Here is a 57,671-nt window from a genome sequence, read left to right as displayed (position 1 = left end):
ATGTAATGCATGACGAGAAGCAGTGTCCGAGAGCCGTCTTCACCGAGAACCAGATGAACCCGCAACGGCGATTGCTCACGCAGATCCATCGGAAGTTGGGCCAGTTCGAACACCACTCGACCCACATCGCCGGCGCCGACATCGACCACATCGACAGTCGGCCGCACCGATTCTCTTGCCACGACGATGCCGTCGACCTCTACGAAGGTGGTCCGCAGGGGTTCGTGCCGCGACGTCACATCGTCCAAAGCGTGCCCGAGAATCTCCGGATCGATCTTCGAATTCAGGGTCAGCGCCAGCGCGTGGCTTGCTTGCGGGTGCTCGCCGGCTGCGCGGAACAACTCCCACTGACGACGTTGCGGCGCAGACAGACCCATGGTCTCCGGACGCCTCGCCGCCGGCGCCAGGACCGGGCGTCCACCCTCCGAACGCGCAACGACTGCCGCCAACTCCGCAACGCTCGGTGCGTCGAACACGTCTCGAATACTGACGTCCACGCCGAACGCTTCACGAATGCGACCGACCAGTTTCATCGAAGCCATCGAATGCCCACCGAGTTCGAAGAAACTGTCGTGGACTCCGACGCTCGGGAGTTGCAATATCTCCGCGAAGGCAGCTGCAACCGTGGACTCCACGGCAGTGCGAGGAGCAATATCACCCGCCAACTCCGACCAGTCCGGAGCGGGCAACGCCTTGCGGTCGAGCTTTCCGTTGGGCGTCAACGGGAGCGGACCATCGAGAGCGACAACCATGGTCGGAACCATGTAGTCGGGCAACGACATTGCAGCGAGATTTCGCACTGCCGTCGTGTCCACCACAGCACCGGGTTCGGGTGACACGTAACCGACCAGGCGCGTGATTTCGCCCTGCCGATCCGCGACGACCGTTGCCTGCTTCACCGAAGGATGGGCACTGAGAGCTCCGATGATTTCACCCAATTCGATTCGGAAACCGCGAATCTTGACCTGATCGTCCACGCGGCCGAGGAAGTCGATGTTCCCGTCCGAGCGCCACCGCGCTCGGTCGCCGGTGCGATACATGCGATCGCCCGCGGTGAAGGGATCGGCGATGAATCTCTGTGCCGTCAGATCGAATCGGCCCAGGTAGCCTCTCGCCAGGCCGCGTCCCGCGATGTACAGCTCGCCGGATACTCCCGGCGGAACCGGACGCAGTTGATCGTCGAGCACGTACGCCTGTTCGTTGGGGTCGGGGACTCCGATGGGCACAGCACCGTTCCAACCGGGTTCCGCCTGCCACAGTGTGTTGTTCACCGTGGCTTCGGTGAGTCCGTACGCAGCAAGCAAATTCAGCCGCTCCGCCCATCGCCCGATCAGCTCGGGCGGAACCGTCTCGGTTCCGACCAACACCGTGCAACCCTGCGGTACTTCACATCCCGCCGGCAGTGCGGCCAGCAACGAGGGAGGGATGATTGCATGAGTCACGCGATTTCTCGTCATGAAATCGGTCAACGCCGGGCCGGCCACTCGTGCGCTCTGCGGCACGATCACCAGGGTGCTGCTCGTGCACAGAGCCATCGCCAATTCGAATACCGCAACGTCGAAGCCGACCGAAGCGAACTGCATCACCACCGAACCCGGTACCAGTCGCATCCGAACCTCGGCTGTCGCAACAAGACTCGGAATACCGTCATGAGAAAGGACAGCGCCCTTCGGCTTGCCGGTCGATCCCGAAGTGTAGATGACATAGGCCGCGTGGTTGACGCCAACTGGTGGCCTGGGAGTTTCGACGATCACTGCCTCGTCCAGTTCCGCTCGGATCAGCGGCTCGTCCAAGAGGATTCGCTCGACGCCGACCACATCCTCGATCCGCGAGCTTTCCTCCGAGGTGGACAGTAGTACGGAGGTGCGAGAATCGGTGAGCATGTAGGCGATGCGCTCGCTCGGGTGGCTCAGATCCAGGGGTAGATACGCTGCCCCCAGCTTGAGCACCGCGAGGACCGAGGCAACCATCTCCACCGAACGCGGGACGGCAAGTCCCACCACGTCTTCGACCGAGACCCCGCGCCGATACAGCACGCCGGCTATCCGATCACATTGCTCGGAGAGCTCGCGGTACGTGGCCTGCCCCGCCTCGTCGCGCACCGCGATCGCCTCGGGTGTATCAGCGACCCCACGCGCGAAGGCGTCGTAGAACGTTTCCTCCGGCACGTCGACGGCGGTGTCGTTGAACGAGGTGACAACTTGTTCGAGTTCGCCGGGCAAGAAGATGTCGATGTCGCCGATCTCAATGTCGGCCGATTCCACAACTGCCGCGATCACCGATTCCAATCGGTTCGAAATTCGCTGTGCTGTTTCGCGATCGAAGAGGTCGCTGCCGTATTCGAGTCGGACGTCGATGCAGCCTTCGTCGCCGAGGTACTCGGTGAAGTTGAACACCAGATCGAACTTGGCTGTGTACTCCTCGAGTTCGAACGGATCCCCGCCCATCTCCTCGCGGCTGTGATAGCCGACCATGACCTGGAACAGCGGGTTGCGTGCCAAGGTGCGCGACGGATTGAGGCGTTCCACCACAGTTTCGAAGGGAACATCGGCGTTGGCGAAGGCCTCGAGGTCTCCCTCGCGAACGCGATCCACCAACTCTCGGAACGTCGGGTTACCTGACGTATCCGTGCGCAGCACAATCGTATTGACGAAGAAGCCGACCAAGTCGTCGAGCCCCTGTTCACTACGTCCGGCCACGGGAGCGCCGAGGGGAAGGTCCTCACCCGCTCCGAGCGCAGTCAGCAACGCCGCCGACGCCGCGTGCAGGACCATGAACATCGAACTCTGGCTCTCGCGCGCCAGGTCTCGCAGTGCGGCAGTTGTGTCCACACCCAACCGTGTTACCACTGCGCCACCGGAGAAACTCGGTCTGGCCGGTCGGCTCCGGTCCGCGGGAAGCAGCAGTTCCTCGGGGGCTCCGTCCAAACTCTTCGCCCAGAAGTCCAACTGCGTGCTCAGGACACTCGACGGATCGTCGGCGCTGCCGAGTAATTCCCGTTGCCACAGGGTGTAGTCCGCATACTGAACCGGTAGCGGTTCGAACGCTGGCTCCTCGCCCTGAATCCGAGAGGAGTAGGCAGACATCAGATCGCGCAGGAACGGCCGATCGGACCATTCGTCCGTTGTGATGTGATGCAGGACGATCACGACGATTACGGCACCGCCTACTCGGATCAGACGGGCGCGAATCGGAATCTCGTTCGAAAGGTCGAACGGACGGCCCACTGCCACTGCAACTTCGCCGGCGACACCGGATTCCCGTGAATGAACTGTCTCGACCGGAACCTTCGCCGATTCGAGAATTATCTGTTCCGGTGTTCCGTCCACCAACCGGAATACCGTACGCAAGGATTCGTGTCGTTCAACGACGTCGCCCAGCGCCGCGGCGAAGACGTCCGCGTCCAATGCACTGTCCAAGCGGAGCACGATCGGGAAGTTGTAGGCCGCGGAGTTCTCTTCCATCTGTCCGATCAGCCACAAACGCTGTTGAGCGGCAGAAAGTGGAAGGTGGTCCGGCCGCGGCTTCGCTACCAGCATCGGTCGCGTCGATCCCTGCTCGACCACAATGCGTTCCGCGAGTTCCGCGACGGTCGGTGCTTCGAAGAGATCACGCATGGTCAGACTGTTCGGAATGGCGATCCGAGCTCGACTGATCAGTTTGGTGGCCAGAAGCGAGTGCCCACCGAGGTCGAAGAAGTTGTCGTCGACACCGATGTCGTCCACATCGAGTACGTCGGAGAAGAGCTCACAGAGAACCTCTTCCGTGTGGTTCCGCGGTGCAATCGACTCCCCACTCCGCTCCCCCAGCACCGAATCGGCCGTGGGCAGTGCCTTGACGTCGAGCTTGCCGTTGACGGTCATCGGTAGTGACTCCACCTCGATCACCACGGCCGGAACCATGTAGTCGGGTAGGCGAACTCGCGCCTGCGCGCGGTAGTCGTGCGCGGCGCCGAGCTGCACGGGTGTCACGTAGCCGACGAGTCTCTTGACTCCGCCCGCCCCGACGTCGACCACGACCGCTGCTTGCCGCACGTGCTCGTCGGATTCGAGAACGGAGACGATTTCGCTCGGCTCGATGCGGTGACCTCTGATCTTCACCTGGTCGTCGGTGCGGCCCAGGAAGTCCAGGTTGCCGTCAGCGCGTCGCCGCACCAGATCCCCGGTGCGGTACATACGTTCTCCGGTCCCGGCCGGTTCTGCGACAAAGCGCTCGGACGTGAGCGCAAAGCGTCCGAGGTAGCCGCGAGCCAAACCGGCTCCGGCAATGTACAGTTCGCCGGCAACTCCATCGGGGACCGGTCGCAGCCAGCCGTCGAGAATGTGCGCGGCGGTGTTCCAGATCGGCTTGCCGACCGTCGGGGTGTCACTGTCGGTCGTTCCGCCGCCGAGAGTGTTGATCGTGTATTCCGTCGGACCGTAGAGGTTGTAGCCCACGGTTCCCTCGGTCTCGCGCAGCCTGTTCCACACCGAATCCGGAACGGCTTCACCGCCGAGCAGGACCAGCGGCGGACGGTGTTGTCCCACAACGTCGTCGAGCAACCCGCTGTCGATCAGGTGCGTCGCGTAGGTCGGTGTCACGTTGACGACGTCGATTTCCTGTGCGTCGCAGTATGCAACGAGCGCCTCGGCATCACGACGCAGATCCTCGTCACAGATGTGCACCTCGTGACCTTCCACGAGCCACAGAAGTTCCTCCCACGACATGTCGAAGGCGAAGGACACGGTGTGCGCGATCCGCAGGCGCCGGCCGGTCGCGGCGATCACCGGTTCGAAGATCGCCTCGCGGTGGTTGAACTGCATGTTCGTCAAGCCGCGGTAACCGGTGACCACGCCCTTGGGCTTGCCGGTCGAACCGGAGGTGTAGATGACGTACGCGGGGTGGTCGAGCCGATGCGGTGTTCCTGGGGCGAATGCTCCGAGTTCCGCCGCGGAGAGTGCCCGCGCCGAGATCGTCAGTCGCCTTGCCGCAGTGTCCGGCTCGTCGAGCACAATGGTCCGAATGTCCGCGGTGCGGACGTCCGCGCCTTCGAATTTCGGTGCGGCGGCAACGGTTGTAAGCAACACGACCGGATCTGCGTCGTCGATCATCACGGCCAACCGTTCGGCCGGATGGTCGAGTTCGAGAGGTAAATAGGCAGCACCCGTGCGCAATACGGCGAAGAGCGCGACGACCATGTCCACCGAGCGAGGCAGACCAAGAGCCACGATCTTTTCCGGCCCGGCGCCGTAGTTGATCAGCAACCGCGCCATCCGATTGATCTCGCCGTCGAGATCGGCGTAGGTCATCCGACGCTTCCCGAACACGAGTGCCGTGTCGTTCGGTTGCGCCGACGCCACCTCTTCGAACAGGTCGGCAATGGTGCGCTCCGGCAACTCTCGGATCTGCGTCTGCTGCGCTACCGCGGGAGTCGGCGTCGCAACGACCGAACCTGTCATATCCTGCGACCAACTCTGGAGCAGGTCGACGAAGTGACCCAGTAGGTCCTCGGCTCGGCGCGCGGTCACCAGATGCGGATGGAACTCGAACTTGACGTTGACGGTGGCACCCGGGGTGACCACGACGGTCAGCGGATAGTGCGTGTGATCGATACTGTCGCTGCCGCTCACGTCGTGTGCGGCATTGAGTGCGTCGACCTGCTTCTCGTCCACGAAGTTCTGCAGGACCATCAGCACGTCGAACAGTTGACGATGCTCGGAAACACGTTGGATCGAGGCCAATCCGAGGTAGTCGAACGGCATCAGCGAAAGACGATCCGCCTGCGTTCGGCGAAGAAGTTCCTCGACGCTCTCGTTCGGATCCAGTTGCAGCCGAACGGGAACGGTGTTGAGGAACATGCCCACCACGGTGTCGATTCCCGGTACCTCCGGCGGCCTTCCGGCAACCGTGGAGCCGAAGACGACGTTCTGTCGACCGGTGGCCGACGCCAGCACTATAGCCAGCGCTGCGTTGAGTACCGTGTTGAACGTGACGCCGGACGCGGCAGCGCGCTCCCGCAATGCACGCGAAAGCGATTCCGACAGAACCGCATCGCGGCGATCCGGAAGCTGAGGTTCGACGCCGGGCGCAGGCTCCGCAACAAGCGTCGGCTCCTCGAGTCCTGCGAGCGCTCCGCGCCACCCCGCGTCGGCGGCTGCACCGTCGCGGTCGGCCAACCAGGCGAGGTAGGCCTCGAACGACCCCTCGGGTTCGCCGAATGCGCTGTCGTCCCCGCCGGTGTCGTACAGCGCCAGAAGCTGGCTGACGACAAGGCCGTTGGACCAGCCGTCCCACAACAGGAACTGCCTGTTGATCACCAGTCGATCATGTCCGCCGGGCAGATGCAGCACGCTCATCCGCCACAGCGGCGGCGCGGTCAGGTCGAATGGAGTCACTCTGTCTTGGGCGGCGACGGCCTCGGCGCGCTCACGAGCAGCCGAGTCGTCGAGTTGACGGAGATCGTGGACAGCGACGGGAACATCGAGTCCCGCACTGAAGAACTGCACGGGCTCGTTCAGTCCTTCGCTCACGAACCCCGCTCGCAACGTGGGATTTCGTCGTTGAAGTGTTCGGGCGGCCGCAGCCAACTTGTCGACATCGAGGGTGTGCCCGAAGTCCATCGAGAACTGTGCCGTGTAGATGTCTCCACCACTACTGCTGTCGCTGCTGCCTGCGTAGCCGGCTTGGAAGTACAGGCCTTCCTGCAACGGTGAGAGTGGGAGGATGCTACTGACACCCGCCGGGCTCGCATCGGATATCGCGTCGATCTCGGCCTGACTCAGGTCGAGCAACGGCACATCGGACGGGGTCAGGATGGGAGGCCCGTCATGCTCCGCGGCCGCAGCCGCCAGATCGCCGAGCGCCGAAACCCAGCCGTCGGAGAGTGACTGCGCATCCTCCTCGGACAAATCTTCACTTGCCCAGGCGAAGTCGGCACGGAGTTCCGAATCCACGCTGACGACATTCACGATCAGCCGATACGGACCTCCCATGTCTGCGTCGGGATCGGTGGACATGGCTTCGGATTCCGCTGCCAGGGACCATGCTGTCGATCCAGCTGTCGTCGTACGTCCGAGATAATTGAACAGGATCTGAGATTCGGAGCGCCCCGCCAATCTCGATGCCGTACGTGCATTCACGTACCGCAACATCCCGTAGCCGATACCGCCGTCCGGAGCCGCCCGCAGGCTCTCCTTCACTTCGCGCAGCGTGTCCACCGGGTCGGTTCCGCCGAGCAGTCGCATCGGGGCAATCGTGGTGAACCAGCCGACTGTTCGCGACAGATCGGTCCCGGGTACCAATTCCTCGCGGCCGTGCCTTTCGAGATCGACCAGCAGTTCGCGCTCACTGCGACCGGTGGAACGACGCCAGCGATCGACCGACATCGCCAACGCAGCCAACAGAACATCCGTTCCCTCGGCACCCAGCATTGCCGCAACCGTTCCGAGTGCCGCCTCGGAGATTGCTCCGTCCACCGTGACCGTGCGCCTCGAGCCTCCGGATACAACGGCATAGCTCGCGGTACCGGGGATCAACTCCGCGCCCGGAGCGGTCACGGTCAACCAGTGATCGAGTTCGGCAAATCGATGAGCACTGTATGCGTGTTCGGCCACCGTGCGGGAGAAGGTACGCAGCGAAGTGCCGACGGCATCCAGTGCTGCGGGCTCTCCGGCCTCCACCGCCACCCAGGCCATCGCGAGATCCTCGAGCAGGGTTCCCCACGAAACCCCGTCCACGACCAGGTGGTGCGCGACTATCGCGAGTCGGCCCAGATTCTCAGCGCCACAATCGAACCAGACCACCGAGACCATCCGTCCTGCAGACGGATCCAATCGACTGGTCGCCCACTCGGAACGTTCGGTGATGAGCGTCCGCAACTCGGCGTCATCCAGTCCCCGAGCATCAACGCGTACGACAAGGTTCGCTGCCCGGATACTGCCGGGTTCCTCGATCCGCGCCGACCACATTCCGCGGTCATGTCGGATCAAGGTCTGGCGAAGTCCGTCGTGGTGATCGAGCACGGCCTGCAATGCGCCGGTGATCGAATCGAGAGATGTTGCCGGGGAGTGGATCAGAACTGCCTGGTTGAAGCGATCGGTACGACCCGTCCATTCGGACAAGCGGTGCACCACCGGCAGCGGAACCAGCTCACCCACGCCGATGTCGGCCGTGACGGTGGCAACCGACGTGGCGACATCACCCACCGCTGCGGCGATCGCAGCGGGAGTGCGCAATTCGAAGATCTGACGCGGGGTCAGTACTACCGAATCACGACGAGCCAGGTTGACCAGTCGGATCGCCAGGATACTGTCGCCGCCGAGAGTGAAGAAGTCGTCGCGTGCCCCGACGCGTGGCAGGCCGAGAACTGTCGCGAAATGCCTGGCGAGGAGGTCGGCAACGCCCGAGGAAACTACTCCCGTCGTTTCGCCCACCTGTGCCGCGAAATCCGGTGCCGGTAGGGCTTTTCGGTCGAGCTTGCCACTCGGGCTCAGCGGCAACGACTCGAGCCGCACGAACGCGCTTGGCACCATGAACTCCGGCAGCACCGACAACAACTGCCCTCGAACCGCAGCGTCATCAGCATCTCCGACCAGATAGGCGACCACCTGTGCGCGGTTACTCGGACCGTCGGTTCGGACGATCACGGCACTTGCCGAGACTCCGGGGCACAATGCCAACTGCGCTTCGATTTCACCGAGCTCGATGCGGAATCCACGAACCTTCACCTGCTCGTCGACACGGCCGAGGTACTCGAGAACGCCGTCGGCATTCCACCGCACGATGTCACCGGTCCGGTACATCCGCGAGCCGCCGTCGCTGTACGGATTCGCCACAAATCTTTCGGAGGTCAATCCCCCACGTCCGTGGTAACCACGCGCCAGTTGTGGTCCAGCCAGATACAGCTCACCGGTGGCACCGGCCGGAACGTTCTGCAGATACGGATCGAGTACGAACAGGCCGGTATTGGCGGCGGGTTCGCCGATCGGGACACTCACGGCGTCTGCCGGAGTTTCCTGCACCGACGGCTGCCAACTGACGTCGACGGCGGCCTCGGTGGGGCCGTAGAGGTTGTCCACCAGAACGTTCGGCAGGATCTCGGCAACCTTGCGTGCAACGTGAACGGGCAGTGCCTCACCGCTGCAGTTGACGATCTCGAGGGAAGTGCACAGCGCTGCTTTCGGCTCCGCAAGAAACACTTCGAGCATCGACGGAACAAAATGCACTCGGGTCACGGAATGTTCGACGATGACGTCGGCCAGATAGCCCGGATCCTTGTGCCCGTCCGGCTCGGCCATCACCAGAGTTGCCCCCACCAGGAACGGCCAGAAGAATTCGGGGACGGAGACGTCAAAACTCGACGGGGTCTTCTGCAGCATCCGGTCGGAGAAGTCCAGCGGACGTATCTGCTGTGCCCAGAGCAATCGGTTGACCACACCCTCGTTGGTGACCACAACGCCTTTGGGACGACCGGTCGAACCCGAGGTGTAGATCATGTACGCGGCATCCGCGGGCGATCCTGGGACACTCAGCGGTTCGGCTGGGAACTGCGCGGACTCCGATACCGTCACCCGCGGAACCGAACCCGAATCGAGTGAAGAATCTTCCGACACCACGACGCACACCGGATCGGCGTCGTCCAGCATGTACGTCAGCCGCTCCGCCGGGTAACCGGTGTCGAGCGGAACGTATGCTCCCCCGGCCTTCCCGATGCCGAGTATCGCAACCATCAGATCGACCGAGCGCGGCAAGGCAACCGCCACCAATGATTCGCGTCCGACGCCACGTTCGTGCAGCAGATGCGCAAAACGATCAGCGCGAGAGTGAAGTTCGGCGTAGGTCAACGACTCTTCACGGAAGATCACTGCGGTGGCTTCGGGCGTACGCCCGGCTTGATCCTGCAGCAGCTCGGTCAGCGTTGTGCGCGGCCGATCCAAGGCCGTGCCGATGCTACCCGGCTGTGCGGGTGCCAGCGCGATCCGGGCGATGACCTGGTCGAGATCGCGAGAGAGCTCGGTGAGTACGACTGCGAGAGCTTCGGCCAGCGACGCAGCGGCATCGCCGTCCACCTGAGCAGCGTCGTACTTCAATTCCAACGCCAATTGATCGCCGGGGACGACGATCAGGGTCAGCGGGTAGGCCGGTCGCTCGTCGAATCGAATTCCCGTCAGTCGCACCGAGTTCGTCGGATCAGCGATTGCCGTGTCACCGAGTGGATAGTTCTCGAACACGACCAGTGATTCGAAGTTCTGCTCCAGTCCGCCGGTCCGCCGCAGTTCCGGTAGCCCCAGGTACTGATGGTCGAGTAGTTCCGATTGTTCCCTCTGCCAACGAGAAAGTGCTTGCGCAGCTGTCTCTGCCGGATCGAACCGCAACCGAGCCGGCACAGTGTTGATGAACAAGCCCACCATGGACTCGATGCCGGGCAGGTCTCCACCGCGTCCCGATACGGTTGATCCGAACAGCACGTCTGTTCGGCCGGTCATTCGGCCGAGCACCAGTCCCCAGGCGCCGTGCACGAGCGTGCTCAGCGTCAAACCGTAGGAGCGTCCGGTGGTCGACAGCGCGCGAGTATCACTGTCGGACAGCCCGACTCGGGTAGCATGGATTCCGCTGCTGCCCGCGCTCGGCGCGGGAAGTTCGACCGCGGGCCCGGGAGAGTTCAGTGCTTTTCTCCACACCGCTGCCGAAGCCTCGTGATCGTGGCCGGCCAACCATTCGAGGTAGCTGCGGTACGGCGCCGGACTCGGGAGCACCACGCCGGAATCGCCAACGCTGTACGACGCCATCAGCTCCCGCAGCATCACCGGGACCGACCATCCGTCTGCAACCGCATGGTGAATCGACTGCAGCAGAAGGTACTTCTCCGAAGAGGCACGGAGCAGTGTGTAACGGACGAGCGGCGGCTGCGCGAGGTCGAACCCGCGCGCGCGGTCGGCGGAAAGCAGTTCATCCACGTCGGCGCCGGCATCCGTGACTACTGCCATCTCCACGACGACGCTCGGGTGCACCACCTGCACGACCCGGCCGTCGCCCAGGACCGAGAATCCGGTGCGCAGCGCCTCGTGTCGATCCACGACGGATTGCAGCGCACGGCGCAGAGCCGCGCTGTCCACGGCGCCGGTCAGCTCCACGACCTGTTGCACGACATACTGATCAGCCCCCGGATCGGCAAAAGCCGAATGGAAGTAGATCCCTTCCTGCAACGGAGTGAGCGGGAGAATCTCTTCTGCCTTCGGCAACCCGTCCACATCGGCCTGAGTGAGCGCCACCAGAGGGTAGTCGGACGGTGTCGCGCCGCCGAAGGCTGCGAGCCCGGACACGGCCTTGAGCGAGTCCAGCCACAACCGCGCAAACCTGTCGATATCGCTACGCAGGAAGATATTCGACGCCCAGGTCAGAGTGGCCCTCAGTCGTGGCCCACCGGCCGCCTCCTCGGCTACGACGTCGACAGACAACGCGTGACCCAACGGCATGGACGGATCGGCAGCGCCGTCCATCGACACCGGGAACCAGTCCCCCTCTGCAACTGCAGTGCGCCCCAGATAGTTGAGCACCACCTCGGGTGCTGCGACGCTGCGCAACTGATCCGAGCTGCCGAGGTATCGCAATGCGCCGTACCCGAAGCCTGCGTTCGGGACGCGTCGAAGTTGCTCCTTGACGCTCTTGAGAACCACCGCCAACTCACCGCTCGCTTCGAGATCCGGAGCGGCTGTATCGATTTCGAGTGCAACCGGGAATACCGTGGTGAACCATCCGACAGTACGTGTCAGGTCGACGTGCGCAGCGCCGTCACCGCGAACGATGTCTTCGTCGCGTCCGTGCCCTTCCAAGTCGATCGTCACCGATGAGGCACCGCTCCACTTGGTCAGCGCAACGGCCAATGCGGTGATCAGCACTTCGCTCACGTCGGCCCCGAATGCCCGTGGGACACTGCCCAACAACCGATCGGCGAATTCCGGAGGCAGGGTGATCGATCGCGCCGCGGCGGTGCGCGCGAGGTCGACTGCCGGGTCGAGTGCCCGACGGCCGAGAGGTGACTGTTGTGCGGAGGTCACCGAGTCCCAGAACTCGATCTCCGAGTCCAGTCGCCCGGTTCCGACCGCCTCCGAAACGAGTTCGGCGTACCTTCTCACCGACGTGCCGACCGGAGCGAGTGAGGGTTCGTCGCCCTGTTTCGCTGCGATACCCGCGCGCGCAAGGTCTTCGAGGATGATGCGCCAGGAGACACCGTCGACGACCGCGTGGTGGATGACAAGCAACAGCCTTCCGGGACCGGTCGAAGTGGTGAAGAGAACAGCACTGACCATCGTGCCGTCTGCCGGGTTCAGACGCCTGACGGCTCGCTCGGTCTCGGCGACGATCAGCGGTCCGCATTCTTCGAGCGGCACCGGTAATGCACGGGTCTCGAAGGCCACAGCCAATTCGTTGGTGGCCGGAACAAGCAGCGTTCCTTCGGAAGTCAACTTCGCACGAAGTGCATCGTGGCGTGCCACCAGAGCATCGAGCGCCGCCTCGACGTGCTCGGACGTCAAAGCTGACGGAGTCTGAATCAGCGCTCGCTGATGGAAGGTTCGTGCTGCGTCCGGCGTCCCGAGGGCCCTGGCAGCGATGGGCGTCGTGGCTACGTGGCCGATCGGTTCGTCCGCATGATCGACGATCTCAGCCGTTCGGCCGGATTGGGCGCGCGCCATCGCCTCGGCGGTGCGCAGCTGAAACACCTCGCGTGGACTGATCGACAAACCGGCTGCACGAGCCGCGGTCACGAGCGAGATCGCAACGATGCTGTCACCGCCCAGTGCAAAGAAATCGTCGGTCACGCCAACCGATTCGAGACCTACCGCCGACGCGATCAAGTTGCAGAACTGTTGTTCGACTTCGTTTCTCGCGGCGACGTGTGCACTCAGTTCGGCGAGATCGGGCTCAGGTAGCGCTCGACGGTCGAGTTTGCCGTTGGCCGTGAGCGGAAACTCGTCGAGGACAGTGACGGTGGTCGGGACCATGTAGTCGGGCAGCTTGCTCGCCGCCCACTCGCGAATGTCCTGTGAGTCGACCGCAAGGTTCGTCCCCGACGCTGCACTCACGTACGCGGCGAGATACTTTGCACCTGTGGGTGCTTGACGCACCAGAACTGCCACGTGGCGCACTCCGGGGTGTGAGATCACGGCGGCTTCGACGTCTTCGAGTTCTAGGCGCATGCCACGAATCTTCACCTGATTGTCCGTGCGCCCCAGGAAGTCGAGGGTGCCGTCGGCGGTCCATCGGGCCAAGTCACCGGTGCGATACATCCGGGATCCGGCCAAATCTCCGGAAACAAAGGGATCTGCGAGAAAACGAGACGCGGTCAACGCCGACGCGCCCACATATCCGCGCCCCAGTAAGAAGCCCGCTGCGTAGAGTTCGCCGCCGGTGCCGACCGGAACCGGCTGCAGGTCACCGTCCAACACGTACAGGCGAGTGTTGGGGTTCGGGCGCCCGATGGATGTGGCAATTCGTTCCGCGTCCTCGCGGTAGATCACATGGGAGACACCGATGGTCGCTTCCGCCGGCCCGTAGCCGTGATACAGCGTCGTGGACAGTTGGGCACGGAACCGATCGAAGAGTTCAGGCGTGAGAACCTCACCGCCGCACCACACGTGCTTCAACGAATCGAGCTGATCGGTCCCGTTCGCCAGATCCAGAAGGATGTCGAGCATCGACGAAACCAAGTAGACAAAAGTGACCGATTCTCCGGCGATCAGGTCGAGCAGGTATTGCGGGTCGCGTTCCCCCTCTGGCTTCGCGATCACCAATCGACCGCCGGAGACGAGCGGGAGCAGGATCTCGTTGATCGAGATGTCGAACGAGAGTGGGGCTTTGAACAGAGAGGCATCGCCGGACCCGAACCCGAGAATCCGCTCCCGCTGCCACAGCAACCTTGCGCAGATTGCCTCGTGGCGGATCATGGCGCCCTTCGGACGTCCGGTCGAACCGGACGTGAAGATGACGTACGCGAGTTGGGCACCGTGAATACGAATGCCGGAGGTCATTACCTCGAACAGGTCCGAAGGCCCGTCCTCGTACGCCCACGCGGAGAGATCGACCAATACGGAGTCGTCTACGCCGTCCGAGGTGAGCACCAATGTGGCACCGGCATCGGTGAGTACCGATTCGCGGCGCTCTGCGGGCCAGGACGGATCCAGTGGCACGAAGGCGCCGCCGGCGCACATGACGGCCAACAACCCCACCACCATCTCGGCGGATCTCGGAAGGCCGATCGCCACAACGGTTTCGGGTGCGACACCGCGCGAGATCAAGTGCGCGGCGAGCTGCGATACCCGACTTTCGAGCTCGCCGTAGGTCAGCCGAACGTTGCCGTCGACCACGGCGACAGCGCCCCGATCGGCCGAGAAGCTGCTGCGCAACAAATCCGGCACCGTCGTCACGGGCTGCGGTTCTGCGGTGTCGTTCCACCCATGGAGAACGAGTTCACGCTCCGCGGGCGACATGGGGTCGAGTGCCGAGATCGGAAGCTGCGGCTCGGCCACGAATCGATCGAGGAACTGTTCGATTCTGGCGGTGTGATCGGCCAACTCCCTGTCGAATCCGGCCGGGGCGCGGACGTCGATCTCGATCGGTTCCCCGTCCTGACCACCGCGCACGCTCAGATCCAGGTCACTGACCCGACCGGTCACCGAATTACGCACGCGCACCGGGCAGCCGCCGAAGGTGAGTGTGTGTTCGAACATCATCGAGTTGATGCCGGGACCGAAGACCTGGCGGTCGGGATCGATTGCTCGCACGTCGCGTGCGAGATCCTCTCCCCGGTACCGCCCGTGCTTGAGTATCGAGATCAAGGCGGTATCGAGACGAGTTGCCAACTGGCCGATGGTTTCCGAGCGTTCGACCCGAATACCGAGCGGCAGAATCGTCGACGCCATCGAGGGAGTGCGCCGCATGTCGCGACCCACCCGAGCGGCCATCGGCACCGAGACGACAACGTCGTGCTGTCCGGTGGTTCGTGCAATGTACGCGATCAGCGCAGCCATGGGCAGGCGAGTTCGCCGAATCCCGGCGTCGGCGGCATAGCGATAGAGCTGCGCTGCACGATCGACGTCGAGCGTGAGCATCGCCGCGATCGGCGGCAGCGAGTCATCCACCTGCCCATGCAAAATCCGCGTCGCTTCCGGTCCTGATTCAACTCGTTCGACCCAGTACTGACGGTCGAGCAGGAACCGCGGAGAGTTCCGGTATTCCAGATCGGCCGCCACCACCGCATCGAGCGACCACACCGGCGCCGCAGTCTCGAGGTCCGGATCGTCGTACCGCTCGGCGACGTCGGCGACGATGAGCGAGATGCCGTACCCGTCGACCACGCTGTGGTGATAGCGCTGATACCAGATGACTCGGTCGTCAGCAGTTCGCAGAAGCACCTGGCGGAACAGCAGATCGTCCGCACCGAAGACCCGAGCCATATCGGTGTCCATCCACGACTGCGCAGTCGAATCGGGATCCGCCTCGGCGCGAAGGTCGAGAATTTCCACGTCCCAGCGCGCATCCGGAATCGGCACCTGGATCAGCTGGTTGTCAGCATCCACCCGAAAGTGCACGAACAGCGCTTCGACGCGTCCGACTGTGGCCTTGATCGCCGCTGCCGCGCGCTCGACGTCGATCGTCCCGTCGACCTCGACGACAAGTCCGATGTTGTACACCGGACTGCTCGGATCGACGTTCTGAGCAACCCACACCTCACGCTGAGCGGCCGTCGCCGGGAGCGCTGCGTCCAGATCGCCACCGCCCGATACAGACGGGTGAGCTACCTGAGAGTGGTCAGACATCGACAAATCCGATCATCGTCGTTCATGCTCATCGAACGACGAACACCCTCGCAAGTTTAGGGTAGGCTACCCAGGAACGTGAAGGTGCGCTCCTGCCCTGGTCAGACCTGTTCCCACGGACCGAATTCGAGCAAAACGTCGATTGCCGTCTTACCGTCCTGCGGCCGAACGACATGTTCGAGGGCGTAGACCCTCGATCCCTCCGCGGCGCGAGCGAGATCGGAAATACCGGGCAGAATGGTCGGTTCGGGTGGGCCGCCCACACCACGGTGGAAGTTCTCGATCGAATGCCCCAAGTAGAGGACGCGCCCGCCTGGCGTCAGCCACTCCCCGACGCGTTTGAGCGTGTCGGCCAGCTCGTCGACCTCGAGGTGAAGAAAGCTGACCAACACCAGGTCAACTACCCCTTCCGGTTGCCACGTGGTCGCGTCGCCGACCTGCCAGTCGACAGCCTTGTCCAAGTCACTCGCCCGTGCCAGATCGATCGCCACCGACGAGTAGTCGACGGCAGTCACCGACCACCCTTGCCCGGCCATCCACCGCGCGTGACGGCCGTCGCCGCAGGCCAGATCGATCGCAGTGCCCGGCTTCAGGTCGGCAATTCGTGTTGCAACGGTTCCCGCCGGGTCGATTCCCCACGGCTCCGTCACCGCTCGGTATCGCTCGTCCCAGTCGTGTGCGTCCATGATCACTGCTCCTCGTGGTTCGTTTCACCGCGGTTCGTCCCACTGTCTCCGATCAGACGGTGCAACGAGCAGCATAGAGAACCCTCAAACGTGACAGATACATACCCCTGGGGGTATACAGGTGACGGTCAGGAATACCCCCACCCGTATCAGGAGCGAAGATGTCAGCGACCAGAACAGTCACCGCGGACCCACCCGCCCAATCCGACGGCATACTCGCGCGCCTCGGTCGATCGATGGCGGCGCACACCCTCCTCGTCATCGGCGTCTGGTTGATCGCGTTGGTCGCACTCGGCGCCGCAGCACCCAGCGTCTTCACCTCCCTGGCCGGCGCAGGTTGGCAGGCAAACGGATCCGAATCAGTGCAGGTTCGCGAGTTGGCCGAGCAGCATTTCGGTGGAAACTCCTCCGCTGCAGTGCAGGTGGTCGTTCACTCGGATTCTGTGCCCATCACCGATCCGTCGATGCAGCAAACGCTGGCGGCGGCAACGGAAATCTTTTCCGCGGACCCTCGTTTCGGCGAAGTGGTCGCCCCGCAGACCGGCATGACCATCAGCCCGGACGGACATACCGGCATCATGATCGCGGGCGCCAACGCAAGTACCGACGAGATGGTCAGTGCGGTAGACGAACTCGGCAAGGAACTCACTGCATTGTCCACGGACACCATCGAGGTGTACCCCACCGGCGCGTCGGCTTTGTGGAGCGATTTCAACAAGGCCAATCACGAAGCGATGATCAAGGCCGAAATGATGTCGTGGCCCGTCACTCTCGCGATCATGGTGTTGGCCTTCGGCTCCCTGGTTGCCGCAGGACTCCCACTGCTTCTGACACTCGCAGGTCTGGTCGCCTCGGCGGGCGGGCTTGTGATCCTCAACGAGATCACGCCGATTTCCGTGTGGGCCATGAACTTCGCGATGATGTTCGCTCTCGCACTCGGCATCGACTACGCACTCTTCCTCGTCGCCAGGTTCCGGGAAGCACTGCGAACCGATCCGGATCCGCGGGCCGCCGTGGCTCAAACGATGGACACCGCCGGCAAAGCTGTTGTCCTCTCCGGCCTCACAGTTCTGGTCAGTTTGTCTGCGGTGCTCATCGTTCCAGCCCCGGCCGTACGCACGATGGCTGTCGGAATCATGCTCGCTGTGATCTTCGTTCTCGCCGCAACACTCACCCTGCTACCTGCCGTGCTCGGCCGGATCGGCGCCAAGGTCAACGGCGGTTCACTACCGTATGCAAAGCGCCAGCAGCACCGCTCCCCGATGTTCGCAGCTTGGGCATCACTGCTGCACAAGCACCCTTGGCCTTTCGGCATCGGCGCCGTGATCGTCCTTATCGCCCTCGTCGTTCCGGTCTTCGGACTGAAGGTTGCAATGCCCTCCATCGCCGTGGTTCCCGAGGACGCCCCGGTTCGACAGGGATACGAATTGGTGCAGCAGCAGTTCGGTGACGGGGCACCCGGAATGCTGCAAATCGTCACGTCCACCGACGATGCAGCCGACACCTCGCGTCTTGCCATGAGCGTGGATGGCGTCGCAATGATCACCCCGACGCAACAAGCGGCCGACGGATCCGATCTGGTTATGCTGCAAGCAGTTCCCACCGTCGACCCGTCAGATCCTGCGATGGAAACCATCCTTGCCGACCTTCGGTCGCAACTGCCGGAATCGGCGCTCGTCGGCGGCGCTCCGGCTGAAAATCTCGACCTTCAGAAGGCGCTCGACGACTACCTTCCCTTCGTGGTGGTCGTGATTCTGACGCTCGGATTCCTGTTGCTGCTGATCGCCCTCCAGGCACCTTTGATCGCCTTGATCGGCACGCTGGTCAGCCTGCTGTCCACTGGGGCCGCATTCGGAATCGCGAAGTTGATTTTCCAGGACGGCCACGGAGCAGGCCTGCTCGGCTTCGATCCCCAGGGGTTTCTCAACGGGTGGGGTCCGGTCTTCTTCTTCGCCATGATCTTTGCCATCGCGATGGACTACACCGTGTTCCTGCTCTCGAGCGCCAAGGAGCACTACGAACGCACAGGTGACCCCGAGACCGCACACATCGACGGCCTCGCACATTCGGGTCGGGTCATTGCGGCGGCAGCAGCGGTGATGGTTGCGGTCTTCTTCACTTTTGCGCTCGCAGATCCCTTGCCACCCAAGGAAATGGGCATCATTCTCGGTGTAGCTGTCCTCCTGGACGCAGTGCTCGTCCGCTTGGTGCTGCTGCCCGTTCTCCTGCGCCTCAGCGGCCGGGCAGCCTGGTGGGCGCCGGCATGGTTACTACGCGTCCTGCCGAACATCAGCTTCTCGCATGGCTGACCGTGTACCCGACATCACTGTCTTCTTGATACCCCCAGGGGTATGATGGAGACAAGAGAAATCGAAGCCAACGACATCGAAGCCAATGGCACCGAAGCCGACGACAAGGAGCGGGCAATGACAACACCCACAGAACCGATAGCGATCGCAACCAAGGTCACCGGAACTTTCGACGACGTCGTCACCCGAACTCGTGCTGCTCTCGCCGAGCAGGGCTTCGGCATCCTGACCGAGATCGACATGCAGGCAACACTCAAGGCGAAGCTGGACGAGGACATGGAAAAGTACCTGATCCTGGGTGCCTGTAACCCGCCGTTGGCCCATCGGGCAGTTTCGGTGGATCGTCAGATCGGCCTCCTGCTGCCGTGCAATGTTGTCGTCCGCGAAGATACGACTACCGAGAATTCGTTCTTCGTCGAAGCGATGAATCCCGCTCTCATGGTTCAGGTTTCCGGCGAACCAGGCCTGGAGTCCGTGGCAGCCGACGCCGCCGTCAAGTTGCGGGCAGCCGTCAACTCGTTGATCTGACACCGCAGCCGGATCAAACACCGGATCAAGCAGTGACATGCCCCCAGGGGTACCCTTGGCCGCAGCACGAACACTCGAGAAGGGGCCACCATGACCGGCGACGAAGAGAGCATTGCGCTCGTACTGAACAGACTGCGGCGTGCTCACGGCCAACTTGCCGGGGTCATCTCGATGATCGAGAACGGCCGCGACTGCAAGGACGTCGTGACGCAGCTCGCAGCCGTGTCGAAGGCGCTGGACCGAGCAGGGTTCAAGATCGTCGCTTCCGGGCTACGTGAATGCCTCACCGGCGAAAGCGCGGAAGGTCAGGAACCGATGACCGAGGCCGAACTCGAGAAGCTGTTCCTGGCACTGGCCTGAAACATGAGAAGGGCCTGACCTGCAGTCAGCAGGTCAGGCCCTTTCTCGCGTGCGGAGAACTACTTCGCCAGGAAGTCGATCAGCACCTTGTTCACGGCCTCCGGACGCTCGAGGTACCCGTAGTGTCCGGCGTCGGGAATCTCTTCGAACGACGCCGTCGCGATGCAGTCGGCCACCTCGCGGGAGAGGTAGGGCGGGATCATGCGGTCGTCGGCGAAAGCGACGGACAGGCACGGGCGCATGATCGACTTGTACGCGCCCCGTCGATCGAAGGCGCGGTCCATACCGAGCTGTGCGCGAACACCCGGTGACGTTGCGCCGCCGGTGAACTCGAAGATATCCATCCAGTCGCGCGCAGAGTGATCGTCTGCCAGCGTGGCCGGCGAAAGGTTCATCACCGCGGTCACTGCGGCACGGTATTTGGCCGGCAGAGCGACGCCACTGTCGAACAACTGGCGCTCACCCTCGGTCAGGACCTGCTGGAAATGATCCATCCGGGCGTGGCCGGCGAGGAACACTGCTTTGCGAACCAGATCGGGCCTGGCGAGCGTCAGTTCCTGCGCCACCCGGGCGCCCATCGAGGTTCCGATGACATGGGCGGGGCCGCCACCGAGGTGCTCGATCAGCCCGGCGGTGTCCGCAACCATGTCGGGCATCGTGATGCCGCCGAGGCTCTCGCCGGACGGTGCGATTCCGCGGTTGTCGAAGGTGCAGACTCGGTAGCCGGCGGCCACCAGCGCCGGGGTCTGGTGCAGATCCCAGACGCGGCCGGGGCTGCCGGTCCCCATGATGAGCACCACCAGATCTCCATCACCCTTGACCTGGTAATTGATGGGGATTCCGTTGATTGTGGCGACCGTCATGTCAGCCTTCCTCCTCGTACGTGTGATCAACAATTTTGGTTGGATAGCCTAAGCTGATGGGCGGTCGTGTGACCGCAACCCCAGCCCATGCTCGTCCAGGAGGACCCCCGTTGAGAGTCGCTACGCTCGGATACCAAACCTGGGGCCACCGTACCCTGCAGGCCTTGATCGACTCCGATCACGAGGTCGTGCTGGCAATCACACACCCGAAGAGCGAACACGTCTACGAACAGATGTGGGCGGACTCGGTTGCAGATCTGGCGGCCGAGAACGGTGTACCCGTTCACGTGGCGAACAAGCCTGACGACGCCTTCAAAGCCGCGCTGGCCGAAGCATCTCCCGACATCATCGTCGCCAACAACTGGCGTACCTGGCTGCCGGCGGAGGTCTTCGCCGCACCCAAGTACGGCACCCTCAACATCCACGATTCGCTGCTGCCCAAGTACACGGGATTCTCCCCGCTCATCTGGGCTCTGATCAACGGCGAAGAAGAAGTCGGGCTCACGGCGCACCTGATGGACGAGGAACTCGATGCGGGCGACATCGTGCTGCAGCGTTCGACGACGGTCGGCCCGACCGACACCGTCACCGATCTGTTCCACCGCACGATCGACATGATCGGCCCCATCACACTCGACGCCCTGGATCTGATCGCGTCCGGCCGTACCGACTGGACGCCGCAGGACCGATCGCAGGCTACGTTCTTCCACAAGCGTGCACCGCAGGACAGCCACGTCGACTGGTCCTGGCCGGCCGAGGTCATCGAGCGTTTCGTCCGGGCACAGTCCGATCCGTACCCCAACGCTTTCGCGGAATTCAAGGGCCGGCGCATCCGCATCCTGAAGGCGTCCGTCTCACGCGGGCACTACGGAGGTACCCCCGGCCGCGTGTTCATCCAGGAGGACGACGGCATGGTGATCGTCGCGGGCCCCGACGCATGGTCGGGCAAGAACAAGGGACTGCGGATCGAGCGCGTCAGACTCGACGACGGCAGCGAGTACACCGCCGCCGAGTTCTTCCCCCACGGCGGCGGGTACCTCACCTGATCGTCTGATCAGACCCCCTCAGTCGCGACCTTCCCAGGCCGCCCACAGCTGTGCGTAACGCCCGCCCGCGGACACCAGTTCGCGGTGCGGGCCTTCTTCTACGATCTGTCCGTGTTCGAGCACGATCACTCGGTCGGCGCCCGCAGCCTGTGTAAGCCGGTGTGCAACAACCAGAGTGGTGCGGCCCTCCGTAGCGGCTTCGGCAGTCGCTTCCAGTTCCCGTGCTCCGGCGCTGCCCGCCTCCGCTGTTGCTTCGTCCAGTACCGCGACGACCGGGTCGGCCAACACCAGTCGCGCCAAAGCCAACTGCTGCGCCTGTGCCGCCGTCATCTCGTGCCCGCCTTCGCCCACGACGGTCAGCATTCCCTCGTCGAGAGCCTCCACCCACTCGTACGCGCCGACCGTCCGCAGCGCCGCGGCTACGTCCTCGTCCGAGGATTCGGGAGCGGCCAACCTCAGATCCTCGATCAGGGGCCCGGCAAAAACATGGACCTCCTGACTCACGATCGCGATGTGGCGTCGTAGGTCGTCGAGGTCGGCAAGCGGGACACCACCGATCGACACCCGCCCCGACGTCGGAGTGATCGAACCGGCAGCGATCGCCGCAAGCGTCGTTTTTCCGGCTCCGGTCGAACCGACGAGCGCCACGCGCTCCCCCGCTCGCAGGGTGAGGCTCACTCCGTGGAGAACCTCATGGCCACCGTCGTAGCTGTGCCGAATGTCGTCCAGACGCAGCGAACCGTCGGCCGGAACGGAACCTGCATCCGTCGAAGGCTCCGTTTCCTCGATCTCGACGACGCCGACCAGTCGCGCGAGGCTGGCGCCGGCCGACTGCACTTCGTCGAAGGTGTAGAGCAGCGAGCCGATCGGGTTGAACAGGCGATGGAACAGCAGAGCAGCAGTCGTCGTCTGGCCTACTGTCACGACGTCCTCACGGACCAGCAGGAATCCGACGACGAGAATCATGGACAAGCCCACGAATTCGGCGCGGTTACCGCGACCGGCGAACCTCGTGAACAGGCCGAACACGCCGACGGCCAGATCACGCGCTTTTGCCGACGCCGCATCTATCTGACCGAGGTGTTCCTTCTCGAGGCTGTACGCGCGGACCGTCTTGGCACCCTGGAGGCTGCTGATGAGCGCTTGTGAACGAGCGCCCATCGCTACCCGCTCGGCAGCGTAAATGGGAGCCGATCGCGGCAGGTACCACTTGAGCGCCAGCGCGTACATCGGCAGCGCGACCATTCCGGCGAGGCCGAGGCGCCAGTCGAGTCCCAGCATGGTCACCATGCTCAGAGCCACGAGCAGAACTGCTGCGATCATGCCGGGAACCACGTCGGACACGGCCTTGGCGATCACCGACACGTCGTCGCCGACTCGTGAGAGCAGATCGCCCTTGCCGACCTTCTCGACGGTCTGGATCGGCAGGCGCAGTGCCCGGTCCACGGTTCGCTCGCGCAGGTCCGCCAGAATCGTCTCGCCGAGTCGCTTGATCAGATAGGCGGCCACACCGGTGAACACACCGCCCACGATTGCGGCGGCGGCGATGATCACGACCACCCCGACGATCGTCGACGTGGGCGCGTTGTCCCGGACCCGGTCGACCAGGACACCGAAGACGTAAATCGGCACCAAGGCCATCGCCGACGCCGAAGCCGCGACGATCAGGACCAACAGGCTCTGCATCCGGTGTTCGGCCAGCGCTGCTCGCAACCACTTCCAGGTCTGTCGACCACCCGCGATCGGCAAGAGTTCGCGCTCGGTCACCTTCTCCGCGTTCTCCCCGGCCGGCATATCGGTTGTCATGTCCGTGGCCGTCACCGCAGCACCGCTCCTCGGTAGTTCGCGTCGCCGCGAGAGAGTTCGGAATGTGTGCCGATCGAGGCAATCACTCCGTCGTTCAAGACGATCACTCGATCCGTCACAGCCAACAAGGCCGGGCTACTGGTGATCAATACCGTCGTGTGGATGCCACCGGCACCCTCGTGCCGCAGTTCTGCGATTCCTTCGGCGATCGACGCCTCGGTCACCGCGTCCACTGCCGTAGTCGGATCGTGCAGGACCATCACGGGTGCCTGTGCCACCAAGGCGCGCGCGAGGGCGACGCGTTGTCGCTGACCTCCCGACAAACTGGCGCCTCGATCGGTCACTTCGAGGTCGAGACCGTCCGGATGTGCGTCGACGACATCCGCCGCTGCCGACGCTGCCAGAGCGCTCTGGATGTCGAGAGCAGCGGCATCACCGGCGCCCGCAGTGACGTTCGAGGCGAGGGACCCGGAGAACAGATCGGTGAGGTGCGGCTCCACCAACACCGTCCGACGCGCCAATCGCAAGTCCATGTCGGACAGGCTGATTCCGCCAACCCTCACCACTCCGCGATACGCGCCCTGAGCCAGCTGACCGGACAGGACCGCGACAAGAGCGTCGGCGTCCTGCGGCTGGTAAGCCACGACGCCCAGCAGTTCTCCGGCAGGCAGGTGCAAGTCGATGCCCTTGAGCGACTTGTACTCGACTCCGTCGAGGGTCAGGTCGGTGCCTTCGAGTTCGGTCTGCGAACCCGCGCCCCGCAGTGGCTCCGCGTCCAAGACCAATGCCAGTCGATCCGACGACGCCCGCGCCACCGCGAAGTATCCGGGAATGGACGCAAGCAATCCGAGCGGTTCGATGATGAACTGCGCAAGCCCCACCACGGTGATCAGTTCACCGACCGTGATCCGGCCCTGCAACGCGAAGTACCCGGCGAAGCCCGCAACACCGACTGCGAGCAACGCACTGACGGTCGCGGCAACGCCGGTGTAGATACCGGTCGCCTTGGCCGTGCCGATCGTCGACGCGAGAGCCTGACGGCTGACTGTGCGATAGCGAGCCGACGCGGTCTTCTCACCACCGATACCGCGCAGTGGACGCAATCCGCTGACCAGATCGGTAGCCATCGCGGACGCTCGCGCGATCGACGCCTGCTGACCGGTGGCCCTCGACGTGATGAGCGGCGCCGCCAATTGCAGCAGACCGAGAATGACCGGCGTTCCGATCAGAACGGCTAATCCCAGCCAGAGGTCGATCCACACCAATGCCGCGGCCGACGCGACCGCAGCCGTCAGGGCCGCAGCCGCGCGCGGGACGATGTCCGCGATCCACGAAGTCTGCTCGGCGTCCGATGTCGAAACAGTCAGCAGTTCACCTGAACGCAGATCGGTGCGCACCCCACGCGGGTCGAGGACGCGGTGCGCCACCTCGAGCCGGAGGCGATGAGCCTCCTGCTGCATCGCGGTGACGATGAAGCGTGCACCGAAGCGCCACGCGGCCGTCAGAACGAGAAACAGAGCCGCGAGGCCGACGATGGAGACGATCAGGGCCGTGGTGTCCGAAGTCTCCACGGCACGGTCGATGATCACACCGATGGAGATCGGCACCGCCGTCTCGGTCAGTTGGTGCAGACAGACCAGAACCGTGCCGATAGCGAGCGGGCGACGGTTGCGGACGAGGACGCGTCGCAAAATCGCAGCACCGCTGTGATTGCCACTATCGGGCTCGTCCGAGTCGACGGTCACACTCGAGGGGGTCGAACTCATGGAACTCCAAGCATCGATGGAAGCGATAAAGTTGAGTACAGAGATAAGTAAGTCGACCCTAATACATGAGCAACTAGCGTCGACACGCCCAGTTCTCATAGAGTCGCGAGTAAGAAACATTGCTTGCGCCGTGCAGGCAAGCACGAGAGGAACATGATGGCTGAGAACACGACCGTCGAAACCGAGATCGCGGACGAGGAAATCGAGACCGTCGCCGAGGAAACAGCGCGCATGGCGCAGCACGTTGTCGCTGCATACGCGGAGGATGCCGACGAGTGCAGGATGCTGCTCTCGATGCTCGGTATCTCGCCCGCCGCCAAGCTCGACTGAATCTTTCCCTCACCGACCGAGAAGGAACCACGTGCCTGTCAGTCCGGATTCGACCAGTTCAACCCTTTCTGACAGCGCACTTGCTTCTTCGACCGGTGACACCGTGTCCGGGCAGGCTGAGTTCGTCGTCGTAGCGAACCGCCTGCCCGTCGACTTGGAACGGCTTCCCGACGGCACCACCCGCTGGAAGCGGAGCCCCGGTGGACTGGTCACCGCTCTCGAGCCGATTCTGCGCAGCAATCAGGGCGCGTGGGTGGGCTGGGCGGGCGTGCCCGACGCCGATCTCGACCCCATCGTCGAAGACGGACTCGAGCTCTACCCCGTGCCGCTGAGCGCCGAGGAGATCAACGAGTACTACGAGGGGTTCTCCAACGCCACCCTCTGGCCGCTCTATCACGACGTCATCGTCAAACCCGAGTACCACCGCGAATGGTGGAACGCCTACGTCGAGGTGAATCGGCGGTTCGCCGAAGCCACTTCCAAGGCAGCGGCTCAGGGCGCAACCGTCTGGATCCAGGACTACCAGCTGCAGTTGGTACCGAAGATGCTGCGGATGCTGCGCCCCGACCTCACCATCGGATTCTTCCTGCACATTCCGTTTCCCCCGGTCGAGCTGTTCATGCAGATGCCGTGGCGCACCGAGATCGTCGAAGGCCTCCTCGGCGCCGACCTCATCGGCTTCCACCTTCCGGGTGGCGCACAGAACTTCCTCTACCTGGCCAGACGCCTTGCCGGACAGCAGACTTCGCGCGGTACCGTCGGCGTCCGCTCCAAACTCGGTGTGGTGCAAGTAGGTTTCCGTAGCGTCCGCGTCGGTGCATTCCCCATCTCCATCGACTCCGGCAAGCTCGACGAGCTATCACGCACCAAGGCAATTCGAGACCGCGCCAAGCAGATTCGCAAAGAACTCGGAAACCCCAAGCACATCATGCTGGGCGTGGACCGCCTCGACTACACCAAGGGCATCGACGTCAGGCTCGCCGCACTCCACGAACTTCTCATGGAGAAGCGCATCGATCCCGCCGACACGGTCATGGTGCAGTTGGCGACCCCGAGCCGCGAACGCGTCGAAAGCTACGTACAGATGCGCGGAGACATCGAGCAGAAGGTCTCCCGGATCAACGGCGAGTTCAGCGAAGTCGGTCGCCCCGTCGTCCACTACATCCATCGGCCGATCCCCCGCGACGAACTGGTCGCGTTCTTCGTCGCTGCCGACCTCATGCTGGTCACGCCGCTGCGTGACGGTATGAACCTGGTCGCCAAGGAGTACGTCGCCTGCCGCAGTGATCTGGGCGGCGCATTGCTGCTCAGCGAATTCACCGGCGCTGCAGCAGAACTCCGCCAGGCTTTCCTGTGCAATCCCCACGACCTCGACGACGTCAAGGATTCGATGGAGAAGGCCCTCAATCAACCGCCAGAGGACGGCCGACGCCACATGCGTGCGCTACGTCGTCAGGTCCTGACCCACGACGTCGACCGCTGGGCACGCTCGTTCCTCGACGCGCTCGCGCACGGCGGTGCCGCAGGTCCGGCGCTGATCGCCCCGGCCGAAGCACAAGACCACTGAGGACAGTGCACAAAGGCTGGGGCCGCGGAGAGTGAATCTCCGCGGCCCCAGCCTGCTTCAGGTAATCGACCCCAGCCGGTTTCAGGTGATCGATCAGAAGGGTTGGACGTTGTTCACGAGCCAACGCCCGTCCTGCTTCTCCAGACTCATCTTCACGCGACTACCACTGGCGACGGCTTCGGGTGATTCCGAAGACGTAGTGATCTGATTGAGGAACAGCATCGTCGTCGCGCTGTCTGCCTCGGCGTCGAGAACCGCGGCGCCCTGGACGACTACCTGAACGGTCAGCGACTTTTCCTTGGCTCCCGGAATGATCACCGATTCGATCAGGTTGGTGAACGTGCCCTGGAAATCGCCCGTCAAACCGTCTGTGGCCGCGTGCAACTGCTGGTCGACGTTGTTGTAGTCGTACTGGAACATCGCAACCGCCTGATCGGAAGAGGCCTGTGCCACTTCGTCTCTGGTCTGATCGATCGCCGCAATGTCACGCGTTCCACCCGGACCGAAGTAGAGATACGCCGACACTGCCGCCAACGCGATGGCCACTGCACTGATGACGCACAGAACGATGGCGAGCGGTGAGACGCGCTTGGGCTTGGACGTCTCGGGGATTACTTCTGGGGTCATGGCACAAACTCCACATTCGAGGCAAGCAACTGCCCGTCGACGTCGCACATGGTGATTCGGAGTCGGTAGTTGCGTTCAGCGGGCGCTTCGTCGCCGTTCTTCTGCATCGCACGCACCGCGACCAATGAAGTCCCGCAATCGCCGTCGGACTTCTCGAACCCGGCTTCGAGTACCTCGCCGTCGGTCTGAACTCCGGCCTGCCCGAGGACGTTGACAAACGAATCCTTGCGTCCGTCGAACTGCGACTTGAACTCGTCGGTGGTGCCGGCGAGGAACTTGTCGAGGTCGGCAGCCGCTGTATCCGCGTGCAGTGTCGTCAGATTCAGTGCGGTGGTCCGGGCACCGGCCACGTAGCGGGCTCGGTCCTCGTCTGCGTTTGACGCCTTGTTCCGGTCGACGAGAAGAAACACCGTCAGGGCCGCAAGAGCAACAGCGATCACCGAAGCAACGGCGATCCCGACTACCAACCCGGCCTTGGGCTTCGAACGAACAGGGGTGTCCACAGCAGTTTCTGCGGGGGTTTCACCGCTGACGACCTTCTCAGGTGGAGTATCGGGCTTGCCCATATCAACTGGCGCCGCCACCTTCCGCTCTTCTGCCTTCTGCTCGGCTGGCTTCTGTTCGGCCGACTTCTTTTCGGTGGGCACTACTACCGCGGCAGCGTCTGCATCCGCACCCGTGGGTCCGGCGCTGCGGGACGCGCGACGGCGCACCCGCTGCCCGGCCTGTGGATCTTCGTCTGTCATCAACCCTGCTGACCCTTCATGAACTGTTCGAGACTGACGTCGCCGCCACCGAGGTTCGGTTGCGAGTACGTCCTTCCGTCCGGCCCGATGTACGTGCCTGTAATCGGATCGTACCGACGAGCCGAGACCGAAGGCGTCGACGTGTACGAGCTCGGGGTCGCGGTAATCGGTTCCGGAGGCCCGGATTGCGGGTTCGTGCCCATCGGTACGTAGCCGGAACGGCACTGTTCGACCGTCGGCGCACGACGTCCCGGATACTCCTCGCAGGGAAGGTTTCTCGCGCCGCGCACGGCGATCGGCGAATCCTGGGCAACCTGGCAGAAGAGATCCGACGGCGTCTCGATCGGTGATTCGTCCTTCGGACTGCGCCACTGCTCTGCGGGCAGGAATCCTGTAGTGCACGGCGGCGGGTCGTTGACCTCCATGTGGAAGTCCACCAGTGCACCATCCGCAGCCGGGCCGGAGCCTGCCACCGTGACCAGCGCTGCGGCCAGCGGCGGGTAGATGACCAGAATCTGCTCGATCGCGTTGTTGTAGATCACGCCGACCTGTCCGACGGACACGAGGTTCGCCAGAAGAATCGGCAATGTCGGCTGCATGTCTTGCAGAAGAGCATTAGCCTCCGCCGCTGCCGCCGGACCCTTCTGGATGACGGCACGCAGATCAGGGTCGCTGGCTCGGAGCTGGTCGGTGAACGTCACCAGATTGCTTGTCCAGGAACGGATGGCGTCGCTGCTGACCACCTGAGTGTCCAGGAGTGGACCGGCCTGCTCGATCAGCGTCTTGGTCGCGTCGGAGTTGTTGTTCGCCTCCTCGACGAACAGCCGAGCCGAGTCGATCAGCTTCTGCAGATCCGGGCCGGCACCGTTGAACGCCTTGAAGGATTCGTCGATGACGGTCTTGAGCTTGGTGTCGGAAATGCTCTGCAGCAACAGATCTGCCTGATCGAGCATCGCGCCGACATCCTGCGGAATGCTGGTTCGGTCTTCGGGAATCACCGATCCGTTTTCCAGATGCCCGTCGACCACGATCGCTCCGGAGCTGTCGGTGTGCGGAATCAGGTCGACGAACTGCTCGCCGATCGCCGACACACTCTTGACCGCAGCATCGACGTCCGACGGAACCTTGACGCCACTCTCGAGAGACAGTCGCGCATTCACACCCGTCTCCGAGAGCTCCACCGCGTTCACGACACCGATGGTCTGACCGCGGTAGGTGACGTTCGAGTTCTTGTACAGCCCACCGGTGGCGGGCAATTCGACAGTGACGTCGTAACGGCCGATACCGACCATCGCCGGAACACGCACGTACTGAGTGGCCATCACGATCAAACCGACGACCGTCAAGACGGCGAAGATGATGAGCTGGATACGGACGAACTTTGTGAGCATCATGGTGCCGGTGCCCCCTGAGGAAGTCCTGGAATGTTGATCGGCGGAAGTCCCGGAATCTGAATGGTATTCGGATCCGCTGCCGGGGCCTGCGCAGCGGGAGCCTGTCCGGCGGGAGCTTGTGCCGGCGGTGCGGCAGGCTTGAGCGGGTCGCTCAACGGGTTGCCTGTCTGTCCGGCGAGCCCCGCCTGCTTACCCAACACACCTTCTGGTCCGGAGAGCGTTCCGGCCAACGGAGTTCCGGTGAGGAAGTTCGCGTCGAGTCGGGGCAGCGAGATGTCGATGGTCATCGCCAGGTTGGCGTAGTCACCGCGGATGACGTTGTCGATTCCGTTCTGTGGGAACGGGAACGTCAAGAGGACTCCGAGAACCTGAGTGAGAGCATTACCCGAATCCGCCAAGGCCTTCAGAGTCGGCGAAAGGGCCCGAACGTTGGTCGCGAAATCGTCGCCGCTCTCCTGGATGACACGGCTCGCCACCTCGCTGAGACCACCGAGGGAGGTCAACGCGTTGGTGATGTCCTGACGCTGAGCGACAAGAATCTCGAGTGCCGGCGGAATACCTTCGAGCGCTTTGTTCAAAGTGTCGTGCTGTGCCTGGACGGTCGAGGACAGCCGATCGAGTCCTTCCATCGCCGAAACGATGTCGCCTCGTTGCTTGTCCAGACTTCCGACCAGCTGATCGAGCTGAGGTAGGAGGTCTCGAACGGAATCTTCACGCCCACCGAGAGCGGCGTTGAGTTCCTTCGTGATGTCCTGAACCTGAGCGAGACCGCCGCCATTGAGAACAACGGACAGCGACGACAGCGTCTGTTCCGTCGTCGGGTAAGCGCCCGCCCGCTCGATCGGAATCAGGTCACCGGCTTCGAGTCGGCCCTCGGGCTCTTCTCCAACCGGCGGCGCCAACTCGATGTGCTGAGAGCCGAGCAAGCTGGTCTGGCCGATTTTTGCCGTCGCGTTGGCAGGCAACTGAACCTCGGGATTCAGCGACACCGTCACCAGAGCGTGCCAGCCCTGAACCTCGATGTTCGAAACGCTTCCCACTGCCACGTCATCCACCCGGACGGGCGAATTCTGCGACAGCGTAGTCACATTCGGCATCTCGATCTGGACCTCGTATGCGCCTTCGCCCCGGCCCTGAGTTCCTGGCATCGGCACAGAGTTGAGACCGTTCCATTCACAACCGCTGGCGCCGAGTGCCACTGCCGTGGCCAACACGGCAACCGTGGTCTTGCGAGCTACCCGCATCAGTTCCCTCCGCCCATGTTGAAGAGTTCGGCGAGATCCTTGGGAACACTCGTCATGGGAGCACCTGACATCGGTCCTGCGACAGTTTCCGGCTGATTCTGACTTGCCGCTTCCAATCCCGGTTCGGTGTAGACGATCTGATCCGGGAAAGCCTGCACGCCCGCGACCGGGTTGAACAGGAATCCGGGGTAGTTGCCGATCATCGTGCTGAGCACCGGCCCGAGGTACTGCTTACACAGGTCGGCACTGTTCTGGGAGTTACCACTGTCGATGCCTTCGATGGAACCACAGATCCACTGGATTGGATTCTTGAAGTTACTCAGTGCAATTGCGCCGGTCATACTGCCCTGAGCCGGTTTGTAGATCTGATAGAAGTTGGCAAGCGACGTCGGTCCGGAGTGCAGAACCTGCTCGATCTCCGGGCGCTTGTCAGTCAGTACCTGGGTGGCATCGGCCAGACGCGCGACCGATTCGCTCAGTCCCTCGCTGTTGTCCTTGACGAACCGCTGAACGTCGCCCACCGCCAGGTCGAGATCGCTGAGGGCGGTGCCCAACTCGTCGGAGCTGCTTGCGAGAACGCTTGTCACCGAAGCGAGGTGACCGCTGAACTGCACGATCTGCTCGTTGCTCGAGGACAAGGCAGTGACAAACGCCTGCAGGTTCCGAATGGTGGAGAACAAATCGGTCCGGCCTTCGGACAGCGTGTGCATCGTGGCCGAGAGTTCGCGCAACGTCGACCGAATGGACTCGCCGTTGCCGTCGAGGTTCGTTCCCACGGTGTCGATGAATCGGCCGAGGGAACCCTGATCGTCCAGACCCTCCGGTCCGAGGGCGTCCGACAGTTTGGTCAGTTCGGTCTTGATCTCGTCCCACTCCACCGGAACGGCGGTGCGCTCGATCGGGATCTCACCGCCGTTGGGCATCTGTTCCCCGCCGGAGTACACGGGGGTCAATTGCACGAAGCGTGCGGACACGAGGCTTTGAGCAACGATGAGCGCCTTGGCATCTGCCGGAACGTCGACGCTCGAGTCGATTTTCATCTCGACGTACGTGTCCCGATCACGCGGTTCGATCTTCGTCACCTTGCCGACGTTGACACCGAGCACTCGCACGACGTCGCCCTCGTAGAGACCTGTCGTCGAGACGAAGTGCGCGGAGATCTTGGTCTTGCCCAGGCCAGGGATGAAGAGGTAGGCCGCACCCGCCACGAGCAGCGCGACCAGCACACCCGCTCCGATCAGCACCCACTTCTTGCGTGGGTTGGTGGAGCCCTGTGAATCCTGTGAAGTCATGGTCTCGGTCATTCTCCCGGCCCCCTGATCGTCGGTGGAATGCCGGGGAAGAAGTCTTCCAGGTCGCCCGGAACCTGCTCGGGCGCGACGCTGGTGTCCACCAAGGTCTTCCACCAGTTACTCGGCAGAATGTTGATGATGAAGGCATCGAAGAACGGGCCGCTGGCCACGGTCTCGCCGAGCGCGGTGATGTACGGTCCGAGGCCGTCGAGCGCCCCGGCGATGTTGTCCTTGTTCTGCTGAAGAACCTCGGCGACCGAATTCAGCTTCTCGAGGGTCGGCCCCATCTGAGCCTCGTTCTCCTGCACCAGCGCTGACAGTTGACGTGAGACTGCGCCGGTGTTGACGATCAGTTCGCTGATCGCGTCACGCCGCAAGCTGAGTTCGGCAAACAGCTTGTTGCCGTCAACCAGCAACGAATCGATCTGACCGCTTCTGTCGGAGAGGATCTTGGTGACATCTTCGGCCCGCGAGAGCAATTGGAGCAGGCTCTCGTCGCGTGAGTTGATGCTCTGCGAAAGGCGCGTCATTCCGTCCAATGCGGTGCGAAGTTCTGGCGGAGTATCGGACAGGGTGTCCGAGATCGCGTTGAGCGAATCGTTGATCTGTTCCGTGTCGAGTTCGGACACCGTTGTCCCGAGGTCACCCAGAGCGTCGTTGAGCGAGTACGGGGAGTTGGTGCGTTCCACCGGAATCGGCGTGTCCGTGCGCAGCAGTCCGGATCCTTCCGGCCGCACCGCCAACGACTTTCGGCCGAGAACCGTGTTGGTCTTGATGTCGGCCGCGGTCTGCTCGCCCAGGGCGACACCGTCCTGAACGGTGAAGGTGACCAGCACCTTCTGGTCGTCGAGTTCGACGTCGCTGACCTTGCCGACCTTCACGCCGGCCATGGTGACGTCGTCGCCGGTGACCAGGCCGCCGGCATCCTGGAAGTACGCCGAGTAGCGAATGCCGCCGTTGATGAACTGGAGTTGATCGTATTGAAGCGCGGCACCCACTGTTGCCACCGCCAGGACGAGACCGATGACACCGATCTGTACCGGATTGCGTTCACGGGTAGGGGTCATGAGACTTTTGCGCACCTTCCCGTGTCCTGGACTGCCGTGGGCAAGACGATCGTCGTTCCGTCAGGTCCGGAGAACTTGAAAGTGTTGGCGCACAGATAAAACTGGAAGAACGCTCCGTACGTGCCCACTCGGATCAGCTTCCGGTAGTCGGACGGCAGACGACCGAGAGCGGTATTGATGTCGTCCTTGCCCAGGTCCAGCTGCGTCATCGTTCGGTTGGTCTCCCCGATCAGGGTCTGGATGTCCGGACGTGTCGCCTGCAGCAGCGATGCGAGATCTCCGGTGGCGCCGGCGATCTCGGTGATCGAATTACCGATCGGGCCACTGTCCTTCGCCAATCCACTGACCAACTGCTGGAGCTGATCGATCGTGGTGGAGAACTGATCACCCTTGTCGTTGATCGTGCCGAGTACGTCGTTGAGGTTGGTGATGACGTCCCCGATCAGCTGATCTCGGTCCGCCAACGTGCTGGTGAACGAACTGGTGTTTCCCAGAAGCGAAACCAATGTTCCACCCTGGCCCTGGAGTACCTGGAGCAGTGCCCCGGAGAGGTCGTTGACCTGCTGGGGGTCGAGAGAGCGAAGCAGCGGCTTGAATCCGCCGAGCAGCAGATCCAGATCGAGCGCGGGCGACGTCTGGTCGACTGGAATCGATCCACCTGACGAAAGCGTCTCGGTGGAACCAGCGCCCTCGAGCAGTTCCATGTAGCGGTCGCCCACCAGGTTCTCGTAGCGCACAGTCGCTTTGGTGCTCTTCATCAGTGAGTACTTGGTATCGACGTCGAACTCGACCTCGGCCTGGTTGGAGTCACCGATGGACACTCCGGTGACCGACCCGACCGGAACACCGGCGATACGTACCTTGTCGCCGGACTTGAGTCCCGAGACGTCCGAGAAGGTGGCGTGAAATCCGTTGCTGCTGCTGAAGCGCACCTGACTGAAGACGATCGCCAGTCCGGCGAAGATGACCGCCATGACGACGGTGAAAATCAGCAGCTTGACCGTGGTCGGTCTCATCACTTCCCGTCTTCCTGCTCGTAGGAGTCACCGAAGAGATACTGGAAAATGGTCGGCACGGTGACGCGCAGTTCGGTGTTGGGAACGAAAGGCACGTTGCCGGTGTTGGTGACTGCGAACGGGGCATGCCCGTCGACCTTCGGATCGAATTCGGGCAGACCATAACAATTGGGTCCACCGGAGGCCGCGACCTTGGGGAGAGATTGCGGGTTCTGGTACGCCTCGGCACCGTACATGAAGCTCGCACTCAGCATCAGTGCCGCTTTGTCACCGGTGCCTGCCAGCGGCTCGAACTTGATCCGGCCGTCGTTCAACCCGACGATGAAGCACGTCAGACCCGACGAGTACTTGTCGAGCAGGGTCGTCGTCGCGGTCAGAGTGTCGAGGGCGGTGGTCAGGTTCTGCTCGTTGTCGGTCAACAACGCGTTGCCGGTGTCCGCGAGGCCGGTGACGTTGAGCAACAGCAAGTCGAGGTTTGCCTGCTCGGCCACGATCGATCCGCTTGTCGCGGTGGCATTGTCGAGGATGCGCATCAGATCCGGTGCCACGTCGGCGTACAGGTTGGTGACATCGGCGGCGCCGACCAAGTCTTCCTGGAGCTGCGGCAGAACCGGATTCATCTTCTTCAGATAGGTGTCACCGAGCTCGAGAACCTCACCCAGCGACTCGCCGCGCCCGTTGAGCGCAGTGGAGATCGCGCCGAGTGTGGCGTTGAGCTTTTCCGGTTCGATCTTCGCGAGCACGTCCGAAAGATGTTCGAAGACACTGTTGAACTCGACGGTGACGCTGTCCGAGGCGATGACAGCACCCTCCTGGATCGGCTGGGTCGACGGATCGTCGGGAATCACGATGTTGACGTACTTCGCACCGAACACCGTGGTGGTCTTGATTTCCACCCGGGCGTTCGACGGAATCTTCGACATCTGGCCCGGATCCATCGCCAACTTCAGGTTTGCCTGGTCGCCGACGAGGGAGATCGATTCGACGCGGCCGACCTGCACTCCGCGCAGCTTCACCTTGGCATTCGGTTCCATGACCAGGCCGGCACGCGTGGACGTCACGGTGATGGGCGTGCTCTTGGTGAACCCACCCGAGAACATGGTGAGAGCAACGGCGACGATCGCCACGAGTCCGAGGACCAGGCCGGCTGCGGCCAACTTCTTGTGCCATCTGGGTACGGTCATCGCTTGCCCGCCTATCCCGACAGGTTGAAGTTGCCGGACCCGCCGTAGATGGCGAGTGAGATGAGCAGGGTGACCGTGACGACCGCGATCAACGAGGCGCGCACTGCGTTACCCACCGCGACACCGACGCCGACCGGGCCACCGGTTGCGTTGAAGCCGTAGTAGGTGTGGATGAGCATGACGGCCAGCGCCATGACTATCGCCTGGGCGAACGACCACAGTATGTCCGTGGGTATCAGGAAGGTCGTGAAGTAGTGGTCGTACACGCCGCCGGACTGGTTGTAGAGGAACACCGTCGCAAAGCGGCTGGCGACGAACGACGCGATCACCGCCAGGGAGTACAGCGGGATGATCGCGATCATGCCGGCCATGACGCGGGTGCTGACCAGATACGGAATCGACGGGATCGCCATCGTCTCCAGGGCGTCGATCTCTTCGGAGACGCGCATCGCACCGAGCTGCGCGGTGGAGCCGGCGCCGATGGTCGCGGCGAGGCCGATTCCGGCGATGACCGGCGCTGCGATGCGAACGTTGATGAAGGCGGCGAAGAAGCCCGTCAGTGCTTCGACACCGATGTTGCCCAGCGAGCTGTAGCCCTGAACGGCGATGGTGCCACCGGTGAACAGCGTCAGGAATCCGACGATCACGACGGTGCCACCGATGACGGCGAGCGCACCGGTGCCCATGCTGATCTCGGCGATCAGTCGCAGAGTTTCACGCGGATAGCGCATCAGCGCCTTGGGAGCGTGACCGAGAGCCTTCGCGAAGAACAGCGCTTGATCACCGATGCTGTCGATACTGCGAGAGATCGAGCCGATCTGTCGACGTGTGCGCGGGAAGCGTCCCGCTGCGGCCAACGCCATCAGATCTCCTCCCGTCCGTCGTTCGTCGTTCTGTTCACTTCGATCTCTCCGACTGCCGTGTGCCTCATCCGGCCGTCAACTTGATACCGATGGTCGTGATGAGCACATTGACGACGAAGAGCGCCATGAACGCGAACACGACGGTCTGGTTGACCGCGTCACCGACGCTCTTGGCGCCGCCCTTGACGTTGAGTCCGAGGTAGGCCGCAACCAGGCCGGCGATCATGCCGAACAGTCCTGCTTTGACCATGGAGAGCATGAGCTCACCGAATCCGGTGAGCAGCGTGATGCCGTTGACGAAGGCGCCGGGATTCACGTCCTGGATGAACACGGAGAAGACGAAACCGCCGAGGATGCCGATGGTGCAGACCAGTCCGTTGAGGAGCAGCGCCACTCCCGTCGACGCGAGCACCCGGGGAACGACCAACCGGTGGATCGGATTGATACCGAGCACCTTCATGGCGTCGATCTCTTCGCGAATGGTTCTGGCCGAGAGGTCCGCGCAGATGGCGGTTGCGCCGGCGCCGGCGACGATCAGCACGGTGACGATGGGGCCGACCTGTGTGACGGTACCGAGCGCAGCTCCGGCACCGCTGAGGTCGGCTGCACCGATCTCGCGCAAGAGAATGTTGATGGTGAAGCTGACCAGCACCGTGAACGGGATTGCGACCAGCACCGTCGGCACCATCGAGACTCGCGCCACGAACCAGGCCTGATCGATGAACTCTTGACGCTGGAAGGGGCGGGAGAAGACTGCCCTCAAGGTTTGGGCGGACATCTGAAAGAAGCCACCGACCGCTCGTAATGGCACCTCGACGAGGTCTACCATTCGCCCTCCTCGTCCTTGGTTGCCGCAGTACTGTCTGTTCTCATAGTCCAGCCCCCGACAGCTTGTGACTCAGGTCATATTAACTAGAACGTGTTCACCTGTCAAAAACAAGTGTCCAACTCTAAGAAGTAGCCTCACGGCGACGATCCGAAACCCGAAGGTTCGGGCCATGGGAAGCATCCCTTTTCGGTGCGAATTTCGCCGAAATATCCTGGAAATTAATACTTTTGAATGATCAGCGCTTATCGGCGCCGGATCGAGACCCTGCTACCGCGCCAGCCTTGACCGGGCACGTCGATCGAATATCGCATCGTTCACAGGAATGCAAAATTGGAACACAGTCTAGTTTTTTCGAGACCGTTGGTCTCGTTGTAGAACGCAGGCAGAGTGCCGCGCCCACCGACTCGTGAACACGCTATTTCTACCAGGAAGTGGACACGTAGACCGTCTAAGTGTGAACAACGGTTCTACGTGTCGCGCACCTGAGAATCAGACCCGTCGATCAGCCCAACGCGCGCAGGGCCGCCGATGCCGAGAACATCTTTGCCGGGTCACGGTCAGCGAAGTAGTCACCCATCACCGCGGACAGCGTTTCCGGCGACCAGGAATCTCCCTCGGCGTCGAACCGCTGCTCGACGACGGGCGCCGCCATCAGCGCAACCATCGGTCCGTACACCACGAATACCTGACCGTTGACGGCGTCGGCCGCCGGTGACGCCAGGTACGAGACGAGCGATGCCACATGCTCGGGCGAGAGCGGATCGATGCCGTCGGCCGGCGCGTCACCGAACACACCTTCGGTCATCGACGTCCGTGCCCGCGGGCAGATCGCGTTGGCCCGAACGCCGTAGCGCGAGAGCCCACGTGCGGCCGACAACGTCAGCGCCGTGATTCCGGCTTTTGCAGCGCCGTAGTTGGGCTGCCCTTCCGGTCCGAGAAGGCCCGCCTCCGAAGAAGTGTTGACGATGCGCCCGTACACCGGCGCCCCGGCTTCCTTGGATTTCGCCCGCCAGTAGGCAGCGGCGTTGCGGCACAGGAGGAAATGGCCGCGAAGATGAACTTCGAGTACCAGATCCCAGTCTTCGTCGGACATGTTGAACAGCATCCGGTCGCGCACGACGCCGGCATTGTTGACGACAATATCGACACTGCCGAACTGCCCCTGCGCTGCTTCCATCAGTGCGTCGGCGGTAGAACGCTCACCGACGTTGCCTGCCACGAATTCGACTTTGGCGCCGAGACCGCGGATCTCCTCGAGCGTTGCTTCGACGGCCTCGTTCGGGGCCAGATCGTTGACGACCAACGACGCACCGGCCTTCGCCAGACCGATGGCCTCGAACTTTCCGAGCCCCGATCCGGCACCGGTCACGATGGCGACCTTGCCTTCGAGACTGGTTTCTGGGCTGTTCACAGCATTCATCGAAGCGCTCTCCCGGTTCTCTGCGGTCGTGTGTCGAGTTACCCGGCTCGATTGCCGTGACCCACGAGTTCGCAACTTTAGAACGTGTTCTTGTTTTGGGCAACCATCGTCACGGATGTTCGGTCAGCGCCGCGCGCGGGCACTGAGCGATCGCGGAACGGACATCTTCCCAGCGATCCTCCGGCGGACGCACGGAACTGATCACGAGCTCCTCGTTGTCGTCGAGGTCGAAAATATCGGGTGCGATCCCTACGCACACACCGTTTGCCTCGCAACGGTCCAGATCAACCCTGACCTCCATGGCGATTCCTCTTCTCTACTCACTACTACTGGCGCGAACACGGATACGAAACGAGTGCCGCAGGGCTGTGCCGCACACCGTTCCTGGCGATAACACTAGAACCTGTTTCAGTCGTGTGCAATGATTCGAAAAAGTACCGAGAACGGACGTCGAACGATCCGCCGGAGACGGCGAGAGCGTCCCTTGTCGCCGATGTACGCATCGATAGAACCTGTGTCAATCGAATGGTTGGCGCTTTGATTCGTATCTCTATGGAGAGGTAACCATGCACATCACCTACACCCCTGAGCAGCAACAGCTCCAGGAGGAGTTGCGTGCCTACTTCGCACAACTGATGACTCCCGAGCGGCGTGAAGCACTCGCTGCCACGACGGGTGAGTACGGCGAAGGCAATGTGTACCGCGAAGTCGTCGCGCAGATGGGCCAGGACGGCTGGCTCACGCTGGGTTGGCCGAAAGAGTACGGCGGACAGGAACGCTCCGCGATGGACCAGCTGATCTTCACCGACGAAGCTGCCATTGCCGGTGCGCCCGTGCCGTTCCTGACGATCAATTCCGTAGCGCCGACAATCATGCATTTCGGGACGGACGAGCAGAAGGCCTTCTTCCTGCCCAAGATCTCCCGCGGTGAACTCCACTTCGCGATCGGTTACTCCGAGCCCGAGGCCGGCACCGACCTGGCGTCTCTGCGCACGTCGGCCGTCCGTGACGGTGACGATTACGTCATCAACGGGCAGAAGATGTGGACGAGCCTGATCCAGTACGCCGACTACGTGTGGTTGGCGTGCCGCACCGATCCGGAAGCCAAGAAGCACAAGGGAATCAGCATGCTGATCGTCCCGACCACCGCAGAAGGCTTCTCCTACACCCCGGTTCACACCATGGCCGGCCCCGACACCAGCGCCACTTACTACCAGGACGTACGGGTCCCGGCGTCGTCGATAGTCGGCCAGGAACACGGCGGCTGGGCACTGATCACCAATCAGCTCAACCACGAGCGTGTTGCCCTCACCTCGGCCGGACCGATTCTGACCGCGCAGCGTGAGGTCCGCGAGTGGGCACAGAACACCAAGCTGCCCGACGGCCGACGCATGATCGACCAGGAATGGGTGCAGATCAATCTGGCTCGCGTGCATGCCAAGGCCGAGTACCTGAAGTTGATGAACTGGGAAATCGCCTCCGCAACCGATCACGCTCCAGGTCCCGAAGCGGCGTCGGCCAACAAGGTGTTCGGTACCGAATTCGCCACCGAGGCTTACCGCTTGCTGATGGAGATCCTCGGATCCTCCGCCACGATCAGGCAGAACTCCCCCGGCGCTCTTCTACGCGGACGCATCGAACGCATGCATCGTTCTTCGCTGATCCTGACGTTCGGCGGCGGTACCAACGAAGTGCAACGCGACATCATCGGCATGACAGCTCTGCGGCTTCCCGCATCGAAGCGATAAGGACCAACGATCATGGAATTCACCCTTACCGAGGCCCAGCAGGACCTGTCCGGACTGACACGATCCGTCGTCACCGAACTGGTCACCAACGACCGCCTTCGTGAACTCGACGCCGCCGAAGACCGTTTCGACGCCCTCTTGTGGAACGCTCTGGCTTCGGCCGGCGTTCTCGGCGCGGCCCTTCCGGAATCGGTGGGCGGCGACGGATTCGGTGTCCTCGAGCAGTGCAGCATCCTGGCCGAACTCGGCCGCGGCGTCGCAGCTGTTCCGTTCCTGACGTCCATCGTCGGGTCCGCCGCAGCGATAGCCGAATTCGGCTCGGACAAGCAGCGCGACGACTGGGCAAGCGCTGCCGCTGCCGGTGAGAAGATACTCACCGCGGCCCTCGCCGAGGAATACAACGACGACCCGGCGCACCCGATCACGCGTGCCGAGAAGACCGCCGACGGTTGGCGCATCGACGGAGCAAAGATCACCGTCGACAGTGCTCCGCTCGCAGATCTGTTCCTCGTCCCTGCCATCACCGAGGACGGTGTCGCGGTCTTCCTCGTCGAACCGTCGGACGCGGGCGTGAGCATTACCAGGCAATCGACCACGGATTTCTCGAGTGCGGCCCTGGTCGAGTTCGATTCGGTGCAGATTCCGGCCGATCGTGTTCTCGGCTCGGTTGCCCAAGGATCCGACATCGCGGCGTGGATCGTCGAACGAATTCAGCTCGGTTCCAGCGCCTACCAGTACGGGGTGCTCGATCAAGCGCTGAAGCTGACCGCCGAATACGCCACCGAGCGTGTGCAGTTCGGCCGTCCGATCGGTAGTTTCCAAGCGGTGGCCCAGCGCCTCGCCGACGGATACATCGACGTCAAGGGCGTGCGCCTGACTCTCTGGGCCGCAGCGTGGCGTCTGAGCGAAGGGCTTCCGTCCGACGGGGCCGTACAGACGGCCAAGTTCTGGGCTGCAGATGCGGGACACCGCGTCGGGCACACCGCTGTTCACGTTCACGGCGGCGTTGGTCTGGACGAGGACCATCCGGTTCACCGCTACTTCCTCGCGGCCAAGCATCACGAGTTCCTGCTCGGCAACGCAACAGATCAGCTTCGCGCACTGGGCAAGGAACTTGCCGCAGTTCCTGCCTGAGTGCGTCCCACCGAGTGGAAATCCATGACCTGGTCCGAGACGAATCGATGATGATGCAGCTATGAGTCAGAGCCCCACTGTTTCCGATCTACTCCTCGGAGTCAGCGAGATCGACGACCGCGGTATCCGTTTCGAGGACCAGGTCATCACCTGGCGCGAGCACATTCAAGGCTCGTTCGATCGAGCAGCGCTGCTGGACACGCTGCTCGATCGAACGCGCCCCCGGCATTTCGGTCTTCTGATGGAGAACGTCCCCGAATTTTCACTATTGCTCGGCGCAGCATCGTTCTCGGGTTCGGTTGCTGCCGGACTGAACACGACCAGGCGCGGCCCGGCATTGGCGCGAGACATCCAACTCTCCGACTGTCAGGTCATCTTCACCGAGAACAACCAGGCACATCTACTCGACGGCGTCGATCTCGGTGACGTCCGGGTGATCAACGTGGATTCTCCGGCCTGGACGCAATTGTTGGCGCCCTTCGCCGATACGCCGGCCTACGCGTCGACGGCGCAGCCCGACGATCTGTTGATGCTCATTTTCACTTCCGGAACAAGCGGTGATCCCAAAGCGGTTCGGTGCACGCACCACAAGTTGGCCTCTCCCGGAGTCATGCTTGCCGATCGTTTCGGGCTCGGCGCCGACGACGTCGTCTACATGGCGATGCCCATGTTCCATTCCAACGCCATGATGGCGGCATGGACGGTCGCGCTGCACGCTCGTGCGGGAATTGCCATGCGCCGCAAGTTCTCCGCTTCGGGTTTTCTGCCCGACGTTCACAAGTACGGGATCACGTACTCCAACTACGTCGGAAAGCCGTTGTCCTTCATCGCTTCCACCCCCGAGGTGCCGAACGAGCGGGAGAACACCTTGAAGATCATGTACGGCAACGAGGGTTCGGCGCCCGCCGTGGCCACCTTCGTCCGGCGCTTCGATGCCCGCGTCATCGACGGGTTCGGTTCCACCGAGGGCGGCATTTCGATCTCCGCGGCACCGGTTCCCCGGCCCGGCGCCCTCGGACTTCTCCCGGACGGGGTCAAGATCCTCGATCCCGAGACCGGAGCGCCATGCCCGCCTGCAGTCTTCGACGCCGACGGCCGGATCACCAATGCCGACGAGGCAACCGGTGAACTGGTCAACGTCACCGGCCCAGGCACGTTCGCCGGGTACTACAAGAACCCGGAAGCCGACGCCGAGCGAATGCGCAACGGCCAGTACTGGAGTGGCGATCTGGCGTACACCGACCTCGACGGCTACGTCTACTTCGCGGGACGCAGTTCCGGTTGGCTACGAGTGGACGGAGAGAACATCGGCGCCGCGCCCATCGAACGCTCGCTCGTCGGTTACCCGGGCTTCGCGCAGGTGTCCGTGTACGCAGTCCCCGACAGCGATGTCGGCGACCGCGTCATGGCGTCGGTGATTCCGGTCGGCGACGTCGACAACTTCGACCCGGCAGCCGTAGCCGAATACATCGATTCCCGGCCGGAACTCGGGCCGAAGCAGAAACCGACCTTGATCCGCGTGTGCAGTGAGTTCCCGAGAACGGCGACGTTCAAGGTGGTCACTCGAACGCAGAGCGCCGAACGATGGAACACATCCGATCCGGTGTGGATCCGCCGGCGCGGAGAATCCGACTTCCAATTACTCACTCCCGAAATGGCACTCGGCCTCGAGAAGACGCGAGAGCCCGTCTAGTCCGATATCTCAGTAGTGCTGAGCAAGCGGTTTGTGCGCAGACACCGTTTTGTAGAACTCGGTGAGCCGAAGCTGTGATGCCGCTGCATCGTCGATCACCACCGTCGCATGTGGATGCAGTTGGAGGACCGATGCCGGGCACACCGCGGCCAGCGGCCCCTCGACGGCAGCGGCAATCGCAGCGGCCTTGTGCTCGCCGGTCGCGATCATCACCAGATGCTTTGCTTCGCAGATAGTTCCGAGGCCCTGGGTGATCACATGCCGTGGTACGTCGTCCGGACTCTCGAAGAATCGGGCGTTGTCGGTTCGAGTCTGTTCCGTCAGCGTCTTGACCCTGGTCCTCGAATTCAGCGAGGACGTCGGTTCGTTGAAACCGATGTGACCGTTGCCGCCGATGCCCAGAAGTTGTACGTCCACCGGACCATTCGACGCAATCGCCCGGTCGTAGGCTGCCGCGGCGGCAAATGGATCCGGCGCGGTGCCGTCGGGGCTGAATACCCTTGCCGCGTCCAGGTCCAGGTGATTCACCAGTTCGGTGCGGATCACCTGGGCATACGACTCCGGGTGGCCTTCCGGCAGGCCGACGTATTCGTCCAACAGGAACGCCTGCACGCCGGTAAAACTCAACCCGTCCTCGCGGTGACGGCGCGCGAGTTCGCGGTACACAGAGAGCGGTGAAGATCCTGTCGCCAGGCCCAAAGTCCGTGAACCTGAATGCACCGCGTGTTCGAAGATGTCGGCAACAACGGTGCCGGCCGCATCCGCACTGTCGACAATGACAATTTCCATCGGTTGATTCCTCAGCTTTCGGTGTAGTTCATGAGCCAGTTCCCAGCGGCCATGACGGCGCGGGTTTCGAGTTCTGGACCGGTGACGATCAGATCGGCGCGGCAACCCGGCACGAGATCGCCGACCATTCCGGCCAGCCCCATCAGCGAAGCAGGCGTTGCTGTCGCTGCGATGACAGCCGAAAGCAGATCGACGCCGGCGTGATTGACCGCCCGGCGGACTATGTCCATCAACCGACTCGTCCCGCCGGCAATGGCCGTATCCCCCTGGCCGGCCAATCGCGCCACGCCATCAACCACGTCGACGTCGAGAGGCCCGAGTGGGTAGCGGCCGTCGGGCATTCCGGCGGCAGCCATGGCGTCGGAAACCAACGCGATCTGGTGCGGACCGACAAGATCGAACACCGTCGCTACCGTCTCGTCGGCCAGATGTACTCCGTCCCCGACCAACTCGACCACCATCTGTCCTTTCGCAGCCGCGGCAAGACATGCCGCCACTGCGCCGGGAGCACGGTGATGCATCGGAGCCATACCGTTGAACAGGTGAGTGGCACTGAGCGGTGCATGCGCCGAGTGTGCGATCGAACGTGTCGCAATCGGGTTGGACGCATCGGTGTGTCCGATACTCACGACGGCACCGTGACGCTCCAGCAATGAGGCAAGTTCGTCGAAGTGTACTGTCTCCGGAGCGATCGTCATCGAGCGAATGTGCCCACGGCCGGCTTCCAGCAGCGACTCGAGCAGAGCCGGGTCGCCGTCGAGAATGCTGTCGGGATCCTGGGCGCCACAACGAAGTACCGAAAGGAATGGACCTTCCAGGTGAATTCCGGCCAGCGTGCCCTCGTCCACCAGTCCTGCCAGGAGCTCGATGCGACTGCGCAGGATCTGCGGCGGCGCGGAGACGAGCGAGCCGATCACCGAGGTCGTGCCGTTCGTCCGATGGTGATCGGCAGCCACGGTTGATCCGAACTCGTCTGCCTCGGGGAAACCGAATCCGCCGGCGCCGTGGCAGTGAACGTCGACCAAACCCGGAATGATCGTTGTTCCCGCAGCTGCCCGTTCGGGTAACGGGTCGGTTCGCTGCGACGCGGGTCCGGCCCACACCACACGATCACCGGAGATCTCGACAACCCCATCCGAGAGCAATCGACCACCGGTCACCAATTGTCCACGCAGAATTTGTCCACGAAGTGTCACGACATCACCTGCGGTACAACGGGAACTTCGGCATCCGCGATCGACAACTCACGGAGCACGGCGTCCGCGAGCACGTAGTGCCCTTGTTCGTTCGGATGGAACGCGTCAGCCAGGAGAGCCGGCGGTGGACCCTCGGGAGAATGGGCCGTCCACTGCGCGTAGTGGTCGACGAACACCGCACGCGTCGAGGCGGCAACCTGCCGCACGACCTCGACGTACTGAAGCAATCCCGCTCTGGTGGGCGCATTCTCGACGTCGATCGGTGGCGGCGTCTGCAGGATCGGCACCGCACCGATCGCTCGCGTCCGGAAAATCATGTCCGAGAGGTCGTCTCGAAACCGCTCCAGTCCTTCTTCGCCATCCAATGCGTCATTCGTACCGAGCATGATCAACACCACCGAGGGTTCGAACACTTCGATGCGGTGTGCGAAACCTGCACGCACATCGGAGGATCGATTGCCGCTCACCCCGGTGTTGACAAGGACGTGGTTGAACAAGGAAAGTTCACCACGGACGCGCTCGGCGCAGTGTTCGACGTAACTTCGATGACCGTCGGTGTGCGTCAATCCCTGAGTGATGCTGTCGCCGGTGAAGACCCACCGGATCGGCGTCGACGAGTCTACGAGCAAAGTCTCCAGTCGAATCCGTTCAGAAGTCTTGGACTTCAAAGCCTTCGACGTCGGGGTCACACCCTCTGCCCTTCGGCACCCGATACTGCGGCTGCAAATTTCGACGTGATGAACGCCGGATCCGTGATTGCGGTTCCGACAACCACCGAGTCTGCACCCAGGGCGATGGCGCGTGCCGCATCCTCCGGGCTGTGGTATCGCCCCTCGGCGATGAGGACTACATCTGGAAGTGCCTGCCGCAGTTCCGAGATCAGCTCCAGATCCGGGCCGGCCAGGCGTCGGCTGTTCTCGGTATATCCCGCCAGTGTGCTGGAGATGATGTCGGCGCCCGCCGCGGCGGCAGCGATGCCGTCCTCGAGTGTTCCACAATCAGCCATGACGAGGCCGCCGCGATCATGGACCGCGTCGACGGTGTCGGCAAAGGTCAGCCCGTCCGGACGAGGTCGCAGGGTGGCGTCGGCAGCCACGATCTGCGCACCCGAATCCACGACTTCGAGGGCTGATTCCCTTGTCGGCGTGATGAACACGCCCTCCGAGCCGATCTTCGTCAAACCGATCACCGGTACCTTCACTGCCGACACGACTGCGGCGACATCCGGGGTTCCGCCCACACCGCCGCAGCGGATCGCCACTGCACCGCCGTCGACCGCGGCGCGGGCCATCCTCTCGATGGTCCCGGTGTCGCGCATGGCATGGCCGTGTCCGGCCTGACAGGACACGATCAGCTTCCCGCTGATGATCGTGAGCAGTTCTTCGACAGTCACGGTGTTACCTCGATTCGTGTTGCGGCGGCCAGGAGCGCAGCTCCGACGAGCGGCGCATCGGTGCCCAAACGGGCAGGAAGAATGGCGGTTTCGGCAATGGGACCCATCGCTTCCACCCGGAAAGCGGACGTCAGCGGCGACAAGAGGTCGGCTCCGATCTGGGCTGCGCCGCCGCCGATGACGATCACCTCGGGATCGAATGCGGTGGCGACGCCGGCCAGGACTCGGCCGAGCAGAGTACCGGCGTCGGTGACCACGGCACGGGCGATCGGGTCGCCGGAGCGCATGAGTGCCACCACCTTCTGCAACGGTTGAGTGGGCACACCCGCCCGCGCTGCGTACTCGGCCGCCATCGCCGGGCCAGAGGCGACTGCCTCGAGGTGATCGGTTCTACCGCAACCGCAACCTATCGCCCCGGAGACCGGAACCAGCAGATGCGCGAGCTCGCCGGCTGTTCCGTGGGCGCCGTGATACAGCTGTCCGCCCACGGTCAACGCGCCACCGATTCCAGTACCGACCGAGACGAACAGTGCAGAGCTTCGACCGCGACCGGCGCCGATCATGTTCTCGCCGTGGGCCATCGCGCGCACGTCGTTGTCCACCGTCACCGGTAGACCCGAGTGCGCCTCGAGTTCCCCGCGAACCTCGGCGCCACTCCATCCGGACAGAATGTCGGAGGCGAAGACGACGCGGCCACGCACCCGATCGATGATTCCCGGTGCACCGACTCCGATTCCGGCTACCGGGTGATCCGCCCTCAAACAGTCGACCAACGCGGTGGCGGTCTCGAGAACAGCCTCCCTACCGGCCGTCGGTGTTGCCGCACGAACGGTGTCGATCACGTATCCGTCGGACGTCACCACCGCGGCAGCCACTTTGGTGCCGCCGATGTCGATGCCGATCCATCGCTTCTGCCCAGATGTCATGTCAGAGGAGCCCGGCCTGTTCCAGAACGACCTTGATCGTTGCGGTCTCGGACTCGTCGAGCGAGAGCATCGGGGCGCACATCGTGTTGCCGGTGATGACGCCGCGCAGGGCCAGAGCCGTCTTGAATGCGCCCAGACCCGCGGCACCGGCACTGACGCGACCCGGTGTCGGTGCCTCGACGATGGAGAACAGATCGGTGAGTCGATCCTGCTCGGCCTTCGCCGCCGCCCAGTCTCCTGCCTGCGCAGCGCGCCACAGTCGCACGTAACCGTGGGGGTCCACGTTGGCCAGGCCGGGCACAGCGCCCGAAGCACCCATCAGCAGGCATCCGTCGACGACTACCTCGTGCCCGGTGAAGACGGCGAAGTTTTCGAGCCCGGCCGACTGACGGAGCAACATACGGAAACTGACGTCGTCGCCGCTCGAATCCTTCACGCCGGCGATGACTCCCTCGCGACCGAGCTCGACCAGCATTGCCGGGCTGAGCTTGCTGTGGACACGAACCGGGACGTCGTAGGCGAACAACGGAAGATCCACTGCGGCGTGGATGGAGCGGAAATGCGTTGCCGTCTCGGCTGCGTCGGTGATCGCGTAGAACGGCGCCGTCGCGACGATGGCATCCGCACCCGCTTCACGCGCCTGCTCGGCGACGGCGATGACCCGGTTGGTGGTCATGTCGTTCACGCCGACGAGGACCGGTACCTGGCCGCCGACGTGACCGATGGCCGTCTGCACCACCTGGGCGCGCTGAGCGTCGGTGAGGTAACCGACCTCACCCGAGGAACCGAGGACGAACAAGCCGTCGACTCCGGCTTCGATCTGCAGTGAGAGCAGGCGTTCGAGCGACGTGGTGTCGACCTCGCCCTCGAGCGTCAGTGGTGTGACGATCGGCGGGACGATTCCGCTGAAGGTGGTGGTTTCCGTGCTCATGGGGTCTCCATATGTTGGTTGTCGGATTGAGTTGTGGGTGCGGCTGTCAGGGAGAGACGGAGACCGGCTGACCGCTCGAGGCGGACAGATAGGCAGCATCGATCACGCGCATCGACGCGCGGGCGTCTGCCACGGTGTAGTCGGGTTCGGTCCGTGTGGGAAGTCGATCGAGCACGTGAGAGAGAAAGCTCGACACCGCGTTGTCCGAACCGAAGCCGCCGATGGGTAGTGCGGTCACGTCTCCCGAGGATGCGAAGTGGGTCACCGCGGGTTTGTCGTCGTCGGAACTCGCGTATCCGTGGGAGCCGAGGACCCGAAGCGTCGCGGTATTCGCGCCGAAACCCGGTGCTGCGGGGATTCTTCCGACGGTCACCGTCGCGGTGACGCCGTTTTCCAGGGCGAGCGAGATCAACGCCGTGTCTTCGACTCCGAACTGCTGGTGGGCCCCGCCGTAGAGTGTGCTCGTCTCGGCGTACACCTCGGTGACGTCCAGGCCGGTGAGGTATCTGAGGTAGTCGGCGGCGTAACCGGCGAAGTTCACTACTTCTCCCCCGCCGGAAAGCGCGGGATCCACCACCAGTTCGGGACGCTCGACGGACGTCGCGAAATGTGTTCCGCTTGCCAGGAACTCGATGTCCACGTGGCGCGGCAGTCCGAGGTTTCCGGCATCGATCCAGCGGCGCAGTCGCCGGAGCGCAGGTGAATGAGTGCGGTTCACCACCGTACAGATTCGCCCGTTCGACCGTGCCGCTTCCTCGACCGCCGCGGCCTCCGACTCGTCGATACCCACCGGCTTGTCCACCAGGACGTCGAGTCCCGCGTTCAGTGCGGCAATCGCAAGCCGTGCATGCCTGGTCGGCTCACTGCAGATGATCGCCAGGTCTATCCGTTCGGGGTCGAGCAGCTCGCCGAGTTCGTCGATCCACTCGATGTCTGCGGCCTTTGCCATCGCGATTCCGTCCTCACGAATCCAATCGGGGACCGAGGATTCGTCGGAGGCCCCGATCAAGCTCACTCGAGGATCGGAGCGCAACAGGTCCGCATAGGAGCCGGCATGCCTTACGCCGCTGACAAATCCGACGCGGATCGAACCGGTGCCGGTCATCGGTGTTCTCCGATCGAAATCGCGCGGCCGGTGTCGAGTGACTGTTGTGCAGCGATGGCAGTCGCGAGAGCTGCACGTACCTGCCAGTTCTCGACTATCGGGGTCGCGGAACCGTCGAGAGTGGCGATCCAGTGGCGCATCTGATGCGCCATCGCATCTTCGATCGACGACGGCGGCGCGTTTGTCGTATCCGTCATCAGGCCTGGGTCGTCGCCGGTGTCGTGCGCGAGCGTGCCGGATGTCCCCGACACCACGATCCGGCGCACCATCTTTCCCGATTGCGGCAGTGCGTAAGCCAATTCGATGAGCGCCAGCGATCCGTCCTCGAAGCGAACGGTCAGATGGAAGCTGTCGTGCACGGGCATCCCCGCCGCGAAGGTGGGGAAACTACGAGCGAACACACGGATCGGACGACGACCGATCAGCCACGTCACCAGATCGAGAGCGTGGGTTCCGTTGTGAACGGGGTGACCACCCGAGCGGTCCTTGTCGTGTTGCCAGCCTCGCCAGCCCCCTGGCCAGACGTGGCCGGTGTACCAACTGAGGTGGATCAGCCGGGGGTCGCCGATGGCGCCTTGTGCAACCGAGTTTCCGATCGAGGTGATCGACGGCTGGAATCGTACGGTCTGTCCGACCATCAGTGAGGTGCCGCCACCTTCGGTGGCCTCGACCATCGCGTCGAAGTCCGCGACTGTCAGCGCTGCGGGCTTCTCCACGTGCACATGCTTTCCCGCGCGGCCTGCGGCTATCGTCACGGGCGCGTGGTCCGGAGTGGCCCCGACGACGTTGACCGCGTGCACGCTCGGGTCTGCGAGAATCTTCGCCAGATCGGTACTGGCCTTCGCGCCCGGCGCCAATGCCGCGACCGATGCGGCACGGTCCAAGTCACTGCCGAATACGTAGACGACTTCGACCGACGGGATGCGCGCCAAAGCGCTGACGTGGTCCCGCGCGATTGCGCCGCTGCCGATGACGGCTACACGCACGGTCACTTCGCACTTCCCGACAGCGCCGCCGGTTCCCCGCCACCGAGTCGCACCTGCTCGGCGACGACGAGTGCGCGTTCACGTGCGTATGTCAACGGTGAGCCGGAGTCAGCCTTGCCGTCGAGAACTGCTGCCATCTCGTCGATTTCGTGGCGAATCGCAGCCTGCATCCACAGCGAGGATCCTCCGTTCCCCGAGTTGTACTTCTGCGTCCTGCTCGCAGAGTCGATCAACGATTGGTTCTCGGCGTCGACGTCGAAGATCGGCCACGACTCTTCGACCCGTCCCCCGCGCAGTCGGCTGACCCGGCCGGTGTGGAAGTCCGCGTGGACCGAGCCTTCGGCGGCATCGACCGTCAGCTCCCACGAAGAAGTGTGTGAACGCGTCGAGATGGTGTGCCTGCCGATCGCGCCGCCGGCGAACGACACCACTGTGTTGCGGAAGCCGTCGTCTGCGGTGGCGATGCTCGACACGGCAGTCACCTCGCCGCCGAGCCAGCACATCAGGTCCAGTTCGTGAATCTCGTGAGTCAGTTCTCCACCCGTTCGGCTCTTGTCGAGCTTCCACCACTGTGGATCTGCGCCGTCGGTGTCGATCCAGCGTGAGCGAGACGTTTCGATCGCAGCGACCTCGCCGAGCTCCCCCGACGCCAGCAGGTCCGCCAGACGTCGTACACCCGGCATCATCCGCATGATGTGCCCGACCATCAACGGCGAACCGCTCGCGTCGGCGCTCGCGATCATGTTCTGCGCATCGACCAGTTCGACGGCAAGTGGCTTCTCGACAAAAACTGCCTTGCCGTGTTCGAGTGCCGCGATGGCAGGTTCGGCGTGCGCGTGATTGGGCGTCGCGACGACAACGAGGGCCAACTCCGGGTGAGCGGCCACCCCGTCGTGATCGTCTGTCGGGGTTGCCGAGAACTCTGCGGCGACGTCCTTGGCCCGCTCGAAGTCACGGTCGCACAGCATCGCCAGTTCGAAACGTGGATGGGCAGCCAGCTCGCGAGCGAGGGAACTACCGAAGAATCCGCAACCGACCACACCGACTTTGTATCGGGTCATGAAGTCTCCAAAGATTGGATGAGGGATGTCCTATGTTATACGGCCAGCGTCATCGGTCGTCAATTCGACGTCGGTAACACAGTCTTCATCTATGCAGGTGAGAGCACTATTTTTGGTTCGAAACCGACGAAACGTCGAAGTTCAACACCGCCAGTTCCAAAGATTCTCTAGACGCTTTCTGATCCACAATGTAAGTTACGCAACATCGGACGTCGAACATAGGACATCCCCTATCCACTCCCTTGATGTCCCGCTCCCCGCCTTGGAGGCCGCCTTGAAGAACGAACGACCGCTGAGCTCCGCGTTCACACGCCGAGACCTGTTTCGGTACACCGGGCTACTGGGAGCTGCAGCAGGTATCACCGCGACTCTCGCGGCCTGCGGCGGCGGCCCGTCGTCGACCTCGGTTGTCGGCGGTTCCGCGAGCACCGGCGATCTGACCACCGCCATCGGATACGGCAACGACCAGAGCTTCGACCCGATGCAGACTGCATCCGGTTTCCTCATGGCAGCGGTCAACCACGTCTACGAGGGACTGCTCGAAAACGATCCAGACACCGGTGAGACGTATGCGGCGCTCGCACAGGCCGTCCCGACCGACGCCACCGCCTCGAGCTGGACCATGAAAATCCGCGAGGGAGCAACCTGGCACGACGGCACTCCGGTCACCTCGGACGACGTCGTCTTCACCTTCGATCGCATCCTCGATCCACAGCAGAACGTACTGATCCGCTCCTTCTTCTCCTCCTGGTTGCAGTCCGTCACCAAGGTCGACGACCAAACGGTGACCCTGAACTTCAACTACCCGTTCAGCGCTGCCGCACAGCGTCTCTCGATCGCCAAGATCATGCCCAAGCACGTCTTCGACGGCCACTGGGACGAGGCCAAGTCCGGAGCGCTGGTCGTCGGTTCCGGTCCGTACAAGCTCAAGAGCCACACCCCCAAGAGCAACACAGCTTTCGAGGCGTTCGAGGCGTACAACGGGCCGCGTCCGGCCAACTTCGCGACCATGAACTGGCTCTCCATCGTCGACACCTCCTCACGCATCGCGCGCGTCTCGGGCAACAATGCCGGTGCACAACTCGCCGACAACATCCCCGTCGCCAACGTCCCCACCCTCACCTCCGGTGGGCGCACCGTCGAGGGCAACCCGGGCATGAACCTCATGTACCTGCTCTTCGACACCACTCAGGCACCGTTCGACGACGTTCGTGTTCGCCAGGCGATGTTCTATGCGATCAACACCCCGAAGATGATCGAGATCGCCCTCGGCGGCAAGGCAGCACCGGCCACGAGCTACCTGTACGAGCGCAACCCCGACTACGCGCGAGCGTCCACCGTCTACTCGTACGATCCGGACAAGGCCCGCTCGCTTCTCGCTGCCGCCGGTGTAAGTGGCCTCGACCTGACGCTGCTCTCCACCAACGTCAGCTGGTTGGCCGACTGCTTGCCGACCATCAAAGAGTCTTGGGACGCAGTCGGATTCAACACGACGCTCGAACCGCAGGACACCAGCGCCATGGTGAGCAAGCTCAACAGCGGCCAGAAGTTCCAGATCGCTGCGGGTACGTCCAACCCACAGGCGTTCGGCAGCGACGTCGACCTCCTCGTGCGCTACACGTACAGCAAGGGCGGCCTGTGGACGAAGACCTACGCCAAGTGGGACGACACCCCCGAGGCACAGAAGATCTACGCCACCATGGACGAGGCCACCCGCGAGACAGACCCGGCAAAGCGCAGCACCCTTGTGCAGTCGTACCTGAACCAGATCGCCGAAAACGCTGTCTACTATCCGGTTCTCCATCAGGAACTCCTGACTGCGTGGGATCCGAAGAAGATCGCCGACGTCACTCCGCTGCCGTACCCCGGCGTCAACCTGCTTCAGGCGAAGCCGGCCTGATACCCGCCCGCTCGGCCGTTTCCCACAACTGAGAGATTCCCCGATGGCAAGAGTCCTCCCCATGCTGATCAGGCGATTACTGATACTGATCCCCCTGATCCTCGGCATCATCGCGTTCGTCTTCATCGTGATGCAGTTCGCGCCCACCGATCCCGCAACGGCGGCGTTCAACGGCGGCAACCCGACTGCGGAACAGTTGCAGCAGTTCAAGGAAGAGAACGGACTGCTCGATCCGCTTCCGCTGCAATACGTTCACTTCGTGACCGATCTGGTCAGCGGCAATATGGGTGACAGTCTGATTTCCGGTACCCCGGTGTTGGATTCGATCTCCACCGCTCTGCCACTGACCATTCAGCTCACGGTTCTCGGACTGGTGATCGCCATCGTGCTCTCGCTGATCTTCGGTGTCACCAGCGCACTGTTCCGCGATCGTTGGCCGGATCAGGTCATCCGAGTGATCTCCCTCGGCGGTGTGGCAGCACCGTCATTCTGGTTGGCACTGCTGATGATTCAGTACCTTGCTGTCCAACTCGGATGGTTCCCTACCGGTGGCTACGTCAATCCGAGCGACTCCGTCGGCGACTGGCTCTGGTACATGGCGCTCCCGGCACTGTCTCTGTCACTGCCCGTCGCGGCACAACTGACGCGAATCATCCGCACGTCCATGGTCGAGGAGTTGGACAAGGACTACGTCCGTACCGCGATCGGCAGCGGCCTGCCCTATCACGTGGTGATCGGACGGAATGTGTTGCGTAACGCGCTGATCAACCCGCTCACCGTTCTGGGCCTGCGTGTCGGTTACCTACTCGGCGGCGCCGTGGTCATCGAGCAGATCTTCGGTCTTCCCGGAATGGGTCAGCTCATGATCAACGGCGTCACCAACGGTGACCCCGCAGTCGTTCAGGGTGTTGTCATCGTGATCGCGGTCGGCTTCGTCGTCGTCAACCTCGCCGTCGACATCCTCTACCTGCTCGTCAATCCACGACTTCGGAGCGCAGCATGATGAGAAGAAAACTCACCGAGAAGCTTTCGCGACCCGGTATCACCTTTTCTCGCTTCCCCCTCTCGGCCTGGCTGTCGATGGCGGTTCTCGCGATCATCGTGCTCGCCTGCCTCTTCGCGCCGCTGATCACGCAGTACACCCCACTCGAACAGGCGGTCGGTACCGCGGGCCCCAGCGCCGAGCACTGGTTCGGTCAGGACAGTCTCGGCCGAGATCTGTTCAGCCGCTTGCTCTACGGCGGACGCTGGTCGTTGACCATCGGTCTCGGGTCCACCTTCCTTGCATTGTGCGCTGGTGCTCTCATCGGGTCGGTCGCCGCAACGAGCCGAAAAGGCGTCGACGAGACCATCATGCGAGTGCTCGACGTGGTCATGGCGTTCCCGGGCATCGCGCTCGCTGCCGTACTCGTCGCAGCCTTCGGTGGTTCGATTCCGGTTCTGATCGTCACCATCGCGTTCCTCTACACACCGATGGTCGCCCGCGTCGTTCGCGCGAACGTTCTCGCTCAGTACGGTGAGGACTACGTCGCGGCCGAAAAGGTCATCGGCGCAAGAACTTCACACATCGTTGTCAAGCACGTCGTAGCCAACTGTGCTGCGCCCGTTCTCGTCTTCTGCACTGTCATGGTCGCCGACGCCATCGTGCTGGAAGCCAGCCTGTCGTTCATCGGAGCAGGTGTCCGTCCCCCGGATCCGTCGTGGGGATCGGTGATCGCCGACGGCAAGAACATGGTCCTTCTCGGTGGTTGGTGGGCAACGGTGTTCCCCGGTCTGCTGATTCTTCTGACGGTGCTCTCCCTCAACGTGCTCGCCGAGGGCCTGACCGACGCGATGGCAGATCCGAGTCTGAAGAAAACCAAGAAGACGCCCTCCGCATTGGAAGCAGCGCAGACTGCCGCAGCGGAGGAGACCTCCAACGAGCTCATTCTGGAGGACGAAGCCGCATCGGTCGCCAACACTCCGGAGTTGATCGACGACTTCGCCGACCCGAGCGTCGTGAAAGATGTCCTGAAGCCGGCGGCCGAGCCGACTCCTCTCGAAACTCACCTGAAAATCCTGGCGGAAACCGAGCGGTCTCGGTCCGATCGTCTTGTGTACGAGGGCGATGCAGCGCCCCTCCTCGAGGTCCGCAATCTCACGATCCGGTTCCCCGAACGCTACGGAGACACGGCGATCGTCGACAACGTGAGCTTCACCGTCCGCCCGAACGAGACGATGGCACTGGTCGGCGAGTCCGGTTGCGGAAAGTCGCTCACTTCGCTGGCGATCATGGGTCTACTGCCCAAGACGGCGGTGGTGACCGGCGAGATCCTGTTCGACGGAGTCAACGTCCTCGAGCTGAACAACCGGGAGCGAAACAAGCTGCGCGGGCACGACATGGCGATGATCTACCAGGATGCGCTGAGTTCTCTGAATCCGGCGATGCTGATCCGCGCGCAGTTCAAGCAGCTCACCAAGCGCGGCGGTACCCGCACAGCCGAGGAACTACTCGAACTCGTCGGACTCGATCCGGTGCGCACTCTCTCCAGCTACCCACACGAGCTTTCCGGTGGTCAGCGTCAGCGCGTTCTGATCGCCATGTCGCTCACCCGCAGTCCGCGGTTGATCGTCGCGGACGAGCCCACCACCGCTCTCGACGTCACCGTCCAGGCCCAGGTCGTGGACTTGCTCAACGATCTTCGGGAAAAGCTCGGCTTTGCCATGGTTTTCGTGAGCCACGATCTTGCACTCGTTGCTTCACTCGCTCACAAGATCACGGTGATGTACGCCGGTCAGGTCGTCGAGTCTGCGCCCACCAGCGATCTACTCGTCGATCCGCGTCACGAATACACTCAGGGCCTCCTCGGCGCCGTTCTCTCCATCGAGGACGAGGCTCCGCGACTCCACCAGATCCAGGGAACCGTACCGTCGCCAGGCAGCTTCGCCGCCGGTGACCGTTTTGCCGAACGTTCCCTGCGTCCGGATTCCGATCCAAACCGAAAGCCCGAGATGGTTCGGATCGGCGAGACCGAGCATTTCTTCGCGAACCAGTCCGCGACTCCCGCACACGCAGAATCGGAATTGGAGAGCGTGCGATGACTACAGCTGAAGCACCCATCCTGGAACTGAAGAACATTCACGTCGTCCACAAGACCCGTTCGGGATCACTGTTCAAACCCGGCACGGTTCACGCGGTCAACGATGTCAGTATCGCCGTACGACGAGGGGCGACGATCGGCATCGTGGGCGAGTCGGGTTGCGGCAAGTCCACTCTGGCCAAAGTCATGGTCGGATTGCAGAAACCGACGTCGGGCGACGTGGTATTTCGCGGCCGAAGCGCTCTGACCCGGTCGGCGGGCGTGCGCAAGGAGTTCGGGCGGGCGATCTCGATCGTCTTCCAGGACCCGGCTACCGCGCTCAATCCGCGAATGACGGTGGCCGACATCCTCACCGATCCGCTCGACGTCCACGGCATCGGCAACCGCGCGGGCCGAACCGCCCGAGTTCGCGAGCTGGTCGGTTTGGTCGGACTCCCCCAATCTGCGCTCGAAGTCATCCCGAGCCAGATCTCCGGCGGTCAGCGTCAACGTGTCGCGATCGCGCGTGCGCTCGCGCTCGAGCCTGACGTCATCGTGGCCGACGAACCGACGTCGGCTCTCGATGTCTCGGTGCGAGCGCAGATCCTGAACCTGCTCAGCGACATCAAGGCTCGGTTGGGGCTCGGCATGGTGTTCATCTCGCACGACATCCAGACGGTGCGGTATGTCTCCGACACGATCGTCGTCATGAACGCCGGGCGGATCGTCGAGCAGGGAACGGCCCAGGAAGTATTCGACAACCCGTCGGATGCGTACACGGCCAAACTGCTGGGCGCGGCGCCCAGTCTCCTGCAACGCACCGTTGACGTGGGTTGACCAATGGAGCGGATGACCGGACATAGGATGAAGGACGTTCGTATCAGAAAAGGGGAATCGATGTCTGTCCGGAGTGGCACACAGGGCGCTCGTTTCAGCGCGCAAAACCGCATGCGCGCACTTCAGACGGACATCATGAACTTGATCCTCGAACGCAGACTCTCCCCTGGCGACCC

Annotated in this window: 40 protein-coding genes (2 of these 40 only partly in view); 14 read left to right on the top strand and 26 right to left on the bottom strand. The window is 63.0% G+C overall.

The features are described from left to right. Together FEZ59_RS04520 and FEZ59_RS04515 are read right to left on the bottom strand one after the other, a co-directional pair. Positions 1-15,794, bottom strand: the 5' portion of a protein-coding gene (locus tag FEZ59_RS04520; protein ID WP_172932287.1) for a non-ribosomal peptide synthetase. 901 nt of this gene lie to the left of the window's left edge; only the first 15,794 of its 16,695 coding nucleotides appear in the window; it begins with the start codon at positions 15,792-15,794; its stop codon lies beyond the left edge, outside the window. 101 nt (positions 15,795-15,895) lie between these two features. After that, entirely contained in the window at positions 15,896-16,480 is a 585-nt protein-coding gene (locus tag FEZ59_RS04515; RefSeq protein WP_020968514.1) for a class I SAM-dependent methyltransferase, read from the bottom strand. 161 nt (positions 16,481-16,641) lie between these two features. Here FEZ59_RS04515 and FEZ59_RS04510 point away from each other — a divergent pair, with 161 nt between their 5' ends. The 3 genes from FEZ59_RS04510 (at position 16,642) to FEZ59_RS04500 (ending at position 19,677) form a co-directional block, all read left to right on the top strand. Beyond that, the gene (locus FEZ59_RS04510; protein ID WP_172932286.1) at positions 16,642-18,789 is read left to right on the top strand and encodes an MMPL family transporter; all 2,148 of its coding nucleotides are present in this window, start codon (positions 16,642-16,644) and stop codon (positions 18,787-18,789) included. Positions 18,790-18,906: 117 nt separating this feature from the next. Beyond that, on the top strand, positions 18,907-19,317 hold the full coding sequence (locus FEZ59_RS04505; protein WP_172932373.1) for a DUF302 domain-containing protein: 411 nt from the start codon (positions 18,907-18,909) through the stop codon (positions 19,315-19,317). Positions 19,318-19,407: 90 nt separating this feature from the next. Further along, positions 19,408-19,677 carry a metal-sensitive transcriptional regulator gene (locus FEZ59_RS04500; protein WP_003945889.1) on the top strand — a complete coding sequence of 90 codons (270 nt, stop codon included), beginning with the start codon at positions 19,408-19,410 and terminating at the stop codon, positions 19,675-19,677. A gap of 59 nt (positions 19,678-19,736) precedes the next feature. Here the strand turns inward: FEZ59_RS04500 and FEZ59_RS04495 are convergent, their stop codons facing one another. Next, complete coding sequence (locus FEZ59_RS04495) at positions 19,737-20,540, bottom strand: alpha/beta hydrolase (protein WP_020906324.1); 804 nt, start codon at positions 20,538-20,540, stop codon at positions 19,737-19,739. A 110-nt stretch (positions 20,541-20,650) separates the two neighbouring features. Between FEZ59_RS04495 and FEZ59_RS04490 the strand changes: the two genes are divergently transcribed. Next, positions 20,651-21,586: a methionyl-tRNA formyltransferase gene (locus FEZ59_RS04490; RefSeq protein WP_172932285.1), complete on the top strand. Its 936-nt coding sequence runs from the start codon at positions 20,651-20,653 to the stop codon at positions 21,584-21,586. An 18-nt stretch (positions 21,587-21,604) separates the two neighbouring features. Here FEZ59_RS04490 and FEZ59_RS04485 read toward each other — a convergent pair whose 3' ends face one another. Together FEZ59_RS04485 and FEZ59_RS04480 are read right to left on the bottom strand one after the other, a co-directional pair. Continuing rightward, positions 21,605-23,380: an ABC transporter ATP-binding protein gene (locus FEZ59_RS04485; protein ID WP_172932372.1), complete on the bottom strand. Its 1,776-nt coding sequence runs from the start codon at positions 23,378-23,380 to the stop codon at positions 21,605-21,607. Between the two features lie 23 nt (positions 23,381-23,403). Further along, on the bottom strand, positions 23,404-25,158 hold the full coding sequence (locus FEZ59_RS04480) for an ABC transporter ATP-binding protein (protein WP_202022458.1): 1,755 nt from the start codon (positions 25,156-25,158) through the stop codon (positions 23,404-23,406). 156 nt (positions 25,159-25,314) lie between these two features. Here FEZ59_RS04480 and FEZ59_RS04475 point away from each other — a divergent pair, with 156 nt between their 5' ends. Both FEZ59_RS04475 and FEZ59_RS04470 read left to right on the top strand, forming a co-directional pair. Then, positions 25,315-25,488: a hypothetical protein gene (locus tag FEZ59_RS04475; protein WP_020968508.1), complete on the top strand. Its 174-nt coding sequence runs from the start codon at positions 25,315-25,317 to the stop codon at positions 25,486-25,488. Between the two features lie 103 nt (positions 25,489-25,591). Next, positions 25,592-27,055, top strand: a complete 1,464-nt coding sequence (locus tag FEZ59_RS04470) for a trehalose-6-phosphate synthase (RefSeq protein ID WP_172932370.1) — start codon at positions 25,592-25,594, stop codon at positions 27,053-27,055. A 93-nt stretch (positions 27,056-27,148) separates the two neighbouring features. Here FEZ59_RS04470 and FEZ59_RS04465 read toward each other — a convergent pair whose 3' ends face one another. The 12 genes from FEZ59_RS04465 to FEZ59_RS04410 form a co-directional block, all read right to left on the bottom strand. Then, positions 27,149-27,682, bottom strand: a complete 534-nt coding sequence (locus tag FEZ59_RS04465; RefSeq protein ID WP_019747004.1) for a twin-arginine translocation pathway signal — start codon at positions 27,680-27,682, stop codon at positions 27,149-27,151. Continuing rightward, entirely contained in the window at positions 27,679-28,428 is a 750-nt protein-coding gene (locus FEZ59_RS04460; RefSeq protein ID WP_172932284.1) for a hypothetical protein, read from the bottom strand. Before FEZ59_RS04460 ends, FEZ59_RS04465 begins: the two co-directional genes overlap by 4 nt. Beyond that, positions 28,428-29,822, bottom strand: coding sequence for an MlaD family protein (locus FEZ59_RS04455; protein ID WP_020906318.1), 1,395 nt, complete (start codon positions 29,820-29,822; stop codon positions 28,428-28,430). The genes FEZ59_RS04460 and FEZ59_RS04455 overlap by 1 nt, the downstream gene beginning before the upstream one ends. After that, positions 29,819-31,066, bottom strand: a complete 1,248-nt coding sequence (locus FEZ59_RS04450; RefSeq protein WP_007734342.1) for an MCE family protein — start codon at positions 31,064-31,066, stop codon at positions 29,819-29,821. Before FEZ59_RS04450 ends, FEZ59_RS04455 begins: the two co-directional genes overlap by 4 nt. Next, positions 31,066-32,370: an MCE family protein gene (locus FEZ59_RS04445; RefSeq protein ID WP_019747000.1), complete on the bottom strand. Its 1,305-nt coding sequence runs from the start codon at positions 32,368-32,370 to the stop codon at positions 31,066-31,068. The genes FEZ59_RS04450 and FEZ59_RS04445 overlap by 1 nt, the downstream gene beginning before the upstream one ends. Continuing rightward, positions 32,367-33,425 carry an MCE family protein gene (locus FEZ59_RS04440; protein ID WP_172932283.1) on the bottom strand — a complete coding sequence of 353 codons (1,059 nt, stop codon included), beginning with the start codon at positions 33,423-33,425 and terminating at the stop codon, positions 32,367-32,369. The genes FEZ59_RS04445 and FEZ59_RS04440 overlap by 4 nt, the downstream gene beginning before the upstream one ends. Continuing rightward, positions 33,422-34,441: an MCE family protein gene (locus FEZ59_RS04435; RefSeq protein WP_172932369.1), complete on the bottom strand. Its 1,020-nt coding sequence runs from the start codon at positions 34,439-34,441 to the stop codon at positions 33,422-33,424. Before FEZ59_RS04435 ends, FEZ59_RS04440 begins: the two co-directional genes overlap by 4 nt. Continuing rightward, positions 34,441-35,625, bottom strand: coding sequence for an MCE family protein (locus FEZ59_RS04430; protein WP_003945815.1), 1,185 nt, complete (start codon positions 35,623-35,625; stop codon positions 34,441-34,443). Before FEZ59_RS04430 ends, FEZ59_RS04435 begins: the two co-directional genes overlap by 1 nt. Positions 35,626-35,636: 11 nt before the next feature. Continuing rightward, complete coding sequence (locus FEZ59_RS04425) at positions 35,637-36,488, bottom strand: ABC transporter permease (protein WP_003945759.1); 852 nt, start codon at positions 36,486-36,488, stop codon at positions 35,637-35,639. 64 nt (positions 36,489-36,552) lie between these two features. After that, positions 36,553-37,317 (bottom strand): ABC transporter permease, encoded by a 765-nt coding sequence (locus tag FEZ59_RS04420; RefSeq protein WP_003945687.1) that lies wholly within the window; start codon positions 37,315-37,317, stop codon positions 36,553-36,555. 502 nt (positions 37,318-37,819) lie between these two features. Beyond that, positions 37,820-38,737, bottom strand: coding sequence for a 3-oxoacyl-ACP reductase (locus tag FEZ59_RS04415; protein ID WP_007734334.1), 918 nt, complete (start codon positions 38,735-38,737; stop codon positions 37,820-37,822). Positions 38,738-38,846: 109 nt separating this feature from the next. Next, a complete protein-coding gene (locus tag FEZ59_RS04410) occupies positions 38,847-39,038 on the bottom strand; it encodes a ferredoxin (RefSeq protein ID WP_007734330.1) in 192 nt (63 codons plus the stop codon). Positions 39,039-39,303: 265 nt separating this feature from the next. Between FEZ59_RS04410 and FEZ59_RS04405 the strand changes: the two genes are divergently transcribed. The 3 genes from FEZ59_RS04405 to FEZ59_RS04395 all read left to right on the top strand — a co-directional run bounded on the left by FEZ59_RS04405 (position 39,304) and on the right by FEZ59_RS04395 (position 43,312). Further along, positions 39,304-40,485, top strand: a complete 1,182-nt coding sequence (locus FEZ59_RS04405; RefSeq protein ID WP_003945878.1) for an acyl-CoA dehydrogenase family protein — start codon at positions 39,304-39,306, stop codon at positions 40,483-40,485. A gap of 12 nt (positions 40,486-40,497) precedes the next feature. Beyond that, positions 40,498-41,619 (top strand): acyl-CoA dehydrogenase family protein, encoded by a 1,122-nt coding sequence (locus tag FEZ59_RS04400; protein WP_020968503.1) that lies wholly within the window; start codon positions 40,498-40,500, stop codon positions 41,617-41,619. Between the two features lie 61 nt (positions 41,620-41,680). Continuing rightward, the gene (locus FEZ59_RS04395; protein ID WP_134998397.1) at positions 41,681-43,312 is read left to right on the top strand and encodes a long-chain-fatty-acid--CoA ligase; all 1,632 of its coding nucleotides are present in this window, start codon (positions 41,681-41,683) and stop codon (positions 43,310-43,312) included. A gap of 9 nt (positions 43,313-43,321) precedes the next feature. Here FEZ59_RS04395 and nagB read toward each other — a convergent pair whose 3' ends face one another. The 9 genes from nagB to FEZ59_RS04350 are packed head-to-tail and all read right to left on the bottom strand — an operon-like array spanning position 43,322 to position 51,699. Beyond that, positions 43,322-44,101: a glucosamine-6-phosphate deaminase gene (gene nagB / locus FEZ59_RS04390; RefSeq protein WP_134998398.1), complete on the bottom strand. Its 780-nt coding sequence runs from the start codon at positions 44,099-44,101 to the stop codon at positions 43,322-43,324. An 11-nt stretch (positions 44,102-44,112) separates the two neighbouring features. Next, positions 44,113-45,297 (bottom strand): amidohydrolase family protein, encoded by a 1,185-nt coding sequence (locus FEZ59_RS04385; RefSeq protein WP_172932282.1) that lies wholly within the window; start codon positions 45,295-45,297, stop codon positions 44,113-44,115. Then, positions 45,294-45,986, bottom strand: coding sequence for a GDSL-type esterase/lipase family protein (locus tag FEZ59_RS04380; RefSeq protein ID WP_172932281.1), 693 nt, complete (start codon positions 45,984-45,986; stop codon positions 45,294-45,296). The genes FEZ59_RS04385 and FEZ59_RS04380 overlap by 4 nt, the downstream gene beginning before the upstream one ends. After that, entirely contained in the window at positions 45,983-46,690 is a 708-nt protein-coding gene (locus tag FEZ59_RS04375) for an N-acetylmannosamine-6-phosphate 2-epimerase (protein ID WP_046377969.1), read from the bottom strand. The genes FEZ59_RS04380 and FEZ59_RS04375 overlap by 4 nt, the downstream gene beginning before the upstream one ends. Then, positions 46,687-47,616 (bottom strand): ROK family protein, encoded by a 930-nt coding sequence (locus tag FEZ59_RS04370; protein WP_070796347.1) that lies wholly within the window; start codon positions 47,614-47,616, stop codon positions 46,687-46,689. Before FEZ59_RS04370 ends, FEZ59_RS04375 begins: the two co-directional genes overlap by 4 nt. A gap of 1 nt (position 47,617) precedes the next feature. Beyond that, a complete protein-coding gene (locus FEZ59_RS04365) occupies positions 47,618-48,547 on the bottom strand; it encodes a dihydrodipicolinate synthase family protein (protein WP_007734313.1) in 930 nt (309 codons plus the stop codon). 46 nt (positions 48,548-48,593) lie between these two features. Beyond that, positions 48,594-49,652, bottom strand: a complete 1,059-nt coding sequence (locus FEZ59_RS04360; RefSeq protein ID WP_019746990.1) for a Gfo/Idh/MocA family oxidoreductase — start codon at positions 49,650-49,652, stop codon at positions 48,594-48,596. After that, entirely contained in the window at positions 49,649-50,644 is a 996-nt protein-coding gene (locus tag FEZ59_RS30380) for a Gfo/Idh/MocA family oxidoreductase (protein ID WP_019746989.1), read from the bottom strand. The genes FEZ59_RS04360 and FEZ59_RS30380 overlap by 4 nt, the downstream gene beginning before the upstream one ends. Further along, the gene (locus FEZ59_RS04350; protein WP_134998400.1) at positions 50,641-51,699 is read right to left on the bottom strand and encodes a Gfo/Idh/MocA family oxidoreductase; all 1,059 of its coding nucleotides are present in this window, start codon (positions 51,697-51,699) and stop codon (positions 50,641-50,643) included. The genes FEZ59_RS30380 and FEZ59_RS04350 overlap by 4 nt, the downstream gene beginning before the upstream one ends. Positions 51,700-51,973: 274 nt before the next feature. On the opposite strand from FEZ59_RS04350, the gene FEZ59_RS04345 reads away from it, so the two are divergent. The 5 genes in view from FEZ59_RS04345 to FEZ59_RS04325 are tightly spaced (at most 60 nt apart) and all read left to right on the top strand, a layout consistent with a single transcriptional unit that may run on beyond the window. After that, the gene (locus FEZ59_RS04345; RefSeq protein ID WP_029254515.1) at positions 51,974-53,599 is read left to right on the top strand and encodes an ABC transporter substrate-binding protein; all 1,626 of its coding nucleotides are present in this window, start codon (positions 51,974-51,976) and stop codon (positions 53,597-53,599) included. Positions 53,600-53,642: 43 nt separating this feature from the next. Further along, positions 53,643-54,602: an ABC transporter permease gene (locus FEZ59_RS04340; RefSeq protein WP_029254514.1), complete on the top strand. Its 960-nt coding sequence runs from the start codon at positions 53,643-53,645 to the stop codon at positions 54,600-54,602. After that, on the top strand, positions 54,602-56,680 hold the full coding sequence (locus FEZ59_RS04335) for a dipeptide/oligopeptide/nickel ABC transporter permease/ATP-binding protein (RefSeq protein ID WP_051636449.1): 2,079 nt from the start codon (positions 54,602-54,604) through the stop codon (positions 56,678-56,680). Before FEZ59_RS04340 ends, FEZ59_RS04335 begins: the two co-directional genes overlap by 1 nt. Further along, complete coding sequence (locus tag FEZ59_RS04330) at positions 56,677-57,495, top strand: ATP-binding cassette domain-containing protein (protein WP_060938397.1); 819 nt, start codon at positions 56,677-56,679, stop codon at positions 57,493-57,495. Before FEZ59_RS04335 ends, FEZ59_RS04330 begins: the two co-directional genes overlap by 4 nt. Before the next feature lie 60 nt (positions 57,496-57,555). After that, positions 57,556-57,671, top strand: the start of a protein-coding gene (locus FEZ59_RS04325) for an FCD domain-containing protein (RefSeq protein WP_024487763.1). Its footprint extends 622 nt past the window's final position; only the first 116 of its 738 coding nucleotides appear in the window; the start codon lies at positions 57,556-57,558; its stop codon lies beyond the right edge, outside the window.

The sequence above is a fragment of the Rhodococcus sp. MS13 genome (assembly GCF_013277835.1).
Taxonomy (GTDB): Bacteria; Actinomycetota; Actinomycetes; order Mycobacteriales; family Mycobacteriaceae; genus Rhodococcus_F; species Rhodococcus_F erythropolis.
Note: the sequence above shows the minus strand (reverse complement) of the source record. Positions and strands in the feature narration are given on the sequence as shown.

Excerpts from the sequence above, each read along its gene's own strand:
- FEZ59_RS04515 (WP_020968514.1), bottom strand. The coding sequence starts at position 16,480 with ATGGACGCACACGACTGGGACGAGCGATACCGAGCGGTGACGGAGCCG.
- FEZ59_RS04510 (WP_172932286.1), top strand. The coding sequence starts at position 16,642 with ATGTCAGCGACCAGAACAGTCACCGCGGACCCACCCGCCCAATCCGAC.
- FEZ59_RS04505 (WP_172932373.1), top strand. The coding sequence starts at position 18,907 with ATGACAACACCCACAGAACCGATAGCGATCGCAACCAAGGTCACCGGA.
- FEZ59_RS04500 (WP_003945889.1), top strand. The coding sequence starts at position 19,408 with ATGACCGGCGACGAAGAGAGCATTGCGCTCGTACTGAACAGACTGCGG.
- FEZ59_RS04495 (WP_020906324.1), bottom strand. The coding sequence starts at position 20,540 with ATGACGGTCGCCACAATCAACGGAATCCCCATCAATTACCAGGTCAAG.
- FEZ59_RS04485 (WP_172932372.1), bottom strand. The coding sequence starts at position 23,380 with ATGCCGGCCGGGGAGAACGCGGAGAAGGTGACCGAGCGCGAACTCTTG.
- FEZ59_RS04480 (WP_202022458.1), bottom strand. The coding sequence starts at position 25,158 with ATGAGTTCGACCCCCTCGAGTGTGACCGTCGACTCGGACGAGCCCGAT.
- FEZ59_RS04475 (WP_020968508.1), top strand. The coding sequence starts at position 25,315 with ATGGCTGAGAACACGACCGTCGAAACCGAGATCGCGGACGAGGAAATC.
- FEZ59_RS04465 (WP_019747004.1), bottom strand. The coding sequence starts at position 27,682 with ATGACCCCAGAAGTAATCCCCGAGACGTCCAAGCCCAAGCGCGTCTCA.
- FEZ59_RS04460 (WP_172932284.1), bottom strand. The coding sequence starts at position 28,428 with ATGACAGACGAAGATCCACAGGCCGGGCAGCGGGTGCGCCGTCGCGCG.
- FEZ59_RS04455 (WP_020906318.1), bottom strand. The coding sequence starts at position 29,822 with ATGATGCTCACAAAGTTCGTCCGTATCCAGCTCATCATCTTCGCCGTC.
- FEZ59_RS04450 (WP_007734342.1), bottom strand. The coding sequence starts at position 31,066 with ATGCGGGTAGCTCGCAAGACCACGGTTGCCGTGTTGGCCACGGCAGTG.
- FEZ59_RS04445 (WP_019747000.1), bottom strand. The coding sequence starts at position 32,370 with ATGACCGAGACCATGACTTCACAGGATTCACAGGGCTCCACCAACCCA.
- FEZ59_RS04440 (WP_172932283.1), bottom strand. The coding sequence starts at position 33,425 with ATGACCCCTACCCGTGAACGCAATCCGGTACAGATCGGTGTCATCGGT.
- FEZ59_RS04435 (WP_172932369.1), bottom strand. The coding sequence starts at position 34,441 with ATGAGACCGACCACGGTCAAGCTGCTGATTTTCACCGTCGTCATGGCG.
- FEZ59_RS04430 (WP_003945815.1), bottom strand. The coding sequence starts at position 35,625 with ATGACCGTACCCAGATGGCACAAGAAGTTGGCCGCAGCCGGCCTGGTC.
- FEZ59_RS04425 (WP_003945759.1), bottom strand. The coding sequence starts at position 36,488 with ATGGCGTTGGCCGCAGCGGGACGCTTCCCGCGCACACGTCGACAGATC.
- FEZ59_RS04420 (WP_003945687.1), bottom strand. The coding sequence starts at position 37,317 with ATGGTAGACCTCGTCGAGGTGCCATTACGAGCGGTCGGTGGCTTCTTT.
- FEZ59_RS04415 (WP_007734334.1), bottom strand. The coding sequence starts at position 38,737 with ATGAATGCTGTGAACAGCCCAGAAACCAGTCTCGAAGGCAAGGTCGCC.
- FEZ59_RS04410 (WP_007734330.1), bottom strand. The coding sequence starts at position 39,038 with ATGGAGGTCAGGGTTGATCTGGACCGTTGCGAGGCAAACGGTGTGTGC.
- FEZ59_RS04405 (WP_003945878.1), top strand. The coding sequence starts at position 39,304 with ATGCACATCACCTACACCCCTGAGCAGCAACAGCTCCAGGAGGAGTTG.
- FEZ59_RS04400 (WP_020968503.1), top strand. The coding sequence starts at position 40,498 with ATGGAATTCACCCTTACCGAGGCCCAGCAGGACCTGTCCGGACTGACA.
- FEZ59_RS04395 (WP_134998397.1), top strand. The coding sequence starts at position 41,681 with ATGAGTCAGAGCCCCACTGTTTCCGATCTACTCCTCGGAGTCAGCGAG.
- nagB (WP_134998398.1), bottom strand. The coding sequence starts at position 44,101 with ATGGAAATTGTCATTGTCGACAGTGCGGATGCGGCCGGCACCGTTGTT.
- FEZ59_RS04370 (WP_070796347.1), bottom strand. The coding sequence starts at position 47,616 with ATGACATCTGGGCAGAAGCGATGGATCGGCATCGACATCGGCGGCACC.
- FEZ59_RS04365 (WP_007734313.1), bottom strand. The coding sequence starts at position 48,547 with ATGAGCACGGAAACCACCACCTTCAGCGGAATCGTCCCGCCGATCGTC.
- FEZ59_RS04360 (WP_019746990.1), bottom strand. The coding sequence starts at position 49,652 with ATGACCGGCACCGGTTCGATCCGCGTCGGATTTGTCAGCGGCGTAAGG.
- FEZ59_RS04350 (WP_134998400.1), bottom strand. The coding sequence starts at position 51,699 with ATGACCCGATACAAAGTCGGTGTGGTCGGTTGCGGATTCTTCGGTAGT.
- FEZ59_RS04340 (WP_029254514.1), top strand. The coding sequence starts at position 53,643 with ATGGCAAGAGTCCTCCCCATGCTGATCAGGCGATTACTGATACTGATC.
- FEZ59_RS04335 (WP_051636449.1), top strand. The coding sequence starts at position 54,602 with ATGAGAAGAAAACTCACCGAGAAGCTTTCGCGACCCGGTATCACCTTT.
- FEZ59_RS04330 (WP_060938397.1), top strand. The coding sequence starts at position 56,677 with ATGACTACAGCTGAAGCACCCATCCTGGAACTGAAGAACATTCACGTC.